This window comes from Pokkaliibacter plantistimulans (genome assembly GCF_003194385.1).
GTDB classification, from domain to species: Bacteria; Pseudomonadota; Gammaproteobacteria; order Pseudomonadales; family Balneatricaceae; genus Pokkaliibacter; species Pokkaliibacter plantistimulans.
This window is the reverse complement of the sequence record NZ_LAPT01000013.1, coordinates 1-45,592: the sequence shown is the minus strand read 5'-3', so window position 1 is coordinate 45,592 and position 45,592 is coordinate 1. Positions and strand designations below refer to the sequence as shown.

Here is a 45,592-nt window from a genome sequence, read left to right as displayed (position 1 = left end):
ATCGTTCTCTGACTATTTTGTTGAGTCAGGAACAAGTGCCCACACGAATTATCCGATTGATTTTTAAAGAGCTTTCAACTTCTTCGCAGCGTTTACTGTGTCGTCGTTGTGGGGGCGCATTATAGGCTCATTAACTTTGGAGTCAACAATTTTCTTTCTGTTGATGTTCCGAATACCTTCCCGTTCCTTAGCGTAACCGGTCCATGGGCTTGTTACGTGCACTCTGATGACGCTCTACCCGTGAGGTATGCAGATATTGGGAGGTCGTGTCGATGCTGTCATGACCGGCATCGGCCTGAACGTGAGACAACGGTCGCTGATTCAGATTGATGTCATGGGAGATACCGGTATGACGCAAGCTATGGGGTGTCATCTGTCGCACCTCTGCTCCATCATGTGTGAAGCCATCCTCTTCCATTGCAGATGCAGTTCGCACAAAAAGCTCATTGATAACCTCCCTCAGTTGCCGAATGCCCAGATTCGCATTCAGCATGCCGCTGTCTCTTCCCCGCTGAGCGACGCGATGCCGGACGAATAAAGGCGTGTCATCACCCACCATGGGTAAAGCTGATAAACCTAGCCACGCCCGATAGCGCCGCAGAGCATTCAACAACGAGTCAGACACAGCGACGGTACGCCGCTTTCCTCCTTTACTACGCGGAATATAAAAACCCCATACACCGGTTTTCTGGTCACGCCGGAACTGCCCCATAGAAGGAGAAAACCCCGGTCGTGCCGCCACCTCTGAAATTCTCAGATAGCAGCTGTACATCAGACTGACGAGAAACAACGTACGTTCGTGAAACTCGGGGTCTTCCAGCGCCATTTTTTCGGCAGTACCCATAATGTAGGACCACTGCAGCTCCGTAAATGCTTTCAGGTCTTCGTTATCCTCACCCGCCACACTATTTTGCGCGGCGTCGCGGAATCGACCCAGCTTCAGCAAAATAGCGGCAGGATTACGCTCCGAATACTCTTCATTAATGAGGTAAATGAAAAACGCCGACAGAATCGCCAGCTTGGTCCGCAACGCCTTCTCGCTGATTCGATAAGGTAACTCCCTGCCATCCTGCTTTTTACCGAGAAAGGGTCGCCATAAGGGATTCGGTACACGCTCGCCTGTTTCCTTGATAGCAATGAACTGAGCCACATTACGATAGGCAATCAATGCCACTGGCGGGTTCTCACAATAGTCCAGATAGCGCCCAAGAATGCGCCGGGTAATGTCACTTACAGCTATCTGCTCAACATCAAAGCACCAGTGCAAAAAGGTGGTCAGCTCACTGCGATACGCCTTGTAGTTGTTCTCACTATGTCGCTGCTCCAGTAGCCAGTCCACCGCATATTCATAAACCAGAGTAGCATCCTGCTGGCTGGTAAGAGACAACCTGGTCAGATGTTGGTTGATATGCGGGTTGCCATCCTCCAGCAGCTGCACCGTATCAAACAAAGGTAATACCGGCGGCAGTTCACCCATCGAAGGTGAGTCAACAGTAAAGTCTGTATCCATTTCGGCATGTGGCGACTGATGAGCTGGTGGAGTAAATGATGAAGGTGAGGATTGGGTCGTCATGGTACTTCTCAGTGGCGACAAAATTCTGATCCCTTAGTCGGGATCGCCACACAGTGTACATATAGCCAGACTGTATATCCATCCACCCTCTTTAGCGCTTGTCTTTATACATATGTTTATTTATAAAATGTTATTTATATAAACAATATAAAAATAAACATATAGGACAGCGAGCATGAACACCTACTCCGCCCCCTCCTCGATATAGAGTTTCTTCTCAACCACAGCCGTCATCACACGGGCTGGTGCAATCGTCCCGACCTTGCAGATCTGGATCCTGAACTGATTAAAGCGGTACTGGAGGAGGCCGGTAAATTTGCCACAGGTGAACTGGCAGCGCTGAATCAAAGCGGAGATAGGGAAGGCTGTCACTGGCAGGATGGAAAAGTGACGACTCCCCGTGGCTGGCACGCGGCCTATCAACAGTTCTGCGAAGGGGGATGGTTGAGTCTGGCCCTACCAGAACGTATCGGAGGGCAAGGTTTGCCCAAACTGCTAGCCATGGCGGTAAATGAAATGTGGCTGTCTGCCAACATGGCCTTCGTCATGTTCCATGCACTGTCACAAGGCGGCTGCGAGATTCTGCTGCATGCCGCGAATGCAGCACAGCAGGCGCGCTATCTTCCCGCACTGGCCTCGGGTCAGTGGTCTTTAGCCATGGCGCTGACCGAACCGAACGCAGGCTCAGACCTGGCACCCACAACAACCAAAGCCTTTCCACTGGGTGATGGACTGTACCGGATTAAAGGTCAGAAGCTGTTCATTACCTACGGTGAGCATGACCTGACGGAAAACATTCTTCATCTGGTACTGGCACGTACTCCCGATGCTGCCCCCGGTTCCCGTGGCATGTCGCTGTACATCGTTCCCAAATATCGGATCAAACCCGATGGCACCCTGGGTGATGAAAATGATCTTCGCTGTATGTCGATAGAACACAAGCTCGGTCTGCACGGCAGCCCTACCTGCTCCATCAGCTATGGCGATCAGGATAACTGTATCGGAGAGCTGATTGGCAACGAAGGTCAGGGATTGTCATTGATGTTCATCCTGATGAATGAAGCGCGGTTGAGTACCGGCCTCCAAGGGGTCGCAACAGGTGAAATGGCCTATCAGCGCGCTTTGAGCTACGCCAGTGAGCGTATGCAGGGAAATCACTGGCAGGACAACAAGCGCCGCGTCGCCTTGATTGAGCATCCCGATGTAGCTCGTATGCTGCTGTCGATGCGATCGCGGGTACTCGGCCTGCGCTCCCTCGCCTATCTGATCTCTGCTCGCATTGATCTGGCCAATCACTGCACCGACCAGAACGAGCAGCATACCCTGCTCGCAAATGTGGCGTTACTGACCCCCATTTTTAAAGCCTTCGCCACCGAGCAAGGCCACGAAATGAGTAGCACGGCCATTCAGATCTTTGGCGGTATGGGCTTTATTGAAGAAACCGGTGTCGCACAACTCATGCGCGACAGTCGCGTTACCACTATCTATGAAGGTACCACCGGCATTCAGGCCAAAGACCTGCTGTTCCGGAAAATCCTCAGTGATCGTGGCATGGCACTCCGTCAATTGCTGGATGAGGTCAACGCCTGTGCAGATCGCCTCCTTTCTTCCACTGCCTTGCGATTTCCGGCTCAACAGCTAATGGCCTGCAGCGAACAGCTGCAACAGGTTATTGATGAATTACTCACCGATGAGAATGCAGTACAACTGCGTTGCTACGCAGGTGCCGTCCCGCTTCTGGATGCCCTGGGCTATCTGCTCACGGGCTGGCAACTGGCGGAACTGGCCAGCTCACTGCAGCTGGCCGAATACGAAACCACCTATCAGCAGAATATAGTGGCGCTGGCGCAGTTCTATACTGCCCATCATCTGGTCAAAGTCCCTGCTTTGCTGCAGACCGTTGCCACCGCAGAGACCGGTCTTGCCGACTATCGCTTCAACACATGACTAGCAGAGTCGGCAGGCGCTGCGCAGTGCCTGCCCTCAGCACCACTTCTGTTTGGTTTCACCGAAATAGGGATAGGCAAGACGCTTATTGATCAGCAGGTCCGCCAGTTTGACGTTGTCAATATAAACATCTGCAAGTATGCGGAAGTACTTGTCACGCTGCAGATGACGCAGCTCGATCACCCGCGCGCGGCGCAGAGCTGCCACAGTGACCTGCTTGGCCTGCTGTGCCAGATTCTTTTCCCGCGGGCACTGGCCTTTGATTTCGGGCGCATCGATGCCGTACACCCTGACCGGCACCCGCTCACCGACAATCCCGGGCCAGTTCTGAATATTCACCGTGAAGGTATCAGCATCATAGATGGAAGTGACTTCACTGACTCGCACCGTGCCATATTCCCGGGGAGCAGAGTGAACAGAAAACGAAACAAGTAATGCAGTAGCGCATAACAGGATACGACGGAGCGACAACATAAAAGCACACACCGATACGTGGGACTACCAATAACCACGCCCGCATTGTAGGCCAGCAGTGCGGAACACAGATGCATTTTGATGTTTAAAAATGTAACGAATTCAACTGGTTAGTTAACGATAAAAGATCACGCCTTATGTGAACGAGCCTGCAGGTCGGCTTTCATGGTATGTGCCGGCAGCAACTTCCCCAAATACGACGTCAACCCCAATAGCGGCGAACCCGAAGGGCAAGCCCGATTCAAACGCACTGCCAACAACAGGGTGCACCTGTCTGCACGCTATCCATCCCATCTGACACTCAACGTACTGCCAGCACAGAGCGTGGATAATGCCAGCAGCGGTACGAACACCTGATCGCCTTGTACTAACTAAAAACGATTCAGGCAGCCTGTGTGCTGCCTGAGTTCCTGTCATTGCCGGAGTTCAGCCCGGCGGGATCGGGTGTAATGCCTGTTCGCCCACGACCGTGAACCACTCTCTTGCCTGCCACTGCCGCACCAGTCCGTTGATAACATAGGGATCAGCTCCGGCGAAGGCTTCCACCTCAGCGACATCGGTGACTTTGAACACAATCACGCCCTGCATCGGACCCTCGGTGGTGGCACCGCCCAGCACCAGTTGCCCGGACGCCAGAAAAGGCTCGCAGTGCGCCAGATGGGCCTGACGATACTGGCCACGCTGTTCGAGATACTCGTCGACATAATCATAGGTAAGCAAAACATGTTTCATTCTGACGGCCTCTTTGTAGCTGCACATCCGCAACGTCTGACAACGCTTTCACACGTTGTTGCAACATAGCCTGATCAGACGATCAAACCCAGTGTTCGTGCTTCGGCTACCACCTCTGCGACAATTCCCAACGCCAGTGGCAGACGGCTCTTCGCCCCCCTGATCAGCCCGATCGGGCCTTTCACCCGGGCGATCTGTGCCTCAGCCACACCCTGTTCCTGCAGATACTGCAAACGCAGCTGATGCGCTCTGGGGCTACCCATCGCACCGATATAAAACGCTGGCGTACCGAGCAGCCGATGGAGAATGTCGGCCTCAATATCGTGGTCATGGAAACACAGCACCACTGCACTCCAGGGATCAATCCCCGACAAGTCCAGTCTCGCCGCTGTCGCGAAATGATGGTTGGCACTGATACCGACTGACGCCACTTCACGCAGCGTTGTCTGGTTGTTGGTGTAGCTCTGGGTCTCAAGCTCCATCGCCGCCGCAATATGACCAATAGCCGCCACCGCCGGGCCTGCACCGATAACAATCATCTGTGGCGCAGGCAGATGGGCACGCCAGAATTCGTCACCGCGACGCTGGGTGCTTGCCGGTTGGCCAGGCTGCATTTCCACAATACGGCTCTGCCCGCTGGGCAAATCCGTCACATGCCAGAACGGTACGCGCTGCTGCTTGAGCTGCATGACCTGCTCGATCAGCGCCAGACTAAGGCTCTGGTCGTAGTAGATATCCAGCCCGCAGCCGCAAGGCAGCTCAATATCCACGTAGGGAGAATCCTTGCCGTAACGACTGCTGCGGTTGTGCCGTTGCTGCAGGCACTCGACCGCCTCCAGCGCCACGCTTTTCTCCACACAGCCACCGGACAGATAACCAACAAACTCACCGGAGTCTGTAACGGCCATCTGCGCCCCCAGTGCCCGTGGTGACGAACCTTCGATATGGATCAAGGATACCAGCGCGGTACGGTAGCCGCGCCGGGCCCAGCGTAACAGCCGGGGCCAGACATCTTCCTGATTATCGAACTGATTGATGATCACGTGGCCATACTCCTGTTGCCAGGCCCTGACGTGCACGATCACACCACGAAGGGGAGATCGTGCACGGGCTCCAGCGCTACTGACCGGTACTCAGGGTCTGCAGATAAGCAATCACATCGGCACGGTCAGACGCAGAAGGAATACTGAACGGCATGGTCGTCCCCGGCACCGCCGCAAAAGGCGATGTCAGAAAGGTATCCAGCGATGCGGCATCCCACACCACGTCATAGCTTTTCAGCGCCTGAGTGTAGTTGATGCCCGCCAGCGAACCGGCATGACGCCCCACCACGCCCAGCAGGCTCGGCCCTACCAGTGGCGAACCATTGGTGGTGTGGTAGGCACTGCACTGAGCGGTAAACAGCTCGCGGCCATGGCCTGCGTCCCCCGCCGCCAGTGTGCTACCGGCATAGGCGATGGCGGTCAGTGTCATCAGGTGTAAAGCAGTACGACGAATTACCTTCATCTACGTCAGACCTTAAGTTCAGAAGGGTTGATAGGCAGTGTGCGAATACGCTTGCCAGTGGCAGCAAAGACGGCGTTGGTAATCGCCGGGAATACGGCGGCTGTGCCCGTCTCACCGACGCCACCGGGCGCTTCGAGACTGTCGACGATATGCACGTCAACAAGCGGCGCCTCATACATCCGCACCGGCTGATAGGTGTCGAAGTTACTCTGCTGAACCTGCCCGTCCTTGACGGTAATGGCACCGTAGAGCGCCGCAGTCAGGCCGAATACTGCCCCGCCTTCGATCTGCGCTTTGACCGTATCCGGGTTGACCGTCAAACCACAGTCAATCACCGCATGAATACGCTGGCAGCGCACCGCGCCCTGCTCACTGACGGCCACTTCCGCGACCATTGCCAGATAGCTGCCAAAGGCAAACTGCACCGACACACCCAGACCGTGACGTTCCGGCAACTGCTTGCCCCACCCCGCCTGCTTCAGCGCCAGTTCCAGTACCTGCCTGGCACGGGGGTTATTGCCCAGCAACGCCAGACGATAGCTGGCCGGATCCTGTTTGGCCGCTGCCGCCATTTCGTCAATAAAGCTTTCCACCATAAAGACGTTGTGCGTCGGGCCTACTCCACGCCACCAGGACGTCAGCACACCGCGAGGCTCAACGCGACGGAACTCGACACGGATATTGTCAAATTCATACGGCGGCTCTTTGGCGCCCTCCACCCCGTCCGGGTCGACACCGTTCACGAAAGCACCGGGGAAGGCACGCGCCATGATGGATGAGCCAGATACCCGGTGAAACCACGCCACCGGCTTACCTTCCGCATCAAGGCCACCCCACAGGCGGTCGTAGTAGTAGGGGCGATAGAAACCGTGCTGGATGTCCTCTTCACGGCTCCAGATCACCTTGACCGGCCCCTGGACCTGTTTGGCAACCTTGACCGCGTGGATCATACCGTCCAGTTCAAGGCGACGGCCAAAGGCACCGCCCATCAGGAAGTTATTGATAAACACTGACTCCGGCGGCAGTCCGGTCAGCTGGGCAACGGTTGCCTGCGCCAGCGTCAGGGTCTGGCAGCCACCCCATACATCACAGCGCTTATCAGTGATCTCTACCGTGTAGTTCATCGGCTCCATCGGCGCATGGGACAGGAACGGCAACTGGTACACAGCCTCCAGACGCGTGGTGGCTGATGCCAGCGCCTTTTCGACATCGCCATCGTTGCGGGCCAGCCCGCCGCTCTGTTGCGATTCGCTGTCCAGCTGCTGCACAACCTCTTCCATGCCGACACTGGCGTTGTCGCCAAAGTCCCACTGAATGCTGGCCGCTCGCAGGCCCTTCATGGCGGCCCAGGTGTTGTCAGCCACAACGGCCACTGCCTCATCGGTCAGCACCACCTGCTGCACACCGCGAACAGCTTTGATGGCGGCTTCATCCACTGCCACGGGTTTACCGCCCAGCACCGGACACACCGCAATAGCGGCGTGTTTGAGATTGGCAGTCTGAAAGTCGATACCGTACTGCGCCTTGCCGCGCACCTTGTCGGGGGTATCAATACGATGGTGCGGCTTGCCCAGCAGCGTCATCTGTTCACGTGTTTTCAGTACCACACTGTCTGCAGCCGGTTGCGGCAGCCCGGCTGCCACATCCACCAGCTCACCGTAGCTCAGCTTGCGCTGGCCACTGGCATCATAGACATAACCACTGCTGGCTTTGCAGCTCGCCGGGTCGACCTTCCACACCTGCGCCGCCGCGGCAATCAGCAGCGTGCGGGCTACTGCACCGGCCTGACGTAATGGCGTCCAGAAGGCACGTATGGTGGTCGAACCGCCGGTCACCTGATAGCCACCGATGGCCGGGTTACCGTACAACGCGGCATTGGCCGGAGAAGCCAGCACCTTAACGGTATCGACATCCACTTCCAGCTCTTCCGCCAGCAGCATGGACTGGGCCATGTACACGCCCTGCCCGACTTCCGCCATGGGCATCACCAGCGTGACCTGGTTGTCATGGCCGATCCGGATAAAAGCACCCAGATCCGTGAGGCTGGCCTCAGGCTGTGCTGCCAGCACCTGAGCAGGCAACTGCAGCCCGACGATCAGACCACCGCCCAGCATGCCACCGAGTTTGAGAAACTGACGACGATCCAACGCAGGAGAATTGATTGCGCTCATGGCTCAGACCTCCTGCGCTGCGTTCTTGATGGCCTGCCGGATACGCTGATACGTACCGCAGCGGCAGACGTTGCCGGACATGGCGCCATCGATATCGGCATCGGTCGGGTGAGCATTGCTGAGCAGCAGCGCGGTGGCTGACATCAGCTGGCCAGACTGGCAATAGCCACATTGCGGCACATCCAGCTCAACCCATGCCTGTTGCAGGGCTTTGCCCTGAGGCAGCGCATCAATCGATTCGATAGTGGTGATACTGCCGCCTTTGGCGACACTGACGGGTGTCAGGCAGGAACGGATGGCCTGATTATTAAGCATCACGGTGCAGGCACCGCACAGGGCTTTGCCACAGCCGAATTTGGTCCCTGTCAGTCCGACGATATCGCGGATCGCCCACAGCAGGGGCATGTCATCGTCGACATCCAGGTCATAGGGCTTACCGTTGATCTGCAGTTGGATGGCCATCGTGTTTCCCTCATCAAGTTCGCTCTACCGGCTTTTATCCGAGCATCCTATGTCACCCACGCCAGGACGGAATGCCCATTGCTACGGCAGACTTGCCTGATTCTCCGAAGCTACTTACGGAAAGCTGACAAACGTCTTCCTGAGAGGGAGGGAGATACAGTGCTCTGTCGATCTGAACTGTTGGGGGAAGGATCAATGCATGCCCAGCGAACTCCGATAAGTGAGCCTCTCATCAACGCCGGTAACTTGTCATTGCCGGCGCCAGCAGTGGCCTCGGTGAAGCCACTGCCCACCATCTGGCCCCGCCCCAATAGTCGGGAGCCCGATGGTGGGTAGCCTTTATTTGATTAGGAAAGGAGACATTGCGAAGAGGGCTATCAGGCTATGGCAACTGCTGTTATCTCCTCCTGAGTACGGTAGCGCTCCATGTCCTTGGACGGTGACAAACCGAACATCCGCGAGTATTCACGGCTGAACTGCGACGGGCTGTCATACCCAACCTCATACCCCGCTCTGGACACTTCCAGATCCTGCGAGAACATCAGACTGCGAGCCTCCTGCAAACGCAGCTGCTTCTGATACTGCAGGGGCGTCATATGCGTGACGGCCTTGAAGTGCTGGAAGAATGCCGCCGAACTCATGCAGGAAATATCCAGCAGTTCGCTGATATCGAAAGGCTCACGGAAGCGCTCACGAATATGCTGGATCGCCGCACTGATACGGCGCAGCCGACTGTCACGGTTAGCGATCTGCTGAATCAGCGGCCCCTGTTCACTATTGATCAGCCAGTACAGAATTTCCCGCTCGGCCAGCGGCGCGATGTAGGAAATATCACCCGGGCTGTCCAGCAGCGAAACCAGACGGATCATGGCATCCAGCAGGCGTGGCGTTACCAGATTGATGTTCAGCGCCTTGTCGTTACGGGGTGATGCATCGTGCTTGATATTGAGATCGAGCATCATGTCACTCAGCCCCTTCACGTCCAGATCAAGACGGATACCGAGATAAGGTTCCTCCGGCGATGCCTGGAACACATGACCTGCCACCGGCACATCGACCGATACCACCAGATAGTGGGCCGGGTCATAGATATAGGTTTCCTTCCCCAGAGTGGCCTTTTTCGCTCCCTGAACAATCAGACACAGCGCCGGTTCATACAGGCCGTGTCTGGGCTCTGTTGGCTCTGAAAGCCGAGCCAGGTTCAGACGAGGAATCGCCGTTTCATAGAGACAGTCAGACGGGCAGAATCGGGTCAGCATGCCTGCCAGTTCTTTGGTACGTACAGCGATGTCGTCGTTCATCAATCCTCCTTGAGCACACGGTGTGTGCATCATGACAACATGTCATCAGCCATGCAGGCGTTCCCGATACAGGATCATCCCGGCATGGTACAGAACACCATTAACAAAATCGCCTTCAGCGTCGAAACCCTTGTCGTCCTGATAATCAATGTGGTCATTGCTTATCTGGTACCACCCTTGGTAGGCGTGATGCCGTGTGCCTCTGTGCTCGACATAGCGTCCGTCGAGCATCAGTTCATGGCGTATATAGCCGTCGGCGGTCACCCACATGCCTACGTAGGGGTGGAGCTGGGTCTTCATGATTGCGATCTCCTCAGTGAGTCAGGCAGCCATTCCGTGCGGTCACTCACCCTGATCGAAGGTGATCATCGAACCTGTTTACGATCTGCTGCGCGTCGGCTAAAGGCGTTGGGAAGTCAGTTCCCGGTTGAGTGAAACGGGCTGGCAAGATCGTGAACCTGTTGCGGGTGACGGAATGGAAAAGCGTTGTCGTTATTGGGTTCAGGGCCATCTGGCGTCAGCAGGCTTTACCCAGCAGATGGCGAAACGGTGTCACGTTGATCCAGTCCAGCCGTTCTGCCACTGACGGGTGTGCCGGGGAGCGGCTGGTGTCAGGCTGAGCACCGCTGCTCTGCGCAGGTGTGCTCATCATCTGGTAGTGGTAAAGGTCAAACACGCCGTGTACCAGTTCTGGCAGGCGGTCGATAAAGTGCTGCATATGTGGCTGGCGAAAATGAGCCTGCAGGTCATCCTCATTGCGCCAGCGCTCAACGATGACCCACAGATCCTGGTCATCCAGCGACTGGTGCACATCAAATGCCTGGCACCCTTCCTCCGCCCGACTGGGCTCCACCAGCTCGATCAGTGCCCGTCCTAAATGAAGAGATTGGCCCTGCTGTGCGCGAACATAGGCCATGATGGTCAGTGCTTCCATGGTGTCCTCCGGCTGACAGATGCCGTGCATCTGCCTGATCAAAAAAGAGGGTGAGGTCATGGATAACAGAGGGAACTGCGGTGTTATCCATGGCAACCATGATGCACCAACGAACGCCAGCGCTATTAGTCAGATGGTCTGCAAGACTTGCACAATACTCCAGACTGCGCTGTTTGTGAGTTGAAGTATGCTTGATCGCCTGAGCTTGCTGTAAAGCCTGAATGAGCGATGAAGCAGGATGAAGCCTGCTTCATTCAGATCTGTTTGAGGAGAACAATCAGAAAAGCACTTACGCTTTTTTAGACCAGCTTACGCTTTTTTAGACCAGCGCCCGCCCCTGCAGGCGCTGCAGGATACCCAATGGCGCCCATTCAGGTTTGGCCATGGCAGTGACGGGCAGAAAGAAAGTCTGCTCCAGCATATGCTGCCCGGACATCACGGCATGGGAGGTCTGATCAGAGAAGCAGATCCATACTGCGCCCTGCGGAAACGGCATGGTTTCCTGATCGCAACTGCGCTGATATTCCATATCGGCCTTCATGGCGTCATGCAGATTGAGCATCAGATGGTCATAACGGCTGCGTGGACTCTTGGTGATGTGTAACCAATGCAGCAGTTTGGCCGAGCCCGGAAACGGTGATTTGATCCGGGGCAGAAAGCGCTTTGCCACCTGCTCGAAGGGCTCACCCACCCGCCACACACGCGGCGCGCCGCTGGGATTGACGTTGGTAAACACCCGCAAGATCCGCTCGCCATAGTTGGGGCGAGAGGGGAAGGCATCAATATGCAGCCTGCTGTCATCCTTGCGCCAGGAGGTTTGCCGCCCTTCCACCTGCATCAGGCGCAGGCTGGTAGGTGCGGTGCGCAGACGCTGCCGGTATTCAGGGAACAAGCCATCCACCAGCGCACAGGCCTGCTGCTGAAAACGCCCTACCAGCTCACGCACGGGCTGCTGTTTGTCATCAGCCAGTACACCGTGCAACACCCCTCCGTTGGCGGCCAGGCTGATATTCTTGCGTTTGGGGTCGGCAATGGCAGGGTCAAGCAACGGTGCTTCATTATCCTGCAGGGTGAAATTCAGTTTGGGGAAGTACAGTACCTTGCCACTTTCAAGGGCTTCCAGCAGCAGCTGGCGGGAGACAGGTAACTCCTGACCATTCCAGTCGCTGGAGGTCACTTCAAGAATCTGTGATTGGCTCATAATGGCGCGCCGTACGTGGGGTAAAACAATCCTTGAGGGGCGCTCTGGATGCACAGATGGCAGTCAGGCTGCAGCCGTGAGGAGCGATGCTACGGCTGGATACATCCCTTATTCCTTCAAGGTCCGGGCGAAAATTGTATCAATCACTACATTTGTAAAGACGGAAGATTAATGGAGCTTTTGTGGACAAATAATGCACAGTCGCCTGAGAGCAGACTTAACTTCCATTGGGTCACCGCTCTGCCGATGATTGTTGACAATTAGTCGAATTTTTAGAATTATACACTCCGCAAAATCCTCACATTGTTGACAATACATCTCTCATCTGCTTTTTTAACCTCCTGAATCCGCAGTTCACCGACAATTGTTGACACCACTGAAGACACCATGAGCAAAATCCTCAGCCCGAAGCTGTCTGACAGCCACGACGACAAAACTTTGTCGGACCATGTTTTTCGCAAGCTGCAGACTGCCATCGTCAAGGGCGAGATGGCGCCCGGCAGCAAAATTTCCGAGCCTGAACTGGCCCGCACCTATGGCATCAGCCGTGGCCCACTGCGTGAGGCACTGAGCCGTCTCGAAGGACAAAAGCTGCTGGTACGCATTCCTCATGTGGGTGCACGGGTTGTTTCCCTCAGCCATGAAGAACTGATTGAGCTGTATCAGGTGCGCGAGTCACTGGAAGGGCTGGCCTGCCGGCTGGCGGCAGAGCGAATGCAACCCCATGAAATAGAAGAGCTGCGCCGCGTGCTGGATGCCCATGAACAGGATGAAGCTTTTCAGGCGGGCCGTGGCTACTACCAGCAGGAAGGTGACTACGACTTCCACTATCGCATCGTGCAGGGTACCGGCAATCAGATGCTGATCCGCATTCTCTGCAACGAGCTTTATCAGCTGGCGCGGATGTACCGCATTCAATACTCGGCAACGCCCAATCGGCCACGACAGGCATTTGCCGAACATCACCGGATTCTCGACGCCATTGCCGAAGGCGATGGTGAGCTGGCGGAGATGCTGATGCGCCGTCATATCAGCGCCTCCCGCCGCAATATCGAACGACAGATCGAACGCCAAGCAGAGCGTTAAAAGACAAAAAACACTCTGAAGGAGTGATTAGCGATGACCCATAACAACACCCCTCTTCCCGTCAACGCCCAGTATCGCAAGCCCCTGCCCGGCGCCCCTGTGGAGTATTTCGACACCCGTGCCGCAGTAGAAGCGATCCAGCCTGGTGCCTGGGCACGCCTGCCCTACACATCCCGCATCCACGCTGAAAACCTGGTACGCAAATGCGACCCGGCCATGCTGACCGAGTGCCTGACCCAGATTGTGGAAGGCAAGCGCGAGCTGGACTTCCCCTGGTTCCCTACCCGCGTGGTATGCCACGACATTCTTGGCCAGACGGCGCTGGTGGACCTTGCCGGGTTGCGTGATGCCATTGCCGATCAGGGCGGCGACCCCGCCAAGGTCAACCCGGTGGTGCCGGTCCAGCTGATCGTTGACCACTCACTGGCCGTCGAACATCCCGGTTTCGAGCAGGATGCCTTCAGCAAGAACCGTGCGGTGGAAGACCGCCGCAATGATGACCGCTTCCACTTCATCAACTGGACCAAACAGGCGTTCAAGAATGTGGACGTGATTCCTCCCGGCAACGGCATCATGCACCAGATCAATCTGGAGAAAATGTCGCCGGTGATTCACAACGACAATGGTCTGGCCTATCCCGATACCTGCGTCGGCACCGACAGTCATACTCCTCACGTGGATGCACTGGGCGTGATTGCCGTCGGTGTCGGCGGCCTCGAAGCTGAAAACGTTATGCTGGGCCGTGCCTCCTGGATGCGTCTACCCGATATCATCGCGGTTGAGCTGACTGGCAAACCCCAGCCCGGTATCACAGCTACCGATGTGGTGCTGTCTCTGACTGAATTCCTGCGCAAGGAGAAGGTGGTCGGTGCCTATCTTGAGTTCCGTGGGGAAGGCGCTGCGGCCCTGACGCTCGGCGACCGTGCCACCATTTCCAACATGGCCCCGGAATACGGCGCCACGGCGGCACTGTTCTACATTGACCAGCAAACCATTGATTACCTGAACCTGACCGGGCGCGATGCGGATCAGGTCAAACTGGTGGAAACCTATGCCAAAGAAGCGGGTCTGTGGGCGGACACGCTGAAAGATGCGGTGTTCGAGCGCACGCTGCATTTTGATCTGTCTACCGTAGTACGCACGCTGGCGGGCCCATCTAACCCCCATCGCCGCCTGCCCGTTTCAGCGCTGGCCGAGCGTGGCATTGCCGTCGATCTGGATAAAGCCAAAGCGGAAGAGGCTGAAGGCCTGATGCCGGACGGCGCGGTGATCATCGCCGCCATCACCAGCTGCACCAATACCAGTAACCCGCGCAACGTGATTGCCGCGGGCCTGCTGGCACGCAATGCCAATAAATACGGACTGGTGCGCAAGCCCTGGGTCAAGACCTCGCTGGCACCCGGCTCCAAAGCGGTACAGCTGTATCTGCAGGAATCCGGCCTTGAAGCCGAGCTGGAAAAACTGGGCTTCGGTGTCGTCGCTTTTGCCTGCACCACCTGTAACGGCATGTCAGGTGCGCTTGATCCGAAGATCCAGCAGGAAATCATCGACCGTGATCTGTACGCCACAGCGGTACTGTCGGGTAACCGCAACTTCGATGGCCGTATCCATCCCTATGCCAAGCAGGCATTCCTCGCCTCACCACCGCTGGTCGTGGCCTATTCCATCGCCGGTACCATGCGCTTTGATATCGAGAAAGACGTGCTGGGCGTGGTTGACGGTCAGGAAATCCGTCTCAAGGACATCTGGCCGACCGACGAGGAAATCGATGCGGTAGTAAAAGCCGCGGTCAAACCTGAGCAGTTCCGTCAGGTCTATATCCCCATGTTTGCCAAACAGGATGACAAGGCAGAGCAGATTGATCCTCTGTACCAGTGGCGCCCGATGAGCACTTACATCCGCCGTCCGCCCTACTGGGAAGGTGCGCTGGCCGGTGAGCGTACCCTCAAGGGCATGCGCCCTCTGGCCGTACTGCCCGATAACATCACCACCGATCACCTGTCACCCTCTAATGCCATTCTGGCCAGCTCAGCCGCGGGTGAATATCTGACCAAGATGGGTCTGCCAGAGGAGGACTTTAACTCCTATGCCACCCATCGCGGTGACCACCTGACCGCCCAGCGCGCCACCTTCGCCAACCCTCAGCTGGTTAACGAGATGGCCGTCGTTGACGGTGAAGTGAAGAAAGGTTCTCTGGCTCGTGTCGAACCCGACGGCACCGTAATGCGCATGTGGGAAGCCATCGAAACCTACATGAACCGCAAACAACCACTGATCATCGTGGCAGGTGCCGACTACGGTCAGGGCTCGTCCCGTGACTGGGCCGCCAAGGGCGTGCGTCTGGCCGGTGTCGAGGCCATTGTGGCAGAAGGCTTCGAGCGTATTCACCGCACCAACCTGATTGGCATGGGCGTGCTGCCTCTGGAGTTCAAACCCGGCACCACCCGTAAGACGCTGGGCCTCGATGGTACCGAAACCTACGACGTCATTGGCCAGCGCAAACCACGGGCTGATCTGACACTGGTGGTTCATCGTCGTAACGGTGAACGCATTGAAGTGACCGTCACCTGCCGTCTGGATACCGCAGAAGAGGTGTCGATCTACGAGGCAGGCGGTGTGCTGCAGCGCTTCGCTCAGGACTTTTTGGAATCGGAAGTGGCGTAAGTCTGAGACTAGCAGGGTATGAACCGGTCACGTTCATACCCTGCCAGACTTGATCAGACAACGACGTTGTTACAGTTCAGGAACCCCATCATGCCCCATGCTCCTCAGGTAAAAATCCCCGCTACCTATATCCGTGGTGGCACCAGTAAAGGTGTTTTCTTTCGTCTGCAGGATTTGCCGGAACGCTGTCAGGTAGCAGGCCCAGCGCGCGATGCACTGCTGATGCGCGTCATCGGCAGCCCTGATCCTTATGCCAAGCAGATTGATGGCATGGGCGCGGCGACTTCCAGCACCAGCAAAACGGTCATACTCAGCAAATCAAGCCGCCCGGGCCACGATGTGGACTACCTGTTCGGGCAGGTTGCCATCGACAAGGCCTTTGTCGACTGGAGTGGCAACTGTGGCAACCTGTCTGCTGCGGTCGGTCCGTTCGCCATTGCCAGCGGGCTGATTGATGCCGCGCGCATCCCCGCCAACGGCATCTGCACCGTTCGCATCTGGCAGGCCAATATCAGCAAGACCATTGTGGCTCATGTACCGATCACCGATGGCGAAGTGCAGGAAACCGGTGACTTCGAGCTGGACGGTGTCACCTTCCCTGCTGCTGAAGTACAACTGGAATTCCTTGATCCTGCGGATGAGGGCGACGGTGAAGGGGGTGGCGCCATGTTCCCCACCGGCCATCTGGTGGATGATCTGGAGGTGCCCGGCGTCGGCACGTTCAAGGCCACCATGATCAATGCCGGCATTCCCACCATCTTCCTCAATGCAGAAGAGATAGGTTACAGCGGCACCGAGCTGCAGGAGGCCATCAATGGCGATGCCGCTGCCCTCGCCCGTTTTGAAATCATCCGGGCACACGGCGCCATTCGTATGGGACTGATCAAATCAGTAGAGGAAGCCGCTACCCGCCAGCACACTCCCAAAGTGGCCTTTGTAGCCAAACCCAGAGATTACGTGGCATCCAGCGGCAAAGAAGTGAAGGCAGCCGATGTTGATTTGATGGTGCGGGCGCTGTCCATGGGCAAGCTGCACCATGCCATGATGGGCACCGCCGCGGTAGCCATCGGTACTGCCGCCGCCATTCCCGGCACGCTGGTGAATCTGGCAGCAGGCGGCGGAGAGCGCAATGCGGTGCGGTTCGGCCACCCGTCTGGCACCTTGCGCGTGGGCGCTGAAGCGGTGAGAAACGGAGACCAGTGGCAGGTGACCAAAGCCATCATGAGCCGGAGCGCACGCATCCTCATGGAAGGCAATGTGCGCGTACCCGGCGACAGCTTCTAAAAACGCACTCGCAAGTCAGCAGCGTATCAACAGACATCAGGGGCATGGCCAGTCCATGCCCTTCTGCACACTGTTGCAGTGCTAACTACCCACGCGGGCCAGCGTGCAGACGCGCCGCCGCCTCGCGCATCAGCCCTCGCAACCACAGGATCCCGAGATCACTGTTCTGATGTTTGTGCCACTGCATGCACTCATTCAGAGGTGGCATCGGTACCGGTGTCGGGAACACCCTGAGCGGCATCCCATAGCCAATCGCCTTATCAATCAGCAGCCGCTGCAACGTCGCAATCAGATCCGTTCCGATAATCAAGCTCGGCAGGCAGGAAAAACTGAAGGTCTGCACTTCTATACGCCGACGCAGATCGGCCCGTTCGTAATTGTGCGTCTCAAACGAGGGGTTGGAGTCCGGTGGCTGCATGATGGCATGGCCTGCAGAGACGAAACGCTCCAGCGTCATCTCGCCCTCGGCCAGTGGACTGCCCTGCCACACGATGCAGGCCAGATCGTCCATCAGCACCGACTCGGTAGGATGGTCCGATGAGCAGAATAAGTCAGGCAGGATCAGCATGTCGGCTTCACCCCGCTCCAGCTCTTTCTTCGGGTCAATCACCTGCGGCACGAAGTTAAAACGCACCCGGCTCTGCTGCTCACGGGCCACCTGCATGGCACTGGGTACCAGAGTATTGAGAATAAAGTCGGACACGCAGATGCGGAAAGTACGGTCGGTCGTCTGCGGGTCAAACTCCGGCTTCAGGGTAATCGACGCATCAATGCGAACCAGAATATCCCTGACCGGCAGTTCCAGCTTTTCCGCCAGCGGCGTCAGCAGCATCTTGCGCCCGACCTGAGTCAGCAGTTCATCGTTGAAGTAGCCGCGTAAACGCGACAGCGAGTTACTCATGGCAGACTGGCTGAGATGCAGCTCTTCCGCCGCCAGACTGACACTGCGCTTGCGTATCAGCGCATCCAGAGCCACCAGCAGATTCAGATCAAGTTTGCGAAAGTGCATTTGTTGTTATTCCTTTCGGTGCCACCCTGCCTATGCATCGATCACAGTTATAGATCGACAGACAACCATCGACAGGATCTATTGATCCATACGCTAGCCCGTCGGTCCGCATAGCACAAGACTATTCCCTACCTCGCCGATGAATCGATCTCATCAATATATTCAACCCGTATTATCAATTTAAAAAATAGAAAGGCTTTGACTAGGATGACCCTTATTCCTGCAGAGCCAATAATTCGCTGAAGGTCTTTTCGGGTTTTATTGCATCACTCTGCACTATAAAAACAATTCTAATTCGGAGTCGCTATGTTCCGTTATTTCCCCACCAATTACGTCTGGGACCTCTCTGTCAATCTGGCCATTGAAATGGGCGCTCGTATTGGCGAAATAGAAGAGATGTGTTCTCCCCTGAAAGAATTTGCTGATAAACCCGATGCTGCCGCCTCTCAGGCATTTCGCCAGACCTGGGCAAAAATGGCCGATAAACTGTGCGATCTGGCCTGTGAAGATGAACAGCGGGGTCGGCTTTATTCAGCGGCGGAGAAATACAATCGCGCCGCGATCTATTACCTCACCGCTGAACGCCTGCAAGGCGTCAACTCACCCGGCCGCGCGGAACTGTACCAGCGTGTGCAGAGCACCTTCCGCCGGGGTATCGAACTGGGCGGCGAAAACTGCGAACGGGTCGAAATCCCCTATCAGGACAAACACCTTTCCGGTCTGCTGGTACGTGCCGAGAACGTGGAAGGCCCGGCCCCCGTGCTGGTACAGCTCAACGGTCTGGACTCCACCAAGGAGATGAAATACCGCGTTGGCCTGCCGCAGTGGCTGGCAAAACGGGGTATTTCGTCGCTGATCATTGATCAGCCTGGCACCGGCGAGGCCATCCGCCTGCAGGGTCTGCATGCGGTCTACAACACCGAAGTCTGGGCCAGCACGGTCGTGGACTGGCTGGAACAGCGCGACGACGTTGACCCCAAACGTATTGGCTGTGAAGGCGTCTCGCTGGGTGGCTATTACTGCCCGCGCGCGGTGGCATTCGAGCCACGCTTCGCCTGTGGTGTGGTGTGGGGCGCCAACCACGACTGGCGTGATGTGCAGCAAAAGCGACTGGCCAGAGAAGGCAGCTTCCCTGTTCCCCACTACTGGGAACATGTGCGCTGGGTATGGGGTGCCAAAGACATGGACGAATTCATGGCCATTGCCGAAAACGTCCACCTCGACGGTGTGGTAGAGAAAATCCGGGTGCCTTTCCTTGTCACCCATGGCAGCAAGGACTCGCAGATTCCGGTGCAATGGGCACAACGAACCTACGACCAGCTGATCAACTCCCCTCAGCGCGAACTGAAGATCTTCACTGAACGCGAAGGCGGTGTGCAGCACTCCAGCTTCGACAACTCCGTCAACGCCGGTCACTACATTGCCGACTGGGTGGCCGAAACCCTGGGTGGACGCACGGCCCTGCCACAAGGCTGAGATCACGGAGCGACTGATGCTCCCTGACATGCCGGCAACGGTGGTCACTGGCGCCACAGTGATGAGCGCCAAACCACTATCGCATGCCCTTCCAGCTTCATTACCAACAACTTCATTACGACAACAATAAGGCGAGGTGGTTATGACCGCAGTTAACAAGGTGCTTATCGTTGGCGGTGGCTTTTCCGGTATTGCCGCCGCCATCGAACTACGCAAACAGGGTATTGCCGTTGACCTGATCGAGCGCGACCCCGACTGGCGCCCAGAAGGTGCTGGTATTTCTCTGGGTGCCGCCACATTACGCGCCCTCAACCGTCTGGGGGTCTACGAGGCCTTCCAGCAGCAGGGTTTTACTTCGGAAGATGCCGATCTGGTCACGCCTGCAGGGCACAAGATTGCCACCCTGTCCGTAGGCCCCGCCGTGGGCTCTGACATCAGGGGCGAAGGCGGCATTCTGCGTCCGGTACTGGGCAAGATTCTGGCAGACAAGGTGCTGGCCAGCGGTGCCGAGGTGCGTCTTGGTATCAGTTATCAGTCCATGGAACAGCAGGGTGACAGCGTTGCAGTCCAGTTCAGTGATGGCTCATCCGCCCGGTACGATCTGGTCATCGGTGCGGAAGGATTGCATTCTCAGCTGCGTCAGCACCTGTTCCCGCAACTGCCCGCGCCGGAATACGTCGGTCAGGGCGTCTGGCGTGCGGTATTCCCCCGCCCCGAAACGTTTCAGCAGACCCGCCTGTGGCTGGGTGACAGCGTCAAAGTCGGCCTCAACCCCTGCTCGCAGGAGCGGATGTACATGTTCATCACCGAGATTCGCCCGAACCGTGAGCATATTGATCCGTCCACCTGGGCTGACGCCATGGCGGCGCTGCTGCAGCAGTTCCCTGACCCTTTCCTGCAGGCGCTGATTCCTCATCTGTACGCTGACGATGCCCACATCGACTACCGTCCGCTGTTCAATCTGCTGGTGCCCATGCCGTGGAACGTCGGCCGTATCGTGCTGATTGGTGACACGGTGGCCGCCACCACGCCCCATCTGGCATCCGGCGCCTGTATCGGCATCGAAAGCGGCATCGTGCTAGCCGAGGAGCTGGGGCAGTGCGACTCACTACAGCAGGCGCTCGATCAGTTCCATCAGCGGCGCTGGGAGCGTTGCCGACTGGTGGTAGAGAACTCTGCCCGGCTGGCACAGATCGAGATCAACCACGGTGACAAACGTGAACACGGGCAGATCACCGTCGAGTCCTTCAAGGCGCTGGCTCAGCCCATCTGACCTTTCCCTGTAACGGGAGCAACACGCACGTTATCGCAGCGCCTGTCGCTGCTCGCCTGAATAGAGGTTTATGCCATGAATATTATTGGTCTGGAGACGCTGGTATTCAGCGTCGAAGAGCTGGAAGCCTGCTGCGCTTTCCTCAGCGATTATGGCCTGCACTGTGTTTCGCAGTCCGCCAGCAGCGCACGCTTTGAGGCCGAAGACGGCACAGCGGTGGAAATTCATACCGACGATGTGGCGGGCCTGCCGAAAACCGACATTCCCTCCCCTGCACTGCGCGAAACCGTCTACGGTGTTGTCTCAGCCAGCGTGCTGGATGAGATCAGGCAGGAACTGAGCAAGGATCGCGAGGTGCTCTGCGATGAAGACGGCACCCTGCACTGTGTTGATGACGAAGGGTTTGCACTGGCCTTCAAAGTCAGTAGTCGCCGCCCTCTTCAGGCCCGGCCAGACCTGACCAACACCCCGGGACACGCCCCTCAGCGCCCGGTGAATCAGCCTGGGGTGGACCCACAACGTCCGGCCAAACCCCTGACCCTGTCCCACGTGGTGTACTTCGTCAATAACGCCGCCAAAGCCGAAGCCTTTTATGAACGGCTGGGCTTTCGCACCTCCGATCGCTTTGAAGGCGTCGGCCCCTTCATGCGTCCGGCAGGCAGCGATGATCACCACTGCCTGTTCATGATCGAAACGCCCCCCTTCGTCAGAGGTTGTGAACATTTCACCTTCCATCTGGGCAGCGGCACTGAGGTATTGCAGGCCGGTACCCAGCTGGCCAGCAAGGGCTGGAACAGCTTCTGGGGCCCCGGTCGCCACATCTTTGGCTCCAACTGGTTCTGGTATTTCAACAGTCCGCTGGGTTGCCATATCGAATACGACGCCGATATGGACAAACACGATGATGAGTGGGCCGCCCGGCAGGCACCGTTGAGTGCCGACACCTCGCAACTGTTCCTGTTCACGGGCACCGCCAAATGGGTGCCCGGTGGCCCGCCCCCCAAATCAGCCTGACGGCAGCCGCAGCCATGGCCATACAACGCCCCTTCAGGTTGTGTTCACTGGCTGAACTGCAGGCCAGAGAGGTCGCGGGTTTCGACCCGCTGGCCAGGGGCAGGGATGCCCTGCTGGCACTGATCAGTGATGAGCAAGTGCATGCCTATCTGAATCGCTGCCCTCATGAGCCCGTCGCGATGGAATACCGCAAAGACAAATTTCTGTCCGGTAAAAGACAACACATCATGTGCTTCGCCCACGGCGCCCGTTTTGAAAAGGATACGGGCCTGTGTATTCACGGCCCCTGTCTGGGAAAAAGCCTGCAGCGAATAACAACCCATATTCAGGACGGTGATATTTATATCGACCTTGAGGAATTAATACAGGCATGAATACCCGCCGAGTAATTGCACGCTGTTATTCAGCATATCACTAAAGCCATTCACAAACCTGAAACCACAAACCCGCAACCACAACAATAAAATCAAGAGGTTTAATCATGTCAGAGAAAGCCGCGGGCATACCGCAAGCGTTTATTCTCTTAGCAGGCTGCTGCCTGCCAATTCTGGGTGCGGTATTACTCGCCCCCGTTCTGCCTTTGATGGAGCAGCATTTTGCTGATGATCCGCATGTCAGCACTCTGGTGCCCATTTCCCTGACGATTCCGGCACTGATGATTGCCCTGTTCGCCCCGCTCTCCGGCACAATAGCTGATCGCTTTGGCCGCAAACGCTGCCTGCTCATCTGCATCGGCTTCTATGGGCTGTGCGGCATACTGCCGTTGTGGCTCGATTCGCTGGGTCTGATTGTGCTCAGCCGGGCCGGGATCGGCATTGCCGAAGCAGGCATCATGACCTGTTGCACTGCCCTGATGGGTGACTACTTTCATGGTCGGCAGCGTGAGCGCATCTTCGCCCTGCAAATGGTCGCCACATCGCTGTCTGCTGCCATTTTTATCGCGCTGGGCGGCGTACTCGCACAGCATGACTGGCGCGTCCCCTTCTGGATCTACAGCGCAGGTTTCATCTTTCTGCCCTTAATGGCGGCGCTACTGTGGGAGCCTGCTGCACGGCAGACGGATGCACAACCCGAAAATGTCACGCTGGCACCCATGCCCTGGCGACCTCTCCTGCCCCTGTGTCTGCTCAGTCTGTTTGCCGGTATCAGCCTGTTTATCGTGCCGGTGCAGGCGGGCTATCTGCTCAATCTGCTGTCCGTTGATGACCCGGCCAAAATCGGTATGACCATGGGGGCCAACCAGCTCGGCGTACTCATCGGTGCAGCCTCGTTTCGACTGATCAGCCGTTTCCGCCGCAGTGTGGTGATGATGGCGGCCTTTGCCCTGACCGCAACGGGCAGTCTACTGATGGCCAGCGCGGCACAGCATCTGCTGCTGACACTGGCAGTCACCCTCTGTGGCATCGGCCTGGGCATTATGTTGCCCAGCCTGATCACCAGCATTATGGCGTTGGTCGACTTTAATCAGCGTGGCCGCGCCGCCGGGATGTTCAATGCCATGATCTTTCTGGGTGAATTTATCAGCCCGTTGCTGGTGCTCAGCATCACCCGCGGCGTCACCACCGTCATTCCCCATGCGCTGACCATTATCGCCGCCCTGCAGCTGCTGATCGCCATTCTGGTGGTCATCAGGGTGCTGCCGGTGCGCTCGCCTGCCGTTGCTTTTGACTCCTGAGGAGCTGTTATGAAACTGGCCAGTCTGAAATCAAACTCATGTCGGGACGGACGTCTGATCGTCGTCTCCCGTGATCTGCAACGGGCCTCCTTTGCTGATGGCATCGCCTCGACGCTGCTGGATGCCATGGAGCGCTGGCAGCAGGTTCACAGCGAACTCAACGCGCTCTATCAGGCCTTGAATCAGGGTGATGTTGAGAGTTTTGCCTTTGATCCGCGTGCCTGTGCGGCACCTTTGCCACGTACCTATCAATGGCTCGACGGCTCAGCATTTCTCAGCCATTCGGCGCTGATGCAAACCGCCTTCAACCTGCCAGCGATTGAGGGTATCGAGCAGATACCGCTGATGTATCAGGGCGCCGGGGATGACTTTATTGGCGGCTATGATCCCATCCCATTGCCCAGCGAAAAGCATGGTATCGACTTCGAGGGCGAAGTGGCCGTGATGGTTGATCATGTCCCCATGGGATGCTCTGCCGAGCAGGCGCTGTCTCATATCAGGCTGATCGTGCAACTTAACGACGTTAGCCTGCGGGCGCTGGCACCGCGCGAAATGAAAACCGGCTTTGGCTTCCTGCAGGCCAAACCCTCGACCAGCTTCGCTCCGCTGGCCATTACCCCTGATGAACTGGGTGAACACTGGCAGCAGGGCCGCGTTGCCCTGCCCCTGCACGTGCGCTGGAACAACGAATGGTTTGGCAACCCGAATGGTGCTGCGATGCATTTTGGCTTTCATCAGCTGGTTGCCCACGCCGCCCTGACCCGCAGCCTGAGCGCAGGCACCCTGGTCGGCTCAGGTACGTTCTCCAACCCGGATCGCCGGGTCGGTTCTGCCTGCATTTCCGAGCGCCGCGCCATTGAAATGATTGCCAGCGGAGGCCAGCCCAGCACGCCCTTTATGGCTTTTGGAGACCGTATTCAGATGGACATCCGCGATGAAAACGGCCTGTCGCTGTTCGGCGGTATCGATCAGGAGGTGGTGCGTGCCTGCTGAAGGCACGCCCCATCGTAATAACTTCTGCTTTCCATTGAGAACCACACCATGATGCCTTCCCTCACACGTCGCATCGTCGACCTGTCCGTCACCCTGGAAAACAATCCCTACACCGATCCACCGCCGCTGCTGCCGAAGATCGAGTACACCGATCACCAGCAGGGCTGGGCAGAAATGGCTGGCATGTTCCCCGGCCTCAACAAGGAAGATCTGCCCGGCGATGAGTCCTGGGCGGCGGAACGTATGGTCATTACCCCGCACAACGGCACCCACATGGATGCCCCCTGGCACTATGCCTCGGTCACCGATACGGCTCTGACAGAGGGAGGCAGGCCGGCTTACGGCATTGATGAACTGCCGCTGGAGTGGTGTCTGCAACCCGGCGTGAAGCTCGACTTCCGTCATCTGCCCGATGGCCATGTGGTCACCGCCGCCGAGGTAGAGGCTGAACTGCAGCGTATCGGCCATCAGCTGCAGCCGCTGGACATCGTACTGGTCAACACCCGCGCCGGAGCGGTGTATGGGCAACCGGGGTATCTGGAAGCCGGCATCGGTATGGGCCGTGAGGCGACCCTTTATCTGCTGGAGCGCGGCGTGCGGGTGGTCGGCACGGATGCCTGGAGCTGGGATGCCCCGTTCAGGTTTACCCGTGAACGTTTCGCGGCCAGCGGTGATGCGTCACTGATCTGGGAAGGCCATAAAGCCGGTCGGGATATTGGCTATGGTCAGATGGAAAAGCTGGCCAATCTGGAGCAGTTGCCTGCCAATGGTTTTCTGGTGAGCTGTTTCCCTTACAAGATCAAGGGCGCATCAGCAGGTTTCACTCGTGCGGTAGCGATATTCACCGAATAGCATTCTAAATAATACCGCCGATAAATCGTCTCTTACCTGTATTGCACTGATTGCGGATGGCTAATACCCATCCGTTTTTTTATTTTTCTCACTTTTCACTTTTCACTTTTCACTTTTCACTTTTCACTTTTCACTTTTCACTTTTCACTTTTCACTTTTCACTTTTCACATTCGTCATTTCGCCAGAAATAAAAAAGCACTGCCAATAATGGCAGTGCTTAGTCGGTTTTGAATCAATAACTAATAAGAACGGACTAACATGCAATCAGAAGCGAGTGGCAAAATTCAGCCAGAGATTAGCTCCCTCTGCCCTGTTTTTGACGTGAGTCTCTTTCTGATAACTCACACTCAGTTCAGAGCCGGTATTGAAGCGCCAGTTAATGGAAGGCCCAAAGGCCAGCGTCTGCCCGCGGTTACCATCGTCCGCCACACCGCTGCCCTTATCATCCGTCAGCTGCTTCAGCCAGTAGCCGGTTACCCCCAGACGCAGATTACGGTTGAAGTTGTAGCCAGCGGCGTAGTCGACCACCAGCTCCTGCCCTGAGCGATAATGGGTGTCTTCATTTTCAAAGTTGACGATATAGCGTGCCGCAGTGCCTACTTCCCAGCCGGGCTGCTGCATATCGACGTAGTGATAACCCAACACGGGCTGCACCGACCAGTGATTCAGGCCCGGATTCGTCAGCCGATGAGCATCATAGCTACCTGTCGGCGCCACGGTGTCGAGGCCAACCACATAGCTGTTAGGCCCGCGCTGCCAGTGCAAACCCGCCGTCAGGGTAACATCTGCCAGTCCGCCGCGGCTGTCCTGACCACCAAACAGCTGCGTTTTCTGGTCAATCACGTAGGGGGCGACCATCTGAAACCACAGGTCTCCTCCGGCTACCTTGGTTTCTGTCACTCTGATCAGCCTGCTGGTTTCTACCAGCACATCCACCTTGAATCCGACAGGTATATCCTTGCCATTACCGTCCTTTAATTTATCAGCGCTGTATTGGGAAGTTTGAAACATGGCATAGGTGCCAGCGAAAGGAGGAATAGCACCCGCATAGAATTGCGAGCTGCCCAGTCCATATTGGGTATTACCGTTTTCTGCAGAAAATACCGGGGTAGCCATCATTGCGGGCACGGCACCAGCAAGACAGCAGCATATTGCTACTCGTTTCATAAAGGATCTCTTTCATGGAGTTATTCTTATTCATGAACGGCAATAAACAGAAGGATGGCGAATTACCAATCACTTTCGGTATGCAATACCGACTTTTCCTCCGACTTTATTGCGCTGCCTTGACAGGTTAATGGACTTAGCAATATGGATAAAAGCCATTTAATGAATGCGATGTATCACTGTCATGGATAGATTGACCTCAGATTCGGTCACGGCTCCCTGACACGAGGCTACAGGTACTGGCCGAGCGAAATGCGATGATCAAGCCGCAGAACACGAGCAGTCACGCTGAGCTAACATTATTGAGGCTACGGTCGCCTTCACACTCAGAGCTGGTGGCCGCTGCCACCTCAGCATCCTGATAACTTCGCGACGAACATCAGGTCTTCAGGACGGCGCATTCAGCGCCAATCCACCACGTTCTGACGCCCATATTGAGGTTCTGGACTGACGGGTTTCGCATTCATTTCCTACTCTTTACCTGACTGCTTGCTTATCCGATAGGGATGTCTCCACCCGGAGCTGGCGGCTCAGACAGGGCTGTCTTCATTTCCAGTAGTGTTGACCACAACGACCGTCAGGAGCTTTTCTCACGACCATGCACCGTCGAACAAGCAATGACCCCCCAATAACCTCCACCTTCCACCGCGCTCAGATCAGCCGGCGACTGTGGCTGGGGGCCATTGCTGCCATCCTGCTGTCTGTTGCACTGGCAGCAACGGTACTCACTCACCTCTATCACTCTCTGATGCGCGCCGAAGTGAGTGCCCAGCTGCTGCAGGACCTGCATCTGGTGATAGATGCGGGCAACCGGATCAGCGCTGAGCGAGGCCCTGCCAATCTGCTGCTGGCCAGTGATGCCAATAGCCACACTGCCCGGCGTCAGTTGCTGGAGCAGGCACGGCAAAAGACAGATAACGCCCTGGTTCGTTTGCGTGAAGGCATCATTACCGATTCGCAGCTGGATCGGGTGTTGAATGTGCTGGCGTCCTCCCGTCAGCAGGTGGACATGAGCGCCGATCAGCTAGCGCGCAACTATGACAACGTCCAGCGTGCTATCAGCGCAATGATGGCGGCCTATGACAGTTTCAAGGCAGTACTGCTGAACCGCGCATCTCAGATGATCAGTGATGACCCTCAACTGAGCGGCGCCATTATTCGCGCGCTGGTGCTGTGCAGCTTGCGCGATGATGCCGGACGTCTTGGCTCACACATCATCGCGCCTCTGGTGGCAGGTGTGCCCATGCCGGCGCAAAACATTCAGGACAGTGAGCGAACGCTGGCGCGTATGGAGTCGCACTGGGAAATGCTGTGGTTTGATGCTGATGCACTGACACCGCAGGGTAACGTTGCCGAACTCGGCAAGGAGGCGCTCACCAAACTGAGTGGTGAAGGTCAGTTGCTGGTACGTCGACTCATCACAGAGGGCCAGAGTGGCGTCCCCTACTCCATGAACGCTACCGACTTCACCCTGCACTACGTCAAGGTTCTGACGCCACTGGAAGACTGGTCCAATGCTTATCTGAATCAGCTGGTGGGTGAATTTCAGCAGCATACAGAGCCTGCCCTGGGCCAGTTTTTTGTGGTGTTACTGATTGCCACCCTGATCGTCTGCCTGATTGCAGGTATCGTGCTGCTGGTCCATTTACGGGTGCTTAAACCCCTGCTGGAAGCCAGCGAAGTTGTGATCGCGCTGGCCGAGGAGAAAACGGAGACCAGCCTGCGCCGCGACTGCAACGTCAAGGAACTGCAACCGCTGTTTGAGGCCATCGATACCCTCGGCTATCGACTGCAGGAGCGTATCGCCCTGACCCGGCAGCTGAAGCATCAGGCAGATACTGACGGCCTGACCCAGCTGCTCAACCATCGCGCCTTTACCCATTACGCCCTTTCTCGCCTGAACAAGGCCACTGCCAGCTGCCGTGTCTTTCTGATTTTGCTCGATATCGACCACTTCAAAGCCATCAATGACAGCCACGGCCATCCCATCGGAGATGCGGTACTGGTTGCCGTGGCAGAGACGCTGGCTAAGCATGTCAGGCCCGATGATCTGGTGGGTCGCATCGGTGGTGAGGAGTTTGCCGTGTTACTGCTGGCGCCAGACATCAGTGCCGTACTCAATCTTGCATCGCGCCTGCAACAAGCTCTGCGGGAGCTGCAACTGCCAGCAGGCAATGGTAAGGCGATCAGAGTTACCGCCAGCTTTGGTGTAGCCGAAGGTGGTGAGATCAGCTGGCAGGAGCTGCTCAACAATGCGGATTCAGCGCTCTATGCCGCTAAGAACGCCGGGCGAAACCGCGTGCACTGCTATGGTCCGCACACCGCCTAGATATTCACGTCCAGGACAGTTAATACCCTCTGATCAGTGACGGGCGCGGTACAGCAGGGCAAAGTTTTCGGCCTTGCTGTTACTTCCAGCTTGCGAAAGATGTGCTGCAGGTGGGTTTTGACCATCGCCAGTGAGCAGTCCAGTGCGCTGGCAATGACCTTGTTGGCAGTGCCCTGGGCCAGATGTACAAGCACCTGCACTGCCCGTCAGTGCGTCATCATGGCAAAACCGGCTGAAGGCTTGTCGCAGAAGACGTTTGTCGCCGTTGTTGTTTTTGCTGGCAGAAGGAACGGCACCGGCAGGTACCGCTGAAGACAGAGTGCTCATACCACACACTCCGAGGACGACAGCGCAGGTGCCCACTTGCGCCGGGTGATACAAATCAGCGGTTGTTAACGTTATTACGCATGACCTGCAGCGCTTCCATGACCATACCGACCTGAATGTGGTCGAGGCCCTTGAGTGCATGCTGGGTCACTTCTGCAATAAGTTGATCAATCATTTCCAGATGAGGTGTGGCCTTCTCCAGCAGATGCAGTCGGTAGGCTCGACGGTCATCCGGGTCAGGGCGACGTTCAACCAGCCCGGCTTCCGATAGCTGGTCAATCAGGCGTGCCAGCGTAATAGGCTGAACTTCCATCAACTCGGCCAGATCCACCTGACGCAACCCTTCGTTGCGCGACAGATGCACCAGCACCTTGGCCTGTGCAGTAGTGAAGGGGCTGTCGGTAAGGCGTTTCTGGAACATACGCCGCATATGGCGTGAGATGTCACCGATCAGGAAACCGATGCTTTGGTCATTCAACTTCATAGGTGTGCTTCTACTGCTCATCCGTTTCCCCGTGCTGCACGTCAGCAACAAGACCAGAAGGAACGGCAATTTAGTATAAGTTGCTTATTGTATGGTCTGCTTATCTTCTAACAATCGGGAAATATGTCTTACAAAAAGACAGTGAGTTGATGCAGTGATCTGGGCTGTCCGTGGTGTCCTCGGAGTACACCTCTACCCCAGCAGATCCTTGTCATCACAAACCGACGGCTCATACAGAGACCGTGCAAGCAACGCACAAACATCAGCGACAGGTTCGATAACGCCGCAGTGCAGGATTTTCAAGCAGCCTGCTGCTGAATCCAATCAGCTCCGCGGCATTTTACTGCCCTTTTACCCAAAAAAGGCAGGCAACAGATAGATGTCGGATTGTTACCCTGATGCGGCTGGACAATCGCTTTCAGCCCTGAGCAATGCCCGTTATTGATCCACCAGAAACAAAAATACCCCGAGGGAAATCCCTCAGGGCATTCTGTTATCTGTAACGGATGGGGTTATCAGGCTTCGCCAGGCTCTTTATGAACCTCGGGTTTGGCCTTCTGTTCCGGCTTGACCAGCCCGTCAGCACGGAACATCGCTTTGATGCCCCTGACGGCCTGACGAATACGGTCCTGATTTTCGATCAGCGCAAAGCGCACGTAGTCATCGCCGTAGTCACCAAAACCGATACCGGGTGAGACACAGACTTTGGCTTCGGCCAGTAGCTTCTTGGCAAACTCTAGTGACCCCAGGTGCAGATAAGGTTCAGGAATTTTGGCCCAGACATACATGGAAGCTTTGGGGTTATCCACCATCCAGCCGGCCTCGTGCAGCCCTTTCACCATGGTGTTGCGGCGCAGGCGATACTGCTCGGCGATATCCCGCACACACTGCTGGTCCCCTTCCAGGGCAGCAATGGCGGCTACCTGCAGGGGCGTGAATGTGCCGTAGTCGTGGTAACTCTTGATCCGCGCCAGAGCCTGCACCAGCTCTTTGTTACCCACCATGAAACCGATACGCCAGCCGGCCATGTTGTAGCTCTTCGACAGGGTGAAGAACTCCACGGCCACATCCTTGGCGCCCGGTACCTGCATGATAGAAGGCGCTTTCCAGCCATCGTAAACGATGTCGGCATAGGCCAGATCATGCACCACCAGCACCCCATATTGCTTGGCCAGCGCGACCACACGCTCGAAAAATTCCAGCTCGACGCACTGGGCCGTGGGGTTGGAGGGGAAACCGAGGATCATCATTTTCGGTTTGGGGATCGACTCACGGATGGCCCTTTCGAGCTCCACAAAGAAATCGACACCGGGAATCAGAGGTACTGAGCGCACCTGCGCACCGGCAATAACCGCGCCGTAGATATGGATCGGATAGCTGGGATTGGGCACCAGCACCGTGTCGCCATGGTCAAGGGTCGCCAGCATCAGGTGCGCCAGCCCTTCTTTTGAACCAATGGTGACAATAGCTTCTTCTTCAGGGTCGATATCAACCTGATAGCGGTCAGCATACCAGCGGGAAATAGCACGACGCAGGCGAGGAATACCACGGGAGGTAGAGTAACCGTGGGTGTCTTCCCGTTGCGCAACCGTACACAGCTTCTCGACGATATGAGGAGGCGTCGGGCCGTCTGGGTTGCCCATGCTGAAATCGATAATGTCTTCGCCACGACGACGGGCAGCCATTTTCAGTTCAGCAGTGATGTTGAATACATAGGGGGGAAGACGATCAATACGGGAAAAACGACGTACTGGGGGTACGGAAGAATCTTTAGCCATGTTGTCCTCGACATACGTAAGCGCCCGGAACCGTCCGAGCGACGCGGTCACACAGCGGTGACCTGAGGCAACACCCTACACCTGTGCCAGCCGATTTGCCTAGCCCCCTGTCGGGCTATTTTTTCTGATCCGCGTTCGCTTATTTCCTGCTGAGCGATCTGGCCAGATTGCCTGTTTCGTTCGCAATTGACCACCCACGCTATAGAGCACCATCACCAGAATATAAACAGGCAAGAATTACCGATAAATCAATAGGTAGAACAATGGACTATGTCAGGCTGCGCCGCTCACTACTGTGCGTCGCTGGGCTGATCCGCACCTCTCGCCGCTGAATACCAATTCCTATCATGAGGCAGTGCAGCCAGTCACAGCCGGAGAGATGACAGACAACCCCGGCAAAACGGGATGCAAAGGTGTCAAGCCGCATGGTATGCCACCGATCTTGAAGGAGTTAATGGCCGAGCTGGATCTGCCTCAACCCGAGCGCACTCGGCCCTTCTACCTCTTCCCTGCCCTTGCCAGATATTCCGGCAAGGGCAACCTCAATCTGGCAAGCAGCTTTGCACGGGGTGGGGCCGCAGCGTGTTTACCTGGCAGGACGAATAAAATACTTACTATGTATTTTAGTATTTTTAGTACATCTCATTTTCAGTCCGGATAAATCCCACTTCTCCCCTTAACACATGTCGGAGACCAACGCCGACTTGTCAGAAAGCGCCCTTCACCTGCTACGCAGACATTGTCTTTTGCCTGATTAACTTGTCTCCAGACACCTCGCCATGTCATCGAATGAAAATCGACAATAGATAACGGTATAAATACCAGTATTGAGCAACGTCCCTGGGGACAGAACCGCCATGTAAGGATGGAATGGAAACTGCCTTTCAGCAGCCGCAGCGCGTGGCCCGCGAACCTGTGGGCGATCCGTACCGGTTTACCCGCTACTCTCTGCTCAAAACAGGCAATGCGCGCGGCCAGACGGCCTGATCAGTAACAAAATGAGGAAGCATAAGCTTAATGCCAGTCAGTTAAGCTGACTGGCATTTTTATTTCTGGTCGGATACTTGGACGGCTTGGGTTTGACCACCCGCGGATAACTGCGATCCTCACGTCGATGAGGCAGGACGTAGTGCATAGCCGAGGCCTGTAGTTCGGCCAGGTAGCGAGGGATGTTGCCAGGATGCCTCAAAGAGACCCCGTTCAAGAAGCCCAGAATCGCCCAGGTGCAAGCGGTGAAGCTCATTTCACAAGGGTAGATGCCAGGGCAGTGGCGACTCATTTCCAGCATTTGATAACGCAGCAGGTTGTACCCCAGTAGTACGCCCCACAGTTCTTGTTCAATCATCTCCGGCGTTTTACTTCGCAGGGTGTAGTGACCCGCGAGCATGCCTTGCTTCATTTCTCGATAGCCCAGTTCGATTTCCCAACGCTGGCTGTACAGCTCCACGATGTCGTCGGGTGGGAAGTGCAGAGGATCGATCATCGATGTCAGTACCTGCCGCACTTTGCCCTTGATGGTCTTGCTTAATAACCGAGCCTGTAGCGTGTCTGGCAGGTCGGGCCATTGTTTACGCGCCTGCGGCGAGGTCTTTAGCGAGACGATGGCATCGTGGCGCCCTAACTTACGCAGCACCTCGTAGTGAGCATCCTTGCGCAGCAGCAGTAGCCAATGGCGCTGAGTGCCTGTCTGTTGCCAGCGATGAAGTAACCCCAGTGAATAGAAACCACGGTCGAACAAGGTCAGCGAGTGATCGGGTGTACTGTCGATCAGTTGTCCGGCCAGTTTCATCTCGTTGCTGTGGTAACCGGCAAAAGCGCTACTCACCAGCATGTGGCTGGTCAGCTCCATCTGGCAGACCATGCGAACTTGGGGATAGCCGGTATCGCCATGCTGATTACTGGCGCTGCCATAGTGCTTGCGGTTGTCGTCCGTATCCGGCGTGCGCCAGACCACGCCATCGACACTGAGCAAGCGCAAACCGGCCCACGTGGGGTGATTAGCGCTGGCATGCCAGCGTTGTTGAGTCAGGGAAAAGACTTCTCGCACCGCAGCACTGCCCAAGCGCTGGCGACCTTGCACGATGGCACTGGGCGCGACCAATGGCCTTTGCCCTGGCAGCATGATGTCCATACGGCTCGCGGCATCCCAGGCTGACATCCGGCGAAACAACGCCATGGCGATCACACACCAGATCATGGCTTCAAGGGGGAGACGTCGCTTACGCAGGGTCGCCACTCCCGCCGTTTCCAGTGCGGTGCTGACCAGCTCTGGATCAAGCAGCGCCCCCAGCTCGTCAAGGGAGTGAGTAGCAGAAGCCACTTCGTGAGTCAGTGCCAAGGCGCGGGAAAGTCGCATAAAAAATCCGATGCTCAAAACAAGCATCGGATTTTCGTTTCAGGGCGCAAAAGGTCAAGCTGTTAGGCTAAACTGACTGGCATTAAGCATAAGCTTCCCCTTTTTATGTAAGAACGACCTGGATGAATGGTATCTCCAGTCAGGCCCGCCCAGGTACCAGACCTTACCCCGCCACTGCCGGGTTCAGGGTGTAGGTCCCTTCCATGCTGGCCAGCCCCAGAATATGACCGTCCAGTGCATCCAGTATGTTCTGCCCCGTCAGGCTGCCTTTGACTTCGATACTGGGTACGTCCAGCGCATAAACCGTGAAGACGTAATGGTGGAGGATCTCATCATTCCAGGGTGGGCAGGGGCCATCGTAGCCATAATAGGTGCCGCCCATATCCGCATCACCATGGAACCAGGCCGTGTAGTCGTTGATGCCATGGCGCAACCCTTCCGCAGCAGCGGGGCCAGCCTTGCCGCGGGCAGTAATACCCGCACTCTGGCTGCCTTCGGTAATCTCATTCATCGTGGCGGGAATATCCAGCAGCAACCAGTGAAAGAAGTCGACCCGAGGTAATGAAGCAGGCACAACCTTGCCTTCCTGATTGACGTCATCTCCCTTGCTCGGCACATCGTAATCGTGGCAGACCAGCACAAAGGATTGAGTGCCCGCAGGTGCATCACTCCAGGCCATATGGGGATTCACATTGTCGGACAGCGCCACATGGCTGTTCGGGTCCATCTTTCCAAAGGCAAAACGGGGTGGGATCGCATCCCCATGCTTGAAGCTGGTACTGACTAATTTCATCTGTGGTCACCTGCCTGATTGTTGAATAAAGAATAACTACTCACAGTGATCTTGCTCGGTGGTCGTGACGGCAGCCATCGCAACCTTTGTACCGTCGGCCCCTCGCCGATTGTACTCATAGGGTCAGAATAGAATCGATCAATATTTGCGGAAAAGACCGCCTCTCTGCCCTTCACAATCACCAATATCTCCAGTCACGAATATTTCAAATGTTAACGGGCCTACGCCCGGATCAAATCTGCCATTCACATAAGCCCTGTGTAATCCCCTCCATCAGAAAACAATTTCAAGAACAACTGACCGGAGGCCGAGATGCACGCGGCGATACCGACTCCTGCCGAACCGACCCCGCTGCTGGTGATGCAAAACATCGGCAAACGCTTCGGCGCAGTACATGCCCTCAAGGGTGTGGATCTGCAACTCTATCCGGGGGAAATCCTGGCATTAATGGGCGAGAACGGCGCAGGCAAAAGCACGCTGATGAAAGTCCTGTCCGGCGTGTATCAGGCTGATGAAGGCAGCATCCTGCTGGATGGCAAGGCCTGCCAGCTGAAAGGCCCCGCCGATGCCATCGCGGCTGGCATTTCCATCATCCATCAGGAAATCAAACTTTCCCCCAATCTCACCGTGGCGGAGAACCTGTTTCTCGGTGCCGAGCTGAAAAAAGGCTGGCGCGTAGATCGCGCCGCCATGAACCGCGAAGCCACGCAGGTACTGCAGCGCCTGTCCTGCAGCTTTGCTGCCGACAGCAAGGTCGCCAGCCTGTCCATCGCAGAACAGCAACAGGTGGAAATCGCCCGGGCGCTGTTACGGCAGTGCCGGGTGCTGGTGATGGACGAACCCACCGCTGCACTTTCCAACCGCGAAACCGAGGCTCTGTTCCGGGTGATCCGCCAGCTGCGCGATCAGGGACTGGCCATCGTCTACATCAGCCACCGTATGGCTGAAATCTACGCTCTGGCTGACCGGGTCAGCGTTCTGCGCGACGGCACCTACATTGGCACCCTGGAAAAGCAGCAGATTGATGCTGAACGCCTGGTACAGATGATGGTTGGCCGCCCGCTCACCTCGCTGTATCAGAAAAGCCAGCCTCACGCCTTTGGCGACACCGTGCTGCAGATCGATGGTCTGACCGACGGGACTGACGTCGCTCCCTGCTCGCTCAGCCTTCGCGCAGGTGAAGTGGTCGGTCTGGCCGGTCTGGTGGGTTCAGGCCGCACCGAGCTGGCAAAACTGATCTTTGGTGCAAGCAAGGCCAGTGCCGGTTCGCTCTCCATGCAGGGCCGGACCATGCAGTTCAGACATCCGCAGGATGCCATCAACGCAGGCATTGGCTATCTCACCGAAGACCGCAAGGAGCTGGGCCTGTTCCTCGATATGAGCGCTCGCGACAACATGCTGCTCAACGTGCTGCCGAGTTTCGCCTGGCTGGGATGGCTCAAACATCCCCGCCTCAATCAGCGCGCTGACGAATGTATTGACGAGCTTAAGGTCAAGGTTGCCCATCGCAACGTCAGCGCAGGCTCGCTGTCTGGCGGCAATCAGCAGAAATTGCTGGTGGCACGCTGGATGGAAATCGCCCCCAAAGTGCTGATTCTCGATGAGCCAACCCGCGGTGTAGATATCGGCGCCAAGAGTGAAATCTACCGGGCCATCAGTGAGCTGGCCCTGCGTGGAGTGGCGGTGCTGATGATTTCCAGTGAGTTACCGGAAATTCTGGCCATGAGTGACCGGGTACTGGTCATGCGCGATGGCCATATCGCCGGTGAGCTGCCGGGCAATACCACTCAGGAAGCCATCATGGCACTGGCTACCGCGGCCTGAACCGAATTCCCTGCGTTACGGAGTCACCTATGAATACAACAACACTGACCAGCACGGCTCAGCCCGGGAAACCACGCGAGCTGAAAAACATCATGCGGGCGATGGGCATCCTACCGGTGCTGATCATCCTGGCGCTGATCTTCTCGCTGATGTCTGAAAACTTCCTGACTCAGGACAACCTGCTCAATATCGCCCGGCAGGCTTCCATCAATATTGTGCTGGCCGCAGGCATGACCTTCGTCATTCTGACGGGGGGAATCGATCTGTCGGTCGGCGCCATTCTCGGCTCCTCCGCTGTGGTCGCCCTCGCTCTGAGCCTTGACCCCGGATTTGCCGGATGGAGCGTCCCCCTTACCCTGCTGACGGGTCTGGGCATGGGCCTTGCCAATGGTCTGCTGATTGCCTTTGTCGGGTTGCCACCCTTTATCGTTACCCTGGGTTCCTTTACCGCCCTGCGTGGGGTGGCCTACCTGCTGGCAGACGGCCAGACCCTGTTCAATGCCGACATCAGCTTTGCCTGGATCGGTAACGATTATCTTGGCCCCTTCCCCTGGCTGGTCATCATTGCGCTGGCCGTCATTCTGGTCAGCTGGCTGATTCTGCACCACACCGTGCTCGGCGTGCGCATCTATGCCGTCGGCGGCAACATGCAGGCGGCCCGTCTGACCGGTATCAAGGTCGGTGGCATTCTGCTGTTCGTCTATGCCATCAGTGGTCTGTTCTCTGCCCTGGGCGGGTTGATGAGCGCCTCACGCCTGTACAGTGCCAACGGCAATCTGGGGATCGGCTATGAGCTGGATGCCATCGCCGCGGTGATTCTTGGCGGGACCAGCTTTGTCGGCGGTGTCGGCACCATCATTGGCACCCTGATTGGCGCACTGATCATCGCCACCCTCAACAATGGACTGGTACTGATGGATGTGTCTTACTTCTGGCAGCTCGTCATTAAAGGAGCTGTCATTATCCTCGCTGTGATCCTCGACAAGTATCGCAGCTCCTCGGGTGCCCGCACCTGAGAGCGTACACAACGCCCTCACCGGAGCCCCCCTTTCGATCCAACGAGCAATCCCCTGAACGAGAACGTACACGATGAAAAAAATGCTAAAAACCAGTGTCGCTGCCGTATTTGCTGCCAGCCTTGGCATCACCGCTGCTCACGCCACCGAGCTGAAATCCATCGGCTTGTCAGTCTCTGACTTGGGTAACCCCTTCTTCGTGCAGATTGCCAAGGGCGCGGAAAAGAAAGCCAAAGAACTCGGCGGTGACAACGTTAAGGTGACCGTGGTGTCCAGCGCCTACGATCTGCAGCGTCAGGTCAGCCAGATTGACGACTTTATCGCCAAAAAAGTCGACCTGATTCTGATTTCTGCTGCTGATCCGAAAGGGATTGCCCCAGCCGTGATACGTGCCAAGGCGGCCGGTATCAAGGTACTGGCGGTCGATGTAGCGGCCGAAGGTGCCGATGCCACCATTACCACCAACAACGTTCAGGCTGGCGATATTGCCTGTGAGTACCTGGCCAAGAAAATGGAATACAAGGGTGACGTGGTGATCATCAACGGCCCACCCGTTTCTGCTGTGGTTGATCGCGTTGACGGCTGCAAGAACGTGCTGAGCAAATACCCCGATATCAAGCTGCTGTCAGATAAGCAGAACGCAGGTGGCAGCCGTGAAGGCGGGCTGGAGAAAATGACCTCATTGCTCACCGCCTACCCCAAGCTGAAAGGCGTCTTTGCTATCAATGACCCAACCGCTATCGGTGCGGAACTGGCCGCCAAGCAGGCACGCCGCAGCGACTTCATCATCACCAGTGTCGATGGTGCACCGGTCGCCCAAGAAGCCCTGAAGAAACCCGAATCCATGCTGGTGGCCACCGCAGCCCAGTTCCCCAACCTGATGGCGGAAAAAGCTGTTGAAGTGGGATACGACATGCTCAACGGCAAAATGCCTGACCAGCAGGTCATCCTGATTCCGGCTGAACTGGTCAACAAAGACAACGTCAAGGATTACCGTGGCTGGTAATTGAAGCCTCCACACTACGCCTTTCAGAACAGGCAGTTATCACCCTTTGCGGGCCCGATGCTTTTCATCGGGCCCGTTTTTTTAGCCACGCAAACTCAACTACCGAAACCGAACTCAGTCAGGTATTTATGCCACTCAAGGCATCAAAGTCATGCAGACTGAGGGAAAATCATGGCGCAGCCCACCACTCTGGCCTTTGCCTATATCGAAGAGTTTCGTTGCCTGGCAGACCGCTGCCCGGATAACTGCTGCCATGACTGGCGAGTAGCTATCGATGAACAGCGCGCCAGACTGTATCAGCACAGCTACCCGCCCCTGTACGACATTATTGCCAAAGATGAAGCGGGTTATCACATGAACCGCGTCAAGGCAGAGTGTCCGGCACTTGATGATGGCCTTTGTGCCATTCACCGCGACTACAGTGAAGCCCTACTGCCTGACACCTGCATGAACTACCCCCGCATGTATCGCGCCTTCGACAGCTTCCAGACCAAGGCAGGTACCCTCAGTTGTCCGGAAGTTGCCCGCAAGTGCCTGACAGACGCTCGCCCTTTCGCACTGGTTGACAGTGTATTGCCCGACCATCATCAGCAAGGGCACGGGCTGACGCAGCAACAGGCTCATGGGCTGGATGCCTGCCATTGGCAGCAGCTACAGGCTGCGCTGATTGACCAGATACTGGCTAGCGAGCGGAGTCTGCCAGAGGTGCTGCAGCGGTTAGCCCTGCAAGTGGAAGCGATGGAGCAGCAGCCAGTGACCCAGTGGCGCATGCTGCTCGACAGCTCTGTTGAATGGCAGCCAGCCAGTAGTGCGGATGCAGCCTGCTCTTCCACTTTGCTACTTACAGTCCTGCTGGAGCAACTGGATCAACCCGCTACGCCGGAAAGCATGCGCCAGGGCGTCCTCAATGCGTTTGATGTACTGCCAACCCAGGGACAACCTGAGTTCTGTCTGCAACCGCGTTATCAGCACTACTACGCTCAGTTCAGCAAAGCGATGGATCAGCGACTGCAACGCTATACCGCCGCAGAAATCACCCGCACCGGCTTTCCTCTGTTGTCCAGCACCTCGGCTGGTCAGGACTACGGCCTCAGCCTGCGCGAATGGTTCCATACGCTGGTGATCCGGGTAACGTCATTGCGTTTGCTGGTGGTCATCAACAGCTGCAATAGCGATGCGACAGCGCTGGCAACGGATGAGCAGTGGGTCGAGTGGGTCTATCAATTCAGCCGCAAAGTGAATCATCAGCCTGTTGGCGCCTGTGAGCTGGCATTGCGTCTGGAATTGAATGAGCAGGGGTTTACCCGTCTGGCGACCTGTCTGGATTTTGCCTCTTTATAGTGGTTTTCTTTGTCGCCAGTTGCGTTGTCCCGCTATCAGAAAGTGTCGTCTCTCTATCACGAAGAGTCGTCTCTCTATCACGAAAAGTCGTCCCACTGTCAGGAAAAAAAGCATCAGGAAAAGAGAGCGCTCAGCCCTCGTGCTAGTAGACTCAGCCTCTGAACAGCAGAAAGCAAGGCGCGTTACCGGCCTTGCCTCATGTACCGAGGCATCACGCTGTAGGATGTGATAGCAGCGCTGACGTGTCCGGCAGTCGCTGCTCCCACGCCGGACACATCCTTATGCCCGCACACCACTTCTCACCCGCTCATGATCAGCTGAACGATTTCTTGCTATCAGAATCTGGGTAGCTTGCATGGCAGGTACCGGGCGACTGAAGAAGTAGCCTTGCATCTGGTCACAGCCAATATCGCGCAGCAATTTGGCCTGCATCTCGTCTTCCACCCCTTCCGCAATAACTTCCATATTCAATGCCTCGCCAATCGCAACCACGGCTTTGATCAGGGCCAGACTTTCCCGGCCGTTGTTCAGACGGGAGACAAAGCTGCGGTCCACCTTGATGCGATTGAAGGGGAAGCAGTGCAGATAGGACAGCGAAGAGTAGCCGGTGCCGAAATCATCAATGGCCAGCAGGAAGCCCACCCGCAGCAACTGCTGCAGCCGGGTACGCATCACTTCGGTGGTTTCCAGCAGGGAGCCTTCAGTCAGCTCCAGCTCAATGCTGCCTTCCGGCAGGGCAAAGTGCTCCAGAGTGGCACAGAGGCTGGCCATGGCCGCTTCATTGCGAAGCTGATAGCCCGATAAATTGATACTGACCCGCAGGTCTGGCTTGATCTTCTGCCACTCAGTCAGCTGAGTGCAGACTTCGGTTAACACCCATTCACCGATGGGGATAATCAGGCCGCAGTCCTCAGCAATGCCGATAAACTCACTGGGCGCAATGGCGCCAAGCTCAGGGTGGCGCCAGCGTAACAGCGCTTCAAAACCAATCAGCTCATGATTCTGTGAACCGTACAGCGGCTGATATTCAAGTACCAGCTGACGCTGCTGGATGGCATCGTGCAGGTCATGCTCAAGGCGGAACTTGATATCCATGTCGTCAACGCTGCCCGGCAGGTAAAGACAATAGGCATTCTTGCCCTGCTCCTTGGCCTGATACATGGCCATATCGGCATACCGCACCAGTGAGTGTTTATCCCTGGCTTGCTCAGGGTAAAGGCAGGCACCGATACTGGCCGTGACAAATACCTTGGTGTTCGCCACGTTAAAAGACGGCGACATCACCTCAAGCAGACGATTGCCCAGATACTCCAGCTGAGAGCTGCTGGCCTGATGCTGAATGATGATGGCAAATTCATCACCACCCAGTCGGCACACCATGTCATTGCCACGAACACTAGACTGCAGGCGCTCAGCCACCAATCGCAACAGATCATCACCGGCTTCATGGCCGAGGGTGTCATTGATCTTCTTGAAGCCATCCAGATCGATAAACAGTACCGCACAGCTGCCCGACTGATGCTCGGCCTGAAGAACAACCTCTTCCAGCTTTTCCTTGAAGTAATGGCGATTGTGCAGAGAGGTAACGTTATCGTAATAAGCCAGCTGATTAAGCCTGAACTCCGCCAGCTTACGTTGCTCAAGTTCTTCACTCAGACGCGAGTGATGACGCTGCAGCTGCCCCATCATCCGGTTGAAACTGTGAGCCAGCTGCCCCACTTCGTTATCGGGCAGCACATCAGCACGCAGGCTGAAATCCTGATACTTCTCTACTTTCTGAGTGAGCTGGAACAGCTGATACAAGGGTCTGGTTATGCGGGTCGCAAAGCGCCACCAGAGCTGATGTGAGACTGCCAGCACGACAATCACCGCCAGCAGGCCGAACAGCAGGTCAAAACCCAGACTGCGATACAGTGCGGCCAGACTGTACTCAACAGCCAGAGTGCCGATCACCTGCTCATGCAACGTCACAGGGTGATAAAGTGTCAGGCTGCACCAGCTGAGATGCCAGCCCTGCCCGTTTGCCTGTAACGGCTGGCAGGCAGCGTCACTTGCCCGTGCAAAATGTCCGAGCAATTGTCCATCCGGCAGGAACACAGATGCCTGACGGATACTCGGCACCACATCCAGCGCCGACAGTACCTCCTGCGCATCGCCTTTATCGCCAAACACAATGGCAGCGGCAATGTTGCGCCCGGTAATGCTGGCATTCACCTGCATGTCAGCCAGCAAAGCCTGACGCTTGCCAAGCACTTCATAGCTCAGGGTACACACCAGCAGAATCGACAGTGCCAGTGCGGTCAGACGCACCCCCAGCATCACCAGTTGCCAGCGGATTGTGCGGTATTTTGTCTCGGTGGTGGCCATGTAACCTCCCTCTCTGGCGCTAGCAGGCGGTTGAAAATCTATCTGCGTTACCGAATACCGCGTCATAAACGTTTCTCAACGGCCTGTTAGCGCGAAGCCACATCATTGGCCAGCTTCAACAGGCGGGCGCTAAAGTTCAGCCCCACATTGCGTGCCGCATAAAGGTTGATGTCGAACTGCAGGCGGTTGTCCCGGCTGGCCAGCCCGATCATGAAGCCACGGGGCACGCCTTCCTCTCCGTCAGTAACAGTCAGCACCGGCAACGATGCCAGCTTGTGTAATGCCTGACTGAGGTTGTCCTGATGCTCGCTGTCGAGAAAAAACATACGGCAACTGCTCCAGTCCTGATCCAGCTCGGTATGGACTATCTCTACCTGGGCGCCCTGTTGCACAGGTTTACCCTCCAGTCGGTGCAGTGCCTCATCCATCGAGGAGTCACCCAGTACACAGAGGCGGAACGGCGCACCAATACGCTCTGGCCATTCCGTAAACAGGGCAAAGTTATAGAGGTAGGCTGCCTTTACCGAACGGCTGGCGGTATCAGCAAGGCAGCTGCTGACCAGCAATCCGGCCAGGGATGCGACGATGATCAGCAGATGCAGGGAACCAAAACGCCGGACGGGCCGGTGACACGTCGTGGCTTTAGCCCCTTCAATGCTGTGCAATTCGCCTTGCTGATGAGTCATGTGCCACCACCTGCTGCTCAAGACGTGTTCAGGATCTGCGTCGTATGGGTGCCCTGATTTTCACTCGGTACACCGACCTAACCTGCAAGCATGTAAACGTTACTTGCTGGCAATAGGTGGTCAGAGTACCGGCCTGTGTTCCCTTACTGACGTTCAATTACTGAACAATCTCACCTGCTTCGGCCATCACTGACAGGCCCGTGATCCGACCAGGTGGTTTGAATGGAGGGGATAGCACTGGCCAATGTAGGAATTGCCTTACATCTGTCGAAGGCGATATTGCAACTGGAAGCTCCAATGTACTTAAACGCTTGAGTCGCAATTGATGGCAGATATTTTTTTATGGATATTGGCTGGAATATTTTTTCGCATCACGCATTACAGGTCGCCTCATGAACACCCTCAATGCCATGCAGTGCTTTTGCAGAATTGTCGATCTGGAAAGTTTCGCCAGTGCGGCCACCGATCTCGGTGTATCAACAGCACAGATCAGCAAACAAATCAGCGCGCTCGAATCCCACCTCAAGGTACGGCTGCTCAACCGCACCACGCGCAAAGTCAGCCCGACCGAAATCGGCATGCTCTACTATAAAAAGTGCCAGCAGATTCTGACCGACCTCAGTGAGCTGGAAAGCATGATCGAGCAACAAGGTAAGGAGCCACAGGGCATACTGAAAATCAGTGCTCCCATCGATTTCTCTACCATGTATCTGATGAATGTTTTTGCCGCCTTTCAGCAAAGTCACCCGAAGATTCAGCTGGACATCAATCTCAGTGACCAGTTTGTCAGCCTGATTGATGAAGGGCTGGATGTCGCGATCCGTATCGGTGACTTACCTGACTCAACGCTGGTCGCCAAACGTCTGAGTACCACCTATCTCAGCCACTACGCTGCACCGCGCTACCTGCGTAAGCACGGCACGCCACAAACCCCGGAGGAACTGAGCGAGCACCAGACCTTGCGTTATGTGATGAATGGTCGTGAATTCGGCAATGCATTGCCGAAAAGCCGGTGGACCATGTCCTGTAATAATGGACGGGCCATGTGTGAAGCAGCTGCCCATGGTGCGGGTATTATCGCCAAACCCAATTTTATGGTGCTGCCCTATCTGCGCAATGGATCACTGGTAGAAGTCTTGTCGCAGCACCGTCGGCCACCGGTGGGCATCTATGCCATCTACCAGCACCGTACTCACGTGCCCTGCAAGATCACTTACTTCGTCGATTTTCTGGCGGATTATTTCCGCGATCAGGATGTGTGGAATCACCCTCAGGCATAAGCACCTTGCCTTCAGCATGAAGCTGGATGCTCAGATGCTGCTTTCTATCTATAGCCATCTATAGCTATCTATAGTCGTTTTCACACTTGCATAAATCAGAGGCCAGCCTGCGTCACGTGCGGATGGCCTCAACAATACCGCCCATTCACATCTCCATATGCCGCTTGAGACTCTGACGTGCACGCGACAGACGCGAACGTATGGTGCCAATCGGTACACCGACATGATCAGCGGTGTCCTGATAGCTGTACTCAGCATCAACAATCAGCTGGAACATGGACTGGATATCATCGGGCAAATCATCCATGGCAGCGACTGCACGATCCAGCATCCGCTCATGCTCTACCAGCATGCCAGGATCATCTTCGATCTCACTCTGCAGCTCTGACAGCAGGGCATCCGTCATTTCATCCAGCTGCGGCTGGCCATAGTGGCGCTTGAAGTAGTTACGGGTCAGATTGACTGCGATACCAAAGAGCCAGGTTTCAGGCTTTGAGCCACCATTGAATCTGTCCTTGCAGCGCATGGCTTCCAGGTAGGTCAGCTGGAGCACGTCCTCTGCGTCTTCCCGATTCCAGATACGCTTCTGGATAAAACGTTTGAGCCGTTCATTTTGTGTACGACATAGCGCTTCAATGTTGATCACTGCCGTACTGTCACTAGTACTAGCGGTGCTGACCGGCATTACACTGATACTCTGCATATCCATCCCCTTTTAACCCTTCACTACGCAGCAGCAACTGCAATTCGAAGTATGCTCAATCGCTTTCATCTGAAACAAATAACCATCAAATGCAATCGACAGGTAAAGATATAGCAAAGAGATTTAATCAATATCAATTAAGAAAGAATATTAACCGTATAGTTAAAATCTATTCATTCCCCTCTCCAACAATCACTTTTATCTTTCATTTTCAATGTGTTAACACTCATTCTCCAGCTCACCACCAGCCTTGACAATTGTTTACGAAATGGAAATTATCTATTTACATACCGGCTTATTTTTAAATGCACAATATAAGTAAAAACATCTAACTATTAATGTAGGACTATCCCTACAGACAATATAGGAATAGACAAAAACTAAAAGAAACCCAATATAGCAATATAGTTATCACGAATAACAAAAATGCAATATTAGGATTTTAAAACATTGGACTTCACCACTTTTCCTACGTTCAAGCGGCAGGGCTTTGTTGCACAAATCGGA

At 56.0% G+C, this 45,592-nt stretch carries 39 protein-coding genes; 18 read left to right on the top strand and 21 right to left on the bottom strand.

The window, feature by feature from the left end; genetic code table 11:
* Positions 1-187: 187 nt before the first annotated feature.
* Positions 188-1,573 (bottom strand): tyrosine-type recombinase/integrase, encoded by a 1,386-nt coding sequence (locus tag WH50_RS03725; protein ID WP_243409984.1) that lies wholly within the window; start codon positions 1,571-1,573, stop codon positions 188-190.
* 204 nt (positions 1,574-1,777) lie between these two features.
* On the opposite strand from WH50_RS03725, the gene WH50_RS03715 reads away from it, so the two are divergent.
* Positions 1,778-3,520, top strand: coding sequence for an acyl-CoA dehydrogenase family protein (locus tag WH50_RS03715; RefSeq protein ID WP_341476821.1), 1,743 nt, complete (start codon positions 1,778-1,780; stop codon positions 3,518-3,520).
* A 36-nt stretch (positions 3,521-3,556) separates the two neighbouring features.
* Here the strand turns inward: WH50_RS03715 and WH50_RS03710 are convergent, their stop codons facing one another.
* Positions 3,557-3,994: a thermonuclease family protein gene (locus WH50_RS03710; RefSeq protein ID WP_110186092.1), complete on the bottom strand. Its 438-nt coding sequence runs from the start codon at positions 3,992-3,994 to the stop codon at positions 3,557-3,559.
* 165 nt (positions 3,995-4,159) lie between these two features.
* On the opposite strand from WH50_RS03710, the gene WH50_RS03705 reads away from it, so the two are divergent.
* Positions 4,160-4,351, top strand: a complete 192-nt coding sequence (locus tag WH50_RS03705) for a hypothetical protein (protein WP_110186091.1) — start codon at positions 4,160-4,162, stop codon at positions 4,349-4,351.
* Positions 4,352-4,420: 69 nt separating this feature from the next.
* Here WH50_RS03705 and WH50_RS03700 read toward each other — a convergent pair whose 3' ends face one another.
* From WH50_RS03700 to kdoO, 9 genes are all read right to left on the bottom strand, one after another.
* Complete coding sequence (locus WH50_RS03700; protein WP_110186101.1) at positions 4,421-4,726, bottom strand: YciI-like protein; 306 nt, start codon at positions 4,724-4,726, stop codon at positions 4,421-4,423.
* Positions 4,727-4,800: 74 nt separating this feature from the next.
* On the bottom strand, positions 4,801-5,769 hold the full coding sequence (locus WH50_RS03695) for an XdhC family protein (protein WP_165838295.1): 969 nt from the start codon (positions 5,767-5,769) through the stop codon (positions 4,801-4,803).
* A 76-nt stretch (positions 5,770-5,845) separates the two neighbouring features.
* Complete coding sequence (locus WH50_RS03690) at positions 5,846-6,232, bottom strand: c-type cytochrome (RefSeq protein WP_207780166.1); 387 nt, start codon at positions 6,230-6,232, stop codon at positions 5,846-5,848.
* Between the two features lie 5 nt (positions 6,233-6,237).
* Entirely contained in the window at positions 6,238-8,403 is a 2,166-nt protein-coding gene (locus WH50_RS03685; protein WP_110186089.1) for a xanthine dehydrogenase family protein molybdopterin-binding subunit, read from the bottom strand.
* A 3-nt stretch (positions 8,404-8,406) separates the two neighbouring features.
* Positions 8,407-8,865 (bottom strand): (2Fe-2S)-binding protein, encoded by a 459-nt coding sequence (locus WH50_RS03680; protein WP_207780165.1) that lies wholly within the window; start codon positions 8,863-8,865, stop codon positions 8,407-8,409.
* Positions 8,866-9,242: 377 nt separating this feature from the next.
* Positions 9,243-10,166: an AraC family transcriptional regulator gene (locus WH50_RS03675; RefSeq protein WP_110186088.1), complete on the bottom strand. Its 924-nt coding sequence runs from the start codon at positions 10,164-10,166 to the stop codon at positions 9,243-9,245.
* 45 nt (positions 10,167-10,211) lie between these two features.
* Complete coding sequence (locus WH50_RS03670) at positions 10,212-10,466, bottom strand: Atu4866 domain-containing protein (RefSeq protein WP_110186087.1); 255 nt, start codon at positions 10,464-10,466, stop codon at positions 10,212-10,214.
* A gap of 217 nt (positions 10,467-10,683) precedes the next feature.
* Positions 10,684-11,100, bottom strand: coding sequence for a putative quinol monooxygenase (locus WH50_RS03665; protein ID WP_110186098.1), 417 nt, complete (start codon positions 11,098-11,100; stop codon positions 10,684-10,686).
* A 319-nt stretch (positions 11,101-11,419) separates the two neighbouring features.
* Positions 11,420-12,301, bottom strand: coding sequence for a Kdo hydroxylase KdoO (kdoO, locus tag WH50_RS03660; protein ID WP_110186086.1), 882 nt, complete (start codon positions 12,299-12,301; stop codon positions 11,420-11,422).
* Between the two features lie 387 nt (positions 12,302-12,688).
* Between kdoO and WH50_RS03655 the strand changes: the two genes are divergently transcribed.
* The 3 genes from WH50_RS03655 to prpF all read left to right on the top strand — a co-directional run bounded on the left by WH50_RS03655 (position 12,689) and on the right by prpF (position 17,335).
* Positions 12,689-13,387 (top strand): GntR family transcriptional regulator, encoded by a 699-nt coding sequence (locus tag WH50_RS03655; RefSeq protein ID WP_110186085.1) that lies wholly within the window; start codon positions 12,689-12,691, stop codon positions 13,385-13,387.
* Between the two features lie 33 nt (positions 13,388-13,420).
* On the top strand, positions 13,421-16,051 hold the full coding sequence (gene acnD / locus WH50_RS03650; protein WP_110186084.1) for a Fe/S-dependent 2-methylisocitrate dehydratase AcnD: 2,631 nt from the start codon (positions 13,421-13,423) through the stop codon (positions 16,049-16,051).
* Positions 16,052-16,141: 90 nt separating this feature from the next.
* Complete coding sequence (gene prpF, locus WH50_RS03645; protein ID WP_110186083.1) at positions 16,142-17,335, top strand: 2-methylaconitate cis-trans isomerase PrpF; 1,194 nt, start codon at positions 16,142-16,144, stop codon at positions 17,333-17,335.
* 85 nt (positions 17,336-17,420) lie between these two features.
* On the opposite strand, the gene WH50_RS03640 is transcribed toward prpF, so the two are convergent.
* A complete protein-coding gene (locus tag WH50_RS03640) occupies positions 17,421-18,344 on the bottom strand; it encodes a LysR family transcriptional regulator (protein WP_110186082.1) in 924 nt (307 codons plus the stop codon).
* 306 nt (positions 18,345-18,650) lie between these two features.
* On the opposite strand from WH50_RS03640, the gene WH50_RS03635 reads away from it, so the two are divergent.
* From WH50_RS03635 to WH50_RS03605, 7 genes are all read left to right on the top strand, one after another.
* On the top strand, positions 18,651-19,820 hold the full coding sequence (locus WH50_RS03635) for an alpha/beta hydrolase family protein (RefSeq protein WP_110186081.1): 1,170 nt from the start codon (positions 18,651-18,653) through the stop codon (positions 19,818-19,820).
* A 142-nt stretch (positions 19,821-19,962) separates the two neighbouring features.
* Positions 19,963-21,093: an FAD-dependent oxidoreductase gene (locus WH50_RS03630; RefSeq protein ID WP_110186080.1), complete on the top strand. Its 1,131-nt coding sequence runs from the start codon at positions 19,963-19,965 to the stop codon at positions 21,091-21,093.
* Between the two features lie 75 nt (positions 21,094-21,168).
* Complete coding sequence (locus tag WH50_RS03625; RefSeq protein WP_110186079.1) at positions 21,169-22,107, top strand: VOC family protein; 939 nt, start codon at positions 21,169-21,171, stop codon at positions 22,105-22,107.
* A gap of 14 nt (positions 22,108-22,121) precedes the next feature.
* The gene (locus WH50_RS03620; protein ID WP_110186078.1) at positions 22,122-22,481 is read left to right on the top strand and encodes a Rieske (2Fe-2S) protein; all 360 of its coding nucleotides are present in this window, start codon (positions 22,122-22,124) and stop codon (positions 22,479-22,481) included.
* A 107-nt stretch (positions 22,482-22,588) separates the two neighbouring features.
* Positions 22,589-23,782: an MFS transporter gene (locus tag WH50_RS03615; RefSeq protein ID WP_110186077.1), complete on the top strand. Its 1,194-nt coding sequence runs from the start codon at positions 22,589-22,591 to the stop codon at positions 23,780-23,782.
* Positions 23,783-23,791: 9 nt separating this feature from the next.
* The gene (locus tag WH50_RS03610) at positions 23,792-24,775 is read left to right on the top strand and encodes a fumarylacetoacetate hydrolase family protein (RefSeq protein ID WP_110186076.1); all 984 of its coding nucleotides are present in this window, start codon (positions 23,792-23,794) and stop codon (positions 24,773-24,775) included.
* Positions 24,776-24,823: 48 nt separating this feature from the next.
* Positions 24,824-25,627 (top strand): cyclase family protein, encoded by an 804-nt coding sequence (locus WH50_RS03605; protein WP_110186075.1) that lies wholly within the window; start codon positions 24,824-24,826, stop codon positions 25,625-25,627.
* A gap of 265 nt (positions 25,628-25,892) precedes the next feature.
* Here the strand turns inward: WH50_RS03605 and WH50_RS03600 are convergent, their stop codons facing one another.
* A complete protein-coding gene (locus WH50_RS03600) occupies positions 25,893-26,795 on the bottom strand; it encodes a SphA family protein (protein WP_110186074.1) in 903 nt (300 codons plus the stop codon).
* A 598-nt stretch (positions 26,796-27,393) separates the two neighbouring features.
* Between WH50_RS03600 and WH50_RS03595 the strand changes: the two genes are divergently transcribed.
* Positions 27,394-29,124 (top strand): diguanylate cyclase, encoded by a 1,731-nt coding sequence (locus tag WH50_RS03595; protein WP_110186073.1) that lies wholly within the window; start codon positions 27,394-27,396, stop codon positions 29,122-29,124.
* Here WH50_RS03595 and WH50_RS03590 read toward each other — a convergent pair.
* The 5 genes from WH50_RS03590 to WH50_RS03565 form a co-directional block, all read right to left on the bottom strand.
* On the bottom strand, positions 29,121-29,318 hold the full coding sequence (locus WH50_RS03590; RefSeq protein WP_207780164.1) for a LuxR C-terminal-related transcriptional regulator: 198 nt from the start codon (positions 29,316-29,318) through the stop codon (positions 29,121-29,123). The genes WH50_RS03595 and WH50_RS03590 overlap by 4 nt on opposite strands.
* Positions 29,319-29,506: 188 nt before the next feature.
* Positions 29,507-29,935: a MarR family winged helix-turn-helix transcriptional regulator gene (locus tag WH50_RS03585; RefSeq protein WP_110186071.1), complete on the bottom strand. Its 429-nt coding sequence runs from the start codon at positions 29,933-29,935 to the stop codon at positions 29,507-29,509.
* A 515-nt stretch (positions 29,936-30,450) separates the two neighbouring features.
* Positions 30,451-31,713, bottom strand: coding sequence for an alanine transaminase (gene alaC, locus WH50_RS03580; RefSeq protein ID WP_110186070.1), 1,263 nt, complete (start codon positions 31,711-31,713; stop codon positions 30,451-30,453).
* A gap of 1,024 nt (positions 31,714-32,737) precedes the next feature.
* Positions 32,738-34,069: an IS4 family transposase gene (locus tag WH50_RS03570; protein WP_110186068.1), complete on the bottom strand. Its 1,332-nt coding sequence runs from the start codon at positions 34,067-34,069 to the stop codon at positions 32,738-32,740.
* A gap of 163 nt (positions 34,070-34,232) precedes the next feature.
* A complete protein-coding gene (locus tag WH50_RS03565) occupies positions 34,233-34,862 on the bottom strand; it encodes a YbhB/YbcL family Raf kinase inhibitor-like protein (protein ID WP_110186067.1) in 630 nt (209 codons plus the stop codon).
* A 312-nt stretch (positions 34,863-35,174) separates the two neighbouring features.
* On the opposite strand from WH50_RS03565, the gene WH50_RS03560 reads away from it, so the two are divergent.
* From WH50_RS03560 to fliB, 4 genes are all read left to right on the top strand, one after another.
* The gene (locus tag WH50_RS03560) at positions 35,175-36,686 is read left to right on the top strand and encodes a sugar ABC transporter ATP-binding protein (RefSeq protein ID WP_110186066.1); all 1,512 of its coding nucleotides are present in this window, start codon (positions 35,175-35,177) and stop codon (positions 36,684-36,686) included.
* A 29-nt stretch (positions 36,687-36,715) separates the two neighbouring features.
* A complete protein-coding gene (locus WH50_RS03555; RefSeq protein ID WP_110186065.1) occupies positions 36,716-37,702 on the top strand; it encodes an ABC transporter permease subunit in 987 nt (328 codons plus the stop codon).
* Positions 37,703-37,775: 73 nt separating this feature from the next.
* A complete protein-coding gene (locus WH50_RS03550) occupies positions 37,776-38,708 on the top strand; it encodes an ABC transporter substrate-binding protein (RefSeq protein ID WP_207780163.1) in 933 nt (310 codons plus the stop codon).
* A gap of 171 nt (positions 38,709-38,879) precedes the next feature.
* Positions 38,880-40,049: a flagellin lysine-N-methylase gene (gene fliB / locus WH50_RS03545; protein WP_110186064.1), complete on the top strand. Its 1,170-nt coding sequence runs from the start codon at positions 38,880-38,882 to the stop codon at positions 40,047-40,049.
* Between the two features lie 279 nt (positions 40,050-40,328).
* Here fliB and WH50_RS03540 read toward each other — a convergent pair whose 3' ends face one another.
* Positions 40,329-42,416 carry a putative bifunctional diguanylate cyclase/phosphodiesterase gene (locus tag WH50_RS03540; RefSeq protein WP_165838294.1) on the bottom strand — a complete coding sequence of 696 codons (2,088 nt, stop codon included), beginning with the start codon at positions 42,414-42,416 and terminating at the stop codon, positions 40,329-40,331.
* An 86-nt stretch (positions 42,417-42,502) separates the two neighbouring features.
* On the bottom strand, positions 42,503-43,102 hold the full coding sequence (locus WH50_RS03535) for a YfiR family protein (protein ID WP_110186062.1): 600 nt from the start codon (positions 43,100-43,102) through the stop codon (positions 42,503-42,505).
* A gap of 392 nt (positions 43,103-43,494) precedes the next feature.
* Between WH50_RS03535 and WH50_RS03530 the strand changes: the two genes are divergently transcribed.
* Positions 43,495-44,382: a LysR family transcriptional regulator gene (locus WH50_RS03530; protein ID WP_110186061.1), complete on the top strand. Its 888-nt coding sequence runs from the start codon at positions 43,495-43,497 to the stop codon at positions 44,380-44,382.
* A gap of 145 nt (positions 44,383-44,527) precedes the next feature.
* Here WH50_RS03530 and WH50_RS03525 read toward each other — a convergent pair whose 3' ends face one another.
* Positions 44,528-45,085 (bottom strand): RNA polymerase sigma factor, encoded by a 558-nt coding sequence (locus tag WH50_RS03525; protein ID WP_243409983.1) that lies wholly within the window; start codon positions 45,083-45,085, stop codon positions 44,528-44,530.
* Positions 45,086-45,592 lie beyond the last annotated feature (507 nt).

Excerpts from the sequence above, each read along its gene's own strand:
- WH50_RS03585 (WP_110186071.1), bottom strand. The coding sequence starts at position 29,935 with ATGAAGTTGAATGACCAAAGCATCGGTTTCCTGATCGGTGACATCTCA.
- WH50_RS03705 (WP_110186091.1), top strand. The coding sequence starts at position 4,160 with ATGGTATGTGCCGGCAGCAACTTCCCCAAATACGACGTCAACCCCAAT.
- WH50_RS03640 (WP_110186082.1), bottom strand. The coding sequence starts at position 18,344 with ATGCACTTTCGCAAACTTGATCTGAATCTGCTGGTGGCTCTGGATGCG.
- kdoO (WP_110186086.1), bottom strand. The coding sequence starts at position 12,301 with ATGAGCCAATCACAGATTCTTGAAGTGACCTCCAGCGACTGGAATGGT.
- WH50_RS03670 (WP_110186087.1), bottom strand. The coding sequence starts at position 10,466 with ATGAAGACCCAGCTCCACCCCTACGTAGGCATGTGGGTGACCGCCGAC.
- WH50_RS03600 (WP_110186074.1), bottom strand. The coding sequence starts at position 26,795 with ATGAAACGAGTAGCAATATGCTGCTGTCTTGCTGGTGCCGTGCCCGCA.
- WH50_RS03555 (WP_110186065.1), top strand. The coding sequence starts at position 36,716 with ATGAATACAACAACACTGACCAGCACGGCTCAGCCCGGGAAACCACGC.
- WH50_RS03610 (WP_110186076.1), top strand. The coding sequence starts at position 23,792 with ATGAAACTGGCCAGTCTGAAATCAAACTCATGTCGGGACGGACGTCTG.
- WH50_RS03620 (WP_110186078.1), top strand. The coding sequence starts at position 22,122 with ATGGCCATACAACGCCCCTTCAGGTTGTGTTCACTGGCTGAACTGCAG.
- WH50_RS03690 (WP_207780166.1), bottom strand. The coding sequence starts at position 6,232 with ATGAAGGTAATTCGTCGTACTGCTTTACACCTGATGACACTGACCGCC.
- fliB (WP_110186064.1), top strand. The coding sequence starts at position 38,880 with ATGGCGCAGCCCACCACTCTGGCCTTTGCCTATATCGAAGAGTTTCGT.
- WH50_RS03685 (WP_110186089.1), bottom strand. The coding sequence starts at position 8,403 with ATGAGCGCAATCAATTCTCCTGCGTTGGATCGTCGTCAGTTTCTCAAA.
- WH50_RS03525 (WP_243409983.1), bottom strand. The coding sequence starts at position 45,085 with ATGCAGAGTATCAGTGTAATGCCGGTCAGCACCGCTAGTACTAGTGAC.
- WH50_RS03530 (WP_110186061.1), top strand. The coding sequence starts at position 43,495 with ATGAACACCCTCAATGCCATGCAGTGCTTTTGCAGAATTGTCGATCTG.
- WH50_RS03625 (WP_110186079.1), top strand. The coding sequence starts at position 21,169 with ATGAATATTATTGGTCTGGAGACGCTGGTATTCAGCGTCGAAGAGCTG.
- WH50_RS03605 (WP_110186075.1), top strand. The coding sequence starts at position 24,824 with ATGATGCCTTCCCTCACACGTCGCATCGTCGACCTGTCCGTCACCCTG.
- WH50_RS03565 (WP_110186067.1), bottom strand. The coding sequence starts at position 34,862 with ATGAAATTAGTCAGTACCAGCTTCAAGCATGGGGATGCGATCCCACCC.
- WH50_RS03710 (WP_110186092.1), bottom strand. The coding sequence starts at position 3,994 with ATGTTGTCGCTCCGTCGTATCCTGTTATGCGCTACTGCATTACTTGTT.
- WH50_RS03570 (WP_110186068.1), bottom strand. The coding sequence starts at position 34,069 with ATGCGACTTTCCCGCGCCTTGGCACTGACTCACGAAGTGGCTTCTGCT.
- WH50_RS03700 (WP_110186101.1), bottom strand. The coding sequence starts at position 4,726 with ATGAAACATGTTTTGCTTACCTATGATTATGTCGACGAGTATCTCGAA.
- prpF (WP_110186083.1), top strand. The coding sequence starts at position 16,142 with ATGCCCCATGCTCCTCAGGTAAAAATCCCCGCTACCTATATCCGTGGT.
- WH50_RS03560 (WP_110186066.1), top strand. The coding sequence starts at position 35,175 with ATGCACGCGGCGATACCGACTCCTGCCGAACCGACCCCGCTGCTGGTG.
- WH50_RS03615 (WP_110186077.1), top strand. The coding sequence starts at position 22,589 with ATGTCAGAGAAAGCCGCGGGCATACCGCAAGCGTTTATTCTCTTAGCA.
- WH50_RS03635 (WP_110186081.1), top strand. The coding sequence starts at position 18,651 with ATGTTCCGTTATTTCCCCACCAATTACGTCTGGGACCTCTCTGTCAAT.
- WH50_RS03595 (WP_110186073.1), top strand. The coding sequence starts at position 27,394 with ATGCACCGTCGAACAAGCAATGACCCCCCAATAACCTCCACCTTCCAC.
- WH50_RS03655 (WP_110186085.1), top strand. The coding sequence starts at position 12,689 with ATGAGCAAAATCCTCAGCCCGAAGCTGTCTGACAGCCACGACGACAAA.
- WH50_RS03550 (WP_207780163.1), top strand. The coding sequence starts at position 37,776 with ATGAAAAAAATGCTAAAAACCAGTGTCGCTGCCGTATTTGCTGCCAGC.
- WH50_RS03630 (WP_110186080.1), top strand. The coding sequence starts at position 19,963 with ATGACCGCAGTTAACAAGGTGCTTATCGTTGGCGGTGGCTTTTCCGGT.
- alaC (WP_110186070.1), bottom strand. The coding sequence starts at position 31,713 with ATGGCTAAAGATTCTTCCGTACCCCCAGTACGTCGTTTTTCCCGTATT.
- WH50_RS03535 (WP_110186062.1), bottom strand. The coding sequence starts at position 43,102 with ATGACTCATCAGCAAGGCGAATTGCACAGCATTGAAGGGGCTAAAGCC.
- WH50_RS03725 (WP_243409984.1), bottom strand. The coding sequence starts at position 1,573 with ATGACGACCCAATCCTCACCTTCATCATTTACTCCACCAGCTCATCAG.
- WH50_RS03675 (WP_110186088.1), bottom strand. The coding sequence starts at position 10,166 with ATGAACGACGACATCGCTGTACGTACCAAAGAACTGGCAGGCATGCTG.
- WH50_RS03665 (WP_110186098.1), bottom strand. The coding sequence starts at position 11,100 with ATGGAAGCACTGACCATCATGGCCTATGTTCGCGCACAGCAGGGCCAA.
- WH50_RS03680 (WP_207780165.1), bottom strand. The coding sequence starts at position 8,865 with ATGGCCATCCAACTGCAGATCAACGGTAAGCCCTATGACCTGGATGTC.
- acnD (WP_110186084.1), top strand. The coding sequence starts at position 13,421 with ATGACCCATAACAACACCCCTCTTCCCGTCAACGCCCAGTATCGCAAG.
- WH50_RS03540 (WP_165838294.1), bottom strand. The coding sequence starts at position 42,416 with ATGGCCACCACCGAGACAAAATACCGCACAATCCGCTGGCAACTGGTG.